Source organism: Lysinibacillus sp. NPDC056185 (assembly GCF_047737915.1).
GTDB lineage: Bacteria > Bacillota > Bacilli > Bacillales_A > Planococcaceae > Lysinibacillus.
In genome coordinates this window covers 1-48,087 of the sequence record NZ_JBLLLQ010000027.1, presented here as the reverse complement: position 1 = coordinate 48,087, position 48,087 = coordinate 1, and the positions used below count along the sequence as shown (strand labels likewise).

The 48,087-nt window shown below is 33.9% G+C and carries 57 protein-coding genes and 2 pseudogenes; all 59 read right to left on the bottom strand.

All coding sequences use genetic code 11. The features are described from left to right. Positions 1–214: 214 nt before the first annotated feature. The 59 genes and pseudogenes from ACMZ42_RS21175 to ACMZ42_RS20885 all read right to left on the bottom strand — a co-directional run bounded on the left by ACMZ42_RS21175 (position 215) and on the right by ACMZ42_RS20885 (position 47,942). Positions 215–655, bottom strand: coding sequence for a hypothetical protein (locus ACMZ42_RS21175; protein WP_375199412.1), 441 nt, complete (start codon positions 653–655; stop codon positions 215–217). Positions 656–710: 55 nt separating this feature from the next. Continuing rightward, on the bottom strand, positions 711–1,058 hold the full coding sequence (locus tag ACMZ42_RS21170) for a DUF4329 domain-containing protein (RefSeq protein ID WP_415732701.1): 348 nt from the start codon (positions 1,056–1,058) through the stop codon (positions 711–713). 82 nt (positions 1,059–1,140) lie between these two features. After that, positions 1,141–1,299 carry an RHS repeat-associated core domain-containing protein gene (locus ACMZ42_RS21165; protein ID WP_415732724.1) on the bottom strand — a complete coding sequence of 53 codons (159 nt, stop codon included), beginning with the start codon at positions 1,297–1,299 and terminating at the stop codon, positions 1,141–1,143. Between the two features lie 107 nt (positions 1,300–1,406). Beyond that, complete coding sequence (locus ACMZ42_RS21160; protein ID WP_415732700.1) at positions 1,407–1,901, bottom strand: CPCC family cysteine-rich protein; 495 nt, start codon at positions 1,899–1,901, stop codon at positions 1,407–1,409. Between the two features lie 449 nt (positions 1,902–2,350). Continuing rightward, complete coding sequence (locus ACMZ42_RS21155) at positions 2,351–2,593, bottom strand: hypothetical protein (protein WP_415732699.1); 243 nt, start codon at positions 2,591–2,593, stop codon at positions 2,351–2,353. A 426-nt stretch (positions 2,594–3,019) separates the two neighbouring features. Then, positions 3,020–3,571 carry a hypothetical protein gene (locus ACMZ42_RS21150; protein ID WP_415732698.1) on the bottom strand — a complete coding sequence of 184 codons (552 nt, stop codon included), beginning with the start codon at positions 3,569–3,571 and terminating at the stop codon, positions 3,020–3,022. A gap of 299 nt (positions 3,572–3,870) precedes the next feature. Continuing rightward, positions 3,871–4,287 carry a hypothetical protein gene (locus ACMZ42_RS21145; RefSeq protein WP_415732697.1) on the bottom strand — a complete coding sequence of 139 codons (417 nt, stop codon included), beginning with the start codon at positions 4,285–4,287 and terminating at the stop codon, positions 3,871–3,873. A 5-nt stretch (positions 4,288–4,292) separates the two neighbouring features. Then, positions 4,293–4,586: a hypothetical protein gene (locus tag ACMZ42_RS21140; protein WP_415732696.1), complete on the bottom strand. Its 294-nt coding sequence runs from the start codon at positions 4,584–4,586 to the stop codon at positions 4,293–4,295. Positions 4,587–4,641: 55 nt separating this feature from the next. Further along, positions 4,642–4,881 (bottom strand): RHS repeat-associated core domain-containing protein, encoded by a 240-nt coding sequence (locus ACMZ42_RS21135; RefSeq protein WP_415732695.1) that lies wholly within the window; start codon positions 4,879–4,881, stop codon positions 4,642–4,644. Between the two features lie 3 nt (positions 4,882–4,884). Beyond that, positions 4,885–5,673 carry a hypothetical protein gene (locus ACMZ42_RS21130; RefSeq protein WP_415732694.1) on the bottom strand — a complete coding sequence of 263 codons (789 nt, stop codon included), beginning with the start codon at positions 5,671–5,673 and terminating at the stop codon, positions 4,885–4,887. 970 nt (positions 5,674–6,643) lie between these two features. Continuing rightward, on the bottom strand, positions 6,644–7,180 hold the full coding sequence (locus tag ACMZ42_RS21125) for a hypothetical protein (protein WP_415732693.1): 537 nt from the start codon (positions 7,178–7,180) through the stop codon (positions 6,644–6,646). Between the two features lie 12 nt (positions 7,181–7,192). Then, complete coding sequence (locus ACMZ42_RS21120) at positions 7,193–7,555, bottom strand: hypothetical protein (RefSeq protein WP_415732692.1); 363 nt, start codon at positions 7,553–7,555, stop codon at positions 7,193–7,195. Between the two features lie 210 nt (positions 7,556–7,765). Beyond that, positions 7,766–7,882 (bottom strand): hypothetical protein, encoded by a 117-nt coding sequence (locus ACMZ42_RS21115; RefSeq protein WP_415732691.1) that lies wholly within the window; start codon positions 7,880–7,882, stop codon positions 7,766–7,768. Between the two features lie 2 nt (positions 7,883–7,884). Beyond that, on the bottom strand, positions 7,885–8,346 hold the full coding sequence (locus ACMZ42_RS21110; RefSeq protein WP_415732690.1) for a hypothetical protein: 462 nt from the start codon (positions 8,344–8,346) through the stop codon (positions 7,885–7,887). Positions 8,347–8,860: 514 nt separating this feature from the next. Beyond that, positions 8,861–9,424, bottom strand: a complete 564-nt coding sequence (locus tag ACMZ42_RS21105; RefSeq protein ID WP_415732689.1) for a hypothetical protein — start codon at positions 9,422–9,424, stop codon at positions 8,861–8,863. 24 nt (positions 9,425–9,448) lie between these two features. After that, the gene (locus ACMZ42_RS21100; protein WP_415732688.1) at positions 9,449–9,673 is read right to left on the bottom strand and encodes a nucleic acid/nucleotide deaminase domain-containing protein; all 225 of its coding nucleotides are present in this window, start codon (positions 9,671–9,673) and stop codon (positions 9,449–9,451) included. Beyond that, positions 9,663–10,691, bottom strand: coding sequence for an RHS repeat domain-containing protein (locus tag ACMZ42_RS21095; RefSeq protein ID WP_415732687.1), 1,029 nt, complete (start codon positions 10,689–10,691; stop codon positions 9,663–9,665). Before ACMZ42_RS21095 ends, ACMZ42_RS21100 begins: the two co-directional genes overlap by 11 nt. A gap of 65 nt (positions 10,692–10,756) precedes the next feature. After that, positions 10,757–11,536: a hypothetical protein gene (locus ACMZ42_RS21090; RefSeq protein ID WP_415732686.1), complete on the bottom strand. Its 780-nt coding sequence runs from the start codon at positions 11,534–11,536 to the stop codon at positions 10,757–10,759. Between the two features lie 399 nt (positions 11,537–11,935). Beyond that, a complete protein-coding gene (locus tag ACMZ42_RS21085) occupies positions 11,936–12,802 on the bottom strand; it encodes a hypothetical protein (protein ID WP_415732685.1) in 867 nt (288 codons plus the stop codon). A gap of 12 nt (positions 12,803–12,814) precedes the next feature. Beyond that, the gene (locus ACMZ42_RS21080; protein WP_415732684.1) at positions 12,815–14,980 is read right to left on the bottom strand and encodes an RHS repeat-associated core domain-containing protein; all 2,166 of its coding nucleotides are present in this window, start codon (positions 14,978–14,980) and stop codon (positions 12,815–12,817) included. 121 nt (positions 14,981–15,101) lie between these two features. Beyond that, entirely contained in the window at positions 15,102–15,503 is a 402-nt protein-coding gene (locus tag ACMZ42_RS21075) for an SMI1/KNR4 family protein (protein ID WP_415732683.1), read from the bottom strand. A gap of 168 nt (positions 15,504–15,671) precedes the next feature. Continuing rightward, positions 15,672–16,193 (bottom strand): hypothetical protein, encoded by a 522-nt coding sequence (locus ACMZ42_RS21070; RefSeq protein WP_415732682.1) that lies wholly within the window; start codon positions 16,191–16,193, stop codon positions 15,672–15,674. A gap of 481 nt (positions 16,194–16,674) precedes the next feature. Next, the gene (locus tag ACMZ42_RS21065; RefSeq protein ID WP_415732681.1) at positions 16,675–17,247 is read right to left on the bottom strand and encodes a hypothetical protein; all 573 of its coding nucleotides are present in this window, start codon (positions 17,245–17,247) and stop codon (positions 16,675–16,677) included. Beyond that, positions 17,238–17,795: an RHS repeat-associated core domain-containing protein gene (locus tag ACMZ42_RS21060; protein ID WP_415732723.1), complete on the bottom strand. Its 558-nt coding sequence runs from the start codon at positions 17,793–17,795 to the stop codon at positions 17,238–17,240. Before ACMZ42_RS21060 ends, ACMZ42_RS21065 begins: the two co-directional genes overlap by 10 nt. Before the next feature lie 46 nt (positions 17,796–17,841). Beyond that, positions 17,842–18,583 (bottom strand): annotated as a pseudogene (gene istB / locus ACMZ42_RS21055) (IS21-like element helper ATPase IstB). Between the two features lie 8 nt (positions 18,584–18,591). Next, positions 18,592–19,875 (bottom strand): IS21 family transposase, encoded by a 1,284-nt coding sequence (gene istA / locus ACMZ42_RS21050; RefSeq protein WP_415732680.1) that lies wholly within the window; start codon positions 19,873–19,875, stop codon positions 18,592–18,594. 572 nt (positions 19,876–20,447) lie between these two features. Beyond that, complete coding sequence (locus ACMZ42_RS21045; protein WP_415732679.1) at positions 20,448–20,891, bottom strand: hypothetical protein; 444 nt, start codon at positions 20,889–20,891, stop codon at positions 20,448–20,450. 34 nt (positions 20,892–20,925) lie between these two features. Next, positions 20,926–26,463 (bottom strand): DUF4329 domain-containing protein, encoded by a 5,538-nt coding sequence (locus ACMZ42_RS21040; protein WP_415732678.1) that lies wholly within the window; start codon positions 26,461–26,463, stop codon positions 20,926–20,928. A gap of 30 nt (positions 26,464–26,493) precedes the next feature. Beyond that, positions 26,494–26,892, bottom strand: coding sequence for a DUF4280 domain-containing protein (locus ACMZ42_RS21035; protein ID WP_370079728.1), 399 nt, complete (start codon positions 26,890–26,892; stop codon positions 26,494–26,496). 376 nt (positions 26,893–27,268) lie between these two features. Then, positions 27,269–27,766: a hypothetical protein gene (locus ACMZ42_RS21030; protein ID WP_415732677.1), complete on the bottom strand. Its 498-nt coding sequence runs from the start codon at positions 27,764–27,766 to the stop codon at positions 27,269–27,271. A gap of 39 nt (positions 27,767–27,805) precedes the next feature. Then, positions 27,806–28,903, bottom strand: coding sequence for a pentapeptide repeat-containing protein (locus ACMZ42_RS21025; protein ID WP_415732676.1), 1,098 nt, complete (start codon positions 28,901–28,903; stop codon positions 27,806–27,808). Positions 28,904–28,918: 15 nt separating this feature from the next. Continuing rightward, positions 28,919–30,451: a phage baseplate assembly protein V gene (locus ACMZ42_RS21020; protein WP_415732675.1), complete on the bottom strand. Its 1,533-nt coding sequence runs from the start codon at positions 30,449–30,451 to the stop codon at positions 28,919–28,921. Further along, positions 30,448–31,092 (bottom strand): hypothetical protein, encoded by a 645-nt coding sequence (locus ACMZ42_RS21015; RefSeq protein WP_415732674.1) that lies wholly within the window; start codon positions 31,090–31,092, stop codon positions 30,448–30,450. The genes ACMZ42_RS21020 and ACMZ42_RS21015 overlap by 4 nt, the downstream gene beginning before the upstream one ends. Positions 31,093–31,840: 748 nt before the next feature. After that, positions 31,841–32,638: a hypothetical protein gene (locus ACMZ42_RS21010; RefSeq protein WP_415732673.1), complete on the bottom strand. Its 798-nt coding sequence runs from the start codon at positions 32,636–32,638 to the stop codon at positions 31,841–31,843. A 421-nt stretch (positions 32,639–33,059) separates the two neighbouring features. Then, entirely contained in the window at positions 33,060–33,581 is a 522-nt protein-coding gene (locus tag ACMZ42_RS21005) for a DUF2247 family protein (protein ID WP_415732722.1), read from the bottom strand. 536 nt (positions 33,582–34,117) lie between these two features. Further along, the gene (locus ACMZ42_RS21000; protein WP_415732672.1) at positions 34,118–34,516 is read right to left on the bottom strand and encodes a hypothetical protein; all 399 of its coding nucleotides are present in this window, start codon (positions 34,514–34,516) and stop codon (positions 34,118–34,120) included. A 122-nt stretch (positions 34,517–34,638) separates the two neighbouring features. Beyond that, positions 34,639–35,004: a hypothetical protein gene (locus ACMZ42_RS20995; protein WP_415732671.1), complete on the bottom strand. Its 366-nt coding sequence runs from the start codon at positions 35,002–35,004 to the stop codon at positions 34,639–34,641. A gap of 169 nt (positions 35,005–35,173) precedes the next feature. Further along, a complete protein-coding gene (locus tag ACMZ42_RS20990) occupies positions 35,174–35,623 on the bottom strand; it encodes a hypothetical protein (protein WP_415732670.1) in 450 nt (149 codons plus the stop codon). Between the two features lie 194 nt (positions 35,624–35,817). Beyond that, entirely contained in the window at positions 35,818–36,183 is a 366-nt protein-coding gene (locus tag ACMZ42_RS20985) for a hypothetical protein (protein ID WP_415732669.1), read from the bottom strand. 367 nt (positions 36,184–36,550) lie between these two features. Beyond that, positions 36,551–36,820 (bottom strand): pentapeptide repeat-containing protein, encoded by a 270-nt coding sequence (locus ACMZ42_RS20980; protein ID WP_415732668.1) that lies wholly within the window; start codon positions 36,818–36,820, stop codon positions 36,551–36,553. 59 nt (positions 36,821–36,879) lie between these two features. Then, positions 36,880–37,161 (bottom strand): pentapeptide repeat-containing protein, encoded by a 282-nt coding sequence (locus ACMZ42_RS20975; RefSeq protein ID WP_370079700.1) that lies wholly within the window; start codon positions 37,159–37,161, stop codon positions 36,880–36,882. A 181-nt stretch (positions 37,162–37,342) separates the two neighbouring features. Then, complete coding sequence (locus ACMZ42_RS20970) at positions 37,343–37,849, bottom strand: hypothetical protein (RefSeq protein WP_415732667.1); 507 nt, start codon at positions 37,847–37,849, stop codon at positions 37,343–37,345. A gap of 322 nt (positions 37,850–38,171) precedes the next feature. After that, on the bottom strand, positions 38,172–38,678 hold the full coding sequence (locus ACMZ42_RS20965; protein WP_370080719.1) for a hypothetical protein: 507 nt from the start codon (positions 38,676–38,678) through the stop codon (positions 38,172–38,174). 235 nt (positions 38,679–38,913) lie between these two features. Continuing rightward, positions 38,914–39,525 carry a pentapeptide repeat-containing protein gene (locus tag ACMZ42_RS20960; protein WP_370080717.1) on the bottom strand — a complete coding sequence of 204 codons (612 nt, stop codon included), beginning with the start codon at positions 39,523–39,525 and terminating at the stop codon, positions 38,914–38,916. 124 nt (positions 39,526–39,649) lie between these two features. Beyond that, entirely contained in the window at positions 39,650–40,063 is a 414-nt protein-coding gene (locus ACMZ42_RS20955) for a hypothetical protein (protein WP_415732666.1), read from the bottom strand. Positions 40,064–40,172: 109 nt separating this feature from the next. Beyond that, positions 40,173–40,661 (bottom strand): hypothetical protein, encoded by a 489-nt coding sequence (locus tag ACMZ42_RS20950; protein WP_370080715.1) that lies wholly within the window; start codon positions 40,659–40,661, stop codon positions 40,173–40,175. A gap of 368 nt (positions 40,662–41,029) precedes the next feature. Continuing rightward, a complete protein-coding gene (locus ACMZ42_RS20945) occupies positions 41,030–41,581 on the bottom strand; it encodes a hypothetical protein (protein WP_415732665.1) in 552 nt (183 codons plus the stop codon). Between the two features lie 196 nt (positions 41,582–41,777). After that, positions 41,778–42,017, bottom strand: coding sequence for a hypothetical protein (locus ACMZ42_RS20940; protein ID WP_415732664.1), 240 nt, complete (start codon positions 42,015–42,017; stop codon positions 41,778–41,780). A gap of 50 nt (positions 42,018–42,067) precedes the next feature. Continuing rightward, positions 42,068–42,469, bottom strand: coding sequence for a hypothetical protein (locus ACMZ42_RS20935; RefSeq protein WP_415732663.1), 402 nt, complete (start codon positions 42,467–42,469; stop codon positions 42,068–42,070). Positions 42,470–42,639: 170 nt separating this feature from the next. Continuing rightward, positions 42,640–43,143, bottom strand: coding sequence for a hypothetical protein (locus ACMZ42_RS20930; RefSeq protein WP_415732662.1), 504 nt, complete (start codon positions 43,141–43,143; stop codon positions 42,640–42,642). Positions 43,144–43,324: 181 nt separating this feature from the next. Further along, entirely contained in the window at positions 43,325–43,537 is a 213-nt protein-coding gene (locus ACMZ42_RS20925) for a hypothetical protein (protein ID WP_415732661.1), read from the bottom strand. Between the two features lie 236 nt (positions 43,538–43,773). Beyond that, positions 43,774–44,136, bottom strand: a complete 363-nt coding sequence (locus ACMZ42_RS20920) for a hypothetical protein (RefSeq protein WP_415732660.1) — start codon at positions 44,134–44,136, stop codon at positions 43,774–43,776. A 52-nt stretch (positions 44,137–44,188) separates the two neighbouring features. Beyond that, positions 44,189–44,568: pseudogene (locus tag ACMZ42_RS20915) on the bottom strand (hypothetical protein). Positions 44,569–44,780: 212 nt separating this feature from the next. Continuing rightward, positions 44,781–45,254 carry a hypothetical protein gene (locus ACMZ42_RS20910; RefSeq protein ID WP_415732659.1) on the bottom strand — a complete coding sequence of 158 codons (474 nt, stop codon included), beginning with the start codon at positions 45,252–45,254 and terminating at the stop codon, positions 44,781–44,783. A gap of 26 nt (positions 45,255–45,280) precedes the next feature. Beyond that, positions 45,281–45,538 (bottom strand): hypothetical protein, encoded by a 258-nt coding sequence (locus ACMZ42_RS20905; protein WP_415732658.1) that lies wholly within the window; start codon positions 45,536–45,538, stop codon positions 45,281–45,283. Between the two features lie 74 nt (positions 45,539–45,612). Further along, positions 45,613–45,759, bottom strand: a complete 147-nt coding sequence (locus ACMZ42_RS20900) for a hypothetical protein (RefSeq protein ID WP_415732657.1) — start codon at positions 45,757–45,759, stop codon at positions 45,613–45,615. Positions 45,760–46,359: 600 nt separating this feature from the next. Then, on the bottom strand, positions 46,360–46,764 hold the full coding sequence (locus ACMZ42_RS20895) for a hypothetical protein (protein WP_415732656.1): 405 nt from the start codon (positions 46,762–46,764) through the stop codon (positions 46,360–46,362). Positions 46,765–47,116: 352 nt separating this feature from the next. Continuing rightward, positions 47,117–47,809, bottom strand: a complete 693-nt coding sequence (locus ACMZ42_RS20890) for an Imm3 family immunity protein (RefSeq protein WP_415732655.1) — start codon at positions 47,807–47,809, stop codon at positions 47,117–47,119. Next, complete coding sequence (locus ACMZ42_RS20885; protein ID WP_369814362.1) at positions 47,799–47,942, bottom strand: deaminase domain-containing protein; 144 nt, start codon at positions 47,940–47,942, stop codon at positions 47,799–47,801. Before ACMZ42_RS20885 ends, ACMZ42_RS20890 begins: the two co-directional genes overlap by 11 nt. Positions 47,943–48,087: the final 145 nt, after the last annotated feature.

The window sequence follows — 48,087 nt, the reverse complement described above, 5'->3', positions numbered from 1 at the left end:
AAAAATACACCTCTCCAACAATCACATCCTGTTGATACTTTACTAAACTTGAAAGATTAATATTTACAATAACCCCCATCTAATACACCTCAGTGGAAATTTTTTTAATATTATCAATAACATTTTAGACTTCTATTTTCATACGGGCTTAGACTTTTATTTTTCTAAACTAATATCCACTTTTTTAGGATTGATCCGATCTCAAAATGGCGAATCAAACAGTGATATAATGCGATAACTCTTCGGTTTGTTTGGAAATCCAGTTTCTTTTCTCTAATTCGATTAACAATTCTTTTGTAGCATCTTTTAAAGACTTTTCAAATTCTAACAAGTCGCATTCACATTCACATACTATTTTTGTTTTATCATATATTTCTTGCAAGAATTGGAATTTTAACAAACCATTTATATTTATTACATTTGCACTAAATGGTCCATTAAAAAATTTTAATTGAAAAGCAGTCTCATCTGAACTATTTTTCATTTTTTCAAGAGCCTCATTCCAATTAGTTAAGACCCAAACAATAAAATCTGACCATTTTTCTTTTTTTATTTTCGGAAAAACTGTATCTTTGAAAGAAAAATACACCTCTCCACCAATCAAGTCCTGGTACTTTACCAAACTAGATGTGTTAATATTTACATTAATCATCATATTAAATACCTTTCTATAGATACCTACAGTGTATTATAGGTTTACAATAATCCAATCAACCTAGGCAAGTAGTCTTACCGTCTTTATATTTTTTAAAGCCTTCACTAGGTGTACCCAAATATGAAGTGAAATCACTATCTATATGCTGGGTTGCCGAATTATGAAAGTCTATATCTGCAGGTGAAAAATTATTGTTGTCATAACCAAACGTTTCTGCACCGTGTGTGTGATAACCTCCAACTATAGTAGCACCTTCTGGCACTCTGTTTAGGGCAGTACTTGGTCTAAAACTCACCTTTTTACCTTTTTTAGGTTTTGTAGAGTAATATAATCCGTCTTTTTGGTATACAAAACCCCCATATTCTGTGTCTTGTTTCATTGATCTAGGATTAATATATTCCAAAACCGCTATGCTGCCTCATCTTTTGTAGAATAGCCTTTTTTAGAGGCACCATAAGAGCTTTTCCTTAAACTAAGTGGGTCTATTAAAATATTTGGATTGCCAACATACCCATACCCAAACCTATCTGGTCTTGTTGAGTATACATGCCAATGGATGGGTCGTAATATCTGAAACGATTATAATATAAGCCAGTTTCAATATCATAGTATTGTCCTTGGAAGCGAAAAGGTAAAAAGTCTATTCCAAATTTTTCTTTACACTATATTCTTGAAGGCTAATCTCTTCTTCGGGTTTCTCGCTTTTGACGATTGAAATTCGAGCGTTCTCTATATTACAAATACAATTGATTTAGTCACCTTTTTTATATGGGATATTTTCTGGTTCAAGAAGCATTCGGTGCTTATCTCTATAGTCTTTAATTGAAGAATGATTTACAGAACTAATACGGTCTATATCATTTTCCAATCCGCCATCATCCTCCCACATACAGACGCGGCACACTTCATATTCGCCTCGAGTTGAAAGAGTAAGATACCCACAGCATGGACATTTATATAAAACTTCCTCATCTCCAATTATATTTACATCGTCTTTAAAACAATCTTCAAGAAATTTTTTTAAAAAGTTATTTGATATTCCAACAAGAATGATAGTAGTAAAATGGTCAACTAAAAAGTTTTGAACATTGGGAGAGTAAACACTATCATATTCTTTTGTTTCACCTTCCTCATCCAAATAATCGGAACAAAGGATATTATCGATTTCGTTTTTGGATAAAGAAGAGATTTTGTATATCGCGTAACTTGTTAACGCATGTTCCCTACTAAATATTAACATTTGCATTTAACCTCAAACTTTGATAGTTTTGTTTTTTCTAGCGCGTAATTAACTGCATCTGTAAAAGGATCCTCTACAACGAATTCAGGAAGTGCTATATAAAACGAAAGAATCTTTCCATCTTTAGCATGTCCCTCAAGTACTCGATTAGTAGCTGGATCAACTTTAAGTTGGTTTCCAATTTTAGCTTGTTTTATACCCGGAGATTCATCTGCTAAAAACCTAGATTGGACCAAACTAGGTTACTGAATTCATCGTAACCATAGGTAACTTTTACGCCCGTCAACTCATTTACCATGCTTCGTAAGCGATGATTGACGTCCCAATTATACACTCGTCTTCGTGTATCACGGCCCTGACTACTTATTCGATGGTGTGTTGGTCTACCAGTTACGTCATACCGCCATTTGCTGATGGCATCTCCTGGTAAAACTCTTTCAATCCCTTGACCAAGTTCATTGTACTGCAGGATGCTGTTCAATGGGCTTGTTCTGAGCGAGAAGCTGGGTTTGTAACACATTGGCCATTTCATTACGAGTAATATCGATTTTTGCACCTAAGTTACTCGTAATTTGTGAACGGTTGCCTAATTCATCATAGCTACTCGCAATCCAATGGTCATTTTGCCATTCCTTGATTACTTGTCCAGATGGGTCTCGCTCTAGCTTTACAGTAGTTTTAAGAATGAGCTTAAACAAGAAAAACATATATAAAAAAGGTTTATGCTCCTCTTTACATATGTTTTTTGGAATTTAATATCACTTTATCATCAAGTAACCAATTTAGAATTCGTTAATGTAAGACCCTGATACTATCTCAAACCATTTTCACAGCATAGTTAAAACTATCTTTATTTATGAGAATCTTTGATTATCGGAACAACTTGTACAGCTATCGTGGAATATAGTTTTTCACTATAGCTAAGTACCTCTTCAGGCCAATAAAATTTTTGAAGACTTTTGTTAAATCTAACATCTTGAGCATCTATAACTTCTATGCCAATATTTAGCTGAAGGTATTAGCCCACCATTAATTACTCCTAGACTAGATTATCACTTTCTAGTTTAACCGAATAATTCTCTGAATACTCATGTAGAATAATATTTCCATGAGACGTAGAAATATTACTTTTCGTTAAGTTCATCTAACCTATTCGCATGTTTAATTGTACCTAATAAACCCAGATTTGTGATTTCTGTCAAATCAAAACCTTTTAGCAATCGTATATTAGAAGGCCTTTCCCCAATTATTTTATTTTCAATTGATGATTTTCCGACGAACAAATCCCATGGATAAACACCGAAATAAATCTCCAAAATGCCCCAAAAACCACTTTCAGTATTATTAATCCATCCCCATGTACCAGTAATGCTTTTTTCTAAGTCAAAATTTTTATAACATACATGTTTACTTCCAATCAAAGTCCAGTCTTTTTTAGGATTAACATCAAATGTACCGACAATTATTGGCTTTTCAAGATTATAGGTATCTAGATTAAATTGCACACTCTGTAAACTCGCTTCAATTACATCAAATAATCCAATTCCAATCGCATAGTACCCATCAGTTTCAGGCAAACAACATATCTGTGCAATCGTCCATTTGTCAATATGAGCAATTTTCACTGCAAATACTTGACCTACTTCAAGTTTATTTTTTTTTGTAATTTTTATCATGTGTTACATTTTACTCCTCGTAGTATTTACAAAAATTTCACAAGTACAACCTTAAAAATATGTGTTTTAGAACACATTTAAAGAGTTCAGGATTTTTTGTTGTGAAGGAATAGCGATACCCCTCATTCAGTTGTAATATCTTTTTCGCTCTTCAAATAAAAAAGCTCTTTCATTTTATCTTTTCATACATCCACCAGCAGATTAAGATATCAATCCATAAATTTGTATCAACCACAAATCCATAGAGTCTTATTCCACCAGCAAACCCAATCGGATCTATTTTTTCATCTCTTTTATGCTCACGATGTACCTCGTCCATCGATAAACTTTAGTAATACTATTTTATTAGTAATAGCATTAATAACGTAAATTATTACCGTATTCCTCCAATTCAGTAAAGAGTTCATCAGCATTAGCTTTAATGCCTTCTCTATATTTAGATGATATTTTTTTTCACACCTATTAAACCATTCGTTAAATGTTTCTTTCCATTCCTTTGTCTGAAATTTTTTAATTAATACATTTGCATTACCGGGAAACCTTCTAGCAAGCATTAATAAAATTTCGATATGTGCTAACATTACTTGATAGGATTTATCGGAAGTCTTTAACCATTCATTACTTTTATTTATTTCGTCAATTGCTAGATTAATGTATAGAGCATTTTCAAACTCCGCTGCTTCATTTTCTACAGGATTCACTCCGTAAATTCTCATTTTTATCATCTCCTAGTGCATTTAACTTTTTTTGGTTCATCAAACATTTTATCCTCTAAATCTTTCAATGGATCAGATGAAATCCATCTTTCTTTAACTCTTCCTCTGTTTTTATTTAATAACCCAGATTTTTTAAGCCGCTCTTCGATAGAGTCATTAGGCGAATATTTCCCCCTACTAGCTGCCAATCTTTTTCTAATTAGATCACCTTCAATTGACCTTGCTTGGTCATGCGTAAGGTTTTCTGCCAATATTTCCATATTAGCAAAAATCTTACCGTAGCCCTTATGTTCTGTCATCCTGATCAAGGCATCTCTTTTAGTTATTCCGTAATAGATAACTTCTTTTTGCTTATTAAAACTGGTATACTATTTCACCACTTAATCCGAATAAATCAACCCAACTATTTGTGTCATTTACGTATCCATACAAGTTCGGATTATTTCCCGCCAGCCCAATCGGATCTCGTTGAGTATACATCCCCTCACTTGGAGAGTAGTAACGGAATCGGTTATAGTACAATCCTATTTCTACATCTTCATACTGCCCCTGATACCTAAACGGAATGAAATCCTGCTCACCAGTGAACTCCATCACTCATCCATAAATATCAAGCTCAGCCGACCAAATCTTGTTACCCACTTCATCATAGGCTTCGACAGGCGTCCCTAGATAATCACTAATAATGCTATAGTTACCTTCATTTGTGATCTTAGCTGAAGGTACGTACCCATCATTAAATACCCATGTGACTAAATTATCATTTTCTAGTTCAGCTGAAACATCCTCTGAAAGATACTCATGTAGAATAGTATTCCCATCCCAGACGAAACATGTTGTTTTTTCGTCAGAACTCTTCTCTATTCGTCTACCTAGCGAATCAGACTTGAATGTAATTTCTGTCTTGTCTGGGCGCACGACTTTCGACATCATGCCATTGCCGTTATATTCGTACTCCCACGTATCACCATTTTTCTCAACCTTCTGAACAAGATTTCCTTCATCATCATACGAGAATGTTGCTTCTTTCGTTTCAAGCAATCTGCTGCCGGCACCATAAACACGATCTGTCTTTTCTTTCGTTTCATACAAATTCCCAACATCATCGACACTGCGGTGTAAGAAGTCAAATTGACCGCCTTGATTGGACCAAACGAGGTTACTAAATTCATCGTAATCATAGGCAACTTTTACACCCGTTAATTCGTTTACCATGCTTCGTAATCGATGATTGACGTCCCAATTATACACTCGTCTTCGTGTATCACGGTTTTGACTACTTATTCTATGATGTGCTGGTCTACCATCTGCATAATATTGCCATTTGCTTATGACTTCCCCTGGTAAGATTCTCTCAATCTCTTGACCGAGTTCATTGCACTGCATTGATGCTATAAAAAAGAGTAGCAGTAAAATCCATTTTCCGAAGGATTTATGCTACTCCTTTGACGGTGGTTTAAACTTCCATAAGTATAACCACCAAGTATTTGTTACTTATCTAAGAAAATGCTTGGTCATCAAATAAAAGGGTGGCATTACTTTTACTACAACATCCTAATAAAATAATAATTTTGGTTCTAAAATTTAGGATAAATTTTCCGATATTCTTCATTTACTTTCGTTTTTGACCAAATACCATACTTCCATCTAATATCATAATTAAGAGAATGTTGCCTCACTCGTTTCAAGCAATCTACTTCCGGCGCCATAGACACGTTCTGTCTTTTCTTTTTTCTTTCATACAAATTCCTAACATCATCGACATTGCGGTGTAAGAAGTCAAATTGACCGCCTTGATTGGACCACATACTGAATTCATCGTAACCATAGGTAACTTTTTCACCTGTTAACTCGTTTACTATGCTTCGTAAGCGATGATTGGCGTCCCAATTATATACTCTTCTTCGTGTATCACGGTTTTGACTATTTATTCGATGGTGTGTCGGTCTACCTTTTATATCATATTGCCATGCTAATGACTTCTCCTGGTAATACTCTCTCTAATTCTTGACCAAGTTAATTTTAATGCATGACAGTGAACAAAAAACACATGTAAAAAGGTCTCCGCTTTTTTCTGTGTGTGTATAGCCTTCTTCTCTTTTCGGTTTTTTATTTTCGATAAGTGGCTATAAATGCTTTTGTATCAAGGCTTCCTGCAGTTTTAGTTTTTTGTGTAATAAAATACAGATGGTGGTGGTCACTAAATACACGAGATAAAAACAATTCCTTTTCTAACAAGAAAAAGTAGCATAACTCCTTTAAAATCAAGATTTATGCTACTCTTTTGATATAAAAGGAAATACTGTCTCTGTACAAGCGCTGTTTCGTTTCTAACGAACATTTTAAAAACTAGTGCCTACAGTCCATTAATTTCTGAAAATTTTTTTATGTATAAGCTAGAATATTCTTTTGATGTTTTTATAACAAGTGATGAATCATGTCCTACAAAAACATAGTAATTTCTTTCACCTTGTGAATTAATCTCTTCATAGAGACCTCGTATATTATGAAAAATTGGAGCAAAGTTACTATATTTTTTAATAATCTCCTCCTCACTCGAATAAAAAACATAATCAAAAGATGTAAAATTGAAGTAAACCAAAGCAGATCCTGCATGATTAAAAATAGAATCTAGCAACTGAATGTCACCTTCCAATCCTTGCTTGTCCAGTTGCGAAAATATTGAGTTATAAACACTGTCGTGATCTGTTATTTTCGTGTCAAATTCAAATCCGTACTTCTTTAAAAGTGAATTAATTTCGATTCTTTCCTCCTCAATACCTAAATATACAGCAAAGTTTACTTCCAATCCTTTTTCAGTTAACTTAAAATAAGGATCACCACAACTATCAAATCTCCATTTAAAATCAACTTTTTTTATCGAATTACTCATAAATAAATTCCCCTAACCTTTTCCCTCACATGGCAATTTTATTACGTTTTTAACAGTAAGGTTGTTTTGACCTGGTGTTACAGGAACTGCATTTCCAGGCATGTTATAAGTGACTCCTTTATGCCTTATTGGTTTTTGATTTAATCGATCTAAAACTTCTGCGGTAGGTTGGATTTCATTTAATACTGTTGGTTTCATATCTGCAAGTGCCAATGTAGCAAGTGTTCGATTGCTCTCTGCTACTTTTAATCCTGTTTTCGGATCAACAAAATAAGTTACAGGGAGCTGATCTGGGTGCAGATTTTTCTTAATTAGATCGTCTGCTACATCATAAATACTTCTCCCTCTTATATAATCAGGAGCATCAGAATTCATTCTAAAGGTGTCATTAATTCTTCGTTGACCAAATAAAACTTGCAATCCGTATGGATCAATAAAAGTATTTGGATCACTTACATATCCATATAATGTCGGATTATTTCCAGCTAATCCAATCGGATCAGGCTAAGTATACATTCCTTCACTTGGAGAGTAGTATCGGAATCTGTTGTAGTATAATCCGATCTCCATATCCTCATACTGACCCTAATACCTAAACGGAATGAAATCCTGTTCACCCGTGAACTCCATCATTCGTCCATAAATATCTTGTTCAGCTGACCAAATCTTATTACCTTCTTCATCATAGGCTTCTACAGGCATCCCTAGAAGTCACTAATAATACTATAATTACCTTCACTAGTGATTTTAGCTGAAGGGATGAACCCATCATTAAACACCCATGTGACTAAATTATCTGGTATTTCGAAGTTATTAAGTGAAGAATACTCATCTAAGTTTTCAAATATATCTGAATTATCCTGTGATAAATACTCATGTAAGATAGTATTCCCATCCCATACAAATTTCATTGTATTTTCATCAGAAACCTTCTCTATTCGTCTACCTAGCGAGTTATACTTTAAAGTAACTTCTGTGTTGTCTGGCTTAATGATCTTCGACATCATGCTATGGCCATAGTACTCGTACTTCCACGTATCACCGTTCTGCTCAACCTTCTGAATTAGATTACCCTCTTCATCATAAGAGAATGTTGCCCCTCTTGTTTCAAGTAATCTACTTCCAGCACAATATACACGATCAGTCTTTTCTTTCGTTTCATACAAATTCCCGACATCATCGACACTGCGGTGTAAGAAGTCAAATTGACCACCTTGATTGGATCAAACGAGGCTACTGAATTCATCATAACCATAGGTAACTTTTACACCGGTTAACTCGTTCACCATACTTCGTAGTCGATGATTGACGTCCCAATTATACATGCGTCTTCGTGTATCACGGTTTTGACTACTTATTCGATGGTGATTATGAAAGAACAAAAGGGAAATAAAATCCTTTTAAATGGATTTATTGCCCTTTTAAACTTTTAAATTAACCTCCAAATCATTTTAAATCGGTATAGCAAAAGTAGAGGCCCATAGAATTTTTCTTATCTGTGATAATTCTAATCGTTTTAACTTTCAGTATATGTGTTATGAGTTTTTAAAATATTATCATATTTTATTTTTAAGATTTAATCGTTTATTTCTTTTCAAATCTCATTAGTTAATATCAAAAAAGTATAGCAGCCTATTGCAAGGTTCACTGTATAAATAGATTGGTTGGCTGTCTATTATTTTACTTTTCTTTCGAATCCTCAATTTCTTTAAGGTTCTCATAAAATTTTATTCTTTCATCACCCAAAGGGAAAAAACCATCAGATAATTCATAAACCCTTTCAGACCAAAAGTTTTCCTCGTTAAAAAGTGCCTGTTTATCAATATCGCTAAAGAATTTTTCTAATGTTTCAATAAAGCTATCAAAAAAATTGTCACTTATCTCATTATTTATTATTTTATAAACCATACATATAAAGAGGTTATTAAAACATATAAATTGATTGATGTTAGTATTACAAAACCTTACTTTTAATTTTCCATTATCTTCAATCAAATGTCCTATCGTCCCATTATTTTCATCTAATACAAAATACCCTCCAAGATCGTGACCAAAAATAACAACAGATTTGTCATTGATGTTGAATGAATAGAGATCATTTGAATAAAAAGTAAGTGCATTATTATAATACGGTAATAATAAATTTAACTTATTACACAAATCTGTGAGAAGTGAAGATGCCTTTATTTCAGTTTCAGCTACTTTTACAAATTGTACTTTAATTTCATTTATAATTGGTTCCATATATTCCTCCTTAATTTAAGTTTACTATTTTTTACAACGTATATTGATAGCATTTTGTAAAGCTTTTTTACCCGCAGGAGTATATGAAAAACCATAAGTAACATGAGGTGAATATTTACGGACAAGCGGCTCACACATTTTGCAAGGGCGTCTTTCAGAATATATTTCTAAAATATTTATACTTGGATTATTTGCATATTTTGCAATGATTTTTTCTTCAGAGTGCATCAATCCAGGATCATTCTTCAATAAGTTCATTTCCATTTTTCTGATATTTTATAGCCGCATAGTTAGTTCCTGATGTTTTGAAATTATTATCTGCAATTCTTTGATTAATTACATGCTCACTCAATCCGGCTCCATAACCAATTTGATCTGCATAATCCTTAGGACTTAATCCAAAGATATCCACCCAGTTATTCAAGTCACGTACATATCCATAAAGCGTAGGATTCTTACCAGCCAACCCAATTGGATCAATCTGAGTATACATACCCTCAACTGGTGAGTAGTAACGGAATCGATTATAATACAATCCTATTTCTATATCTTCATACTGCCCTTGGTAACGGAATGGAATAAAGTCTTTCTCACCTGTAAATTCATTCACTCTACCGTAGATATCAAGTTCAGCAGACCAAACCGAATTACCTTCTTCATCATAGGCTTCTACAGGCGTTCCTAGATAGTCACAAATAATACTGTAGTTACCATCATTCGTGATTTTAGCTGAAGGTACAAACCCATCATTAAACACCCATGTGACTAGATTATCAGGTATTTCAGACTTTTTCTGTGAAGAATATTCCTCTAGATCTTCAAATTTATCTGAATCATTCTGCGAGAAATACTCATGCAGAATAATATTCCCATCCCATACAAATTTCATTATCTTTTCGTCGGAACTCTTCTCTATTCGTCTACCTAGCGAGTCATACTTGAAAGTAACTTCTGTGTTGTTAGGCTTGATGACCTTCGACATCATGCCATTACCATAGTACTCGTACTTCCAAGTATCACCATTCTTCTCAACTTTCTCAATCAGATTACCTTCATCATCATAAGAGAAGGTTGCCTCTTTCGTTTCAAGTAATCTGCTTCCGGTACCATAAACACGATCTGTCTTTTCTTTCGTTTCATACAAATTCCCGACATCATCGACACTACGGTGTAAGAAGTCAAATTGACCGCCTTGATTGGACCAGACTAGGTTACTGAATTCATCGTAACCATAGGTAACTTTTACACCGGTTAACTCGTTTACCATGCTTCGTAATCGATGATTGACGTCCCAATTATACGCTCGTCTTCGTGTATCACGGTTTTGACTATTTATTCGGTGGTGTGTCGGTCTACCCGTCGTATCATACTGCCATTGATGACATCCCCTGGTAAGATTCTTTCAATCTCCTGTCCAAGTTCATTGTACTGCATTGACGCTGTCCAATTTTCTTGCTCTGAGCGAGAAGCTGTGATTTGTGACACATTTCCCATTTCACTACGAGCGACATCGATTTTTGCACCTAAGCTACTTGTAATCTGTGAACGGTTGCCTACTTCATCATAACTACTCGCAATCCAATGGTCATTCTGCCATTCCTTGATCACTTGTCCAGATAGGTCTCGCTCTATCTTTACGGTCACATGCTCATTTTCAGTCTCAATTAACGAACCATTTTTGTCATAGCCAAACGTTTCCCATGTGTCATCATAATAATCAGCTCGAATGACATTGCCTAAATTGTCATGCTGGTACACTGTCCAACGATTACCTGGTCGTTGAATTCTCTGAACCAATCCTGCCAGACTTCGCTCATACGTTTTTTCCATCTCATCAAAGCCGATTTCTTTGATGATATTGCCTTTCGTATCGCGTTCAAACTGATACGCTTCGCCTTTTTCATTGATGCCAGCGTTTAACTGCTCTTCTATATCATAGGTGAAATTGACTTTCTTTCCACCTTGTTCTCGAGCCTTCAAGCTGCCGAGAATGGTGTAATCAAAGGCTACTTGCGTATGGTTATCTTTCGCGAAAATGACATCATCATAGGCATTGTACTTTAATTGAACATCGTTACCATCTGAAAGATTTGCTCGTACAAGGCGATTCAAGCTATCGTAACGGAATTTCTCATTGGCCGGTATTCTTTAATTATTCTTCGCTCTTACTTATTTGTTCAAGTGCTAGATTTATACTTCAATCATTTCCTAAAATTCATTTTAAAAAAGAGTAGCAATAAAATCCGTTCAGGATTTATGCCACTCTTTTGATGTAAGTATAAATTTCTTTACAATAGTTACCAAGGTTTAATTTTGTACGAATCATATTGTGGTGTTTAAAACATGTAACAAATTCTTTTCTTTTATTCATAGAGATTGCTATTTTACACAACAGTGTAAGAATTTAAATTATGATTCAGAATGAAACGCTATAGCGTATTAGTATCTACTGAATTAAAAACTAATTAGATACGGTCTGTTTCTTTTATACTTTATCTCTATACAAAATTATCAGTTGTCTCTTATCCCAAAATCATTAAATTTGCTAAGGGTTTCAAGGTTAATATCATAGTGATTTTCTATTGGTGTATTAAAATATTTCATACTTTCCTTGTCAATCAACCATGACAATTTTCCATCTTCTATAAATGTGTTTGAAACTAATCTAATAGATTCTAGTGATTCTAGCTTATTTAAAAAATTTAATGATGGTATATTTCCACATGCTTCTATAGTTAAAACTTTCAAATTTGATAATGTGCCAAGAACCTCCCAATCATTAACCTTTTTACAATTTTGAATCCATAACTCTTTAATCGAAGAATTGTTTTTAATACCGTCAATTGACTCTAATTTTGATAAATATCGTAATTCCAACTGCTCTATTTCTTTTAAATCCTTTAATCCATCTAAATTTTGAATAGGTGACGACCAAATCTCTAATATCTGTAAATTTTTTAAATTTGTAAAATCATCAATATTCTTTTTTTTATAGTGATGAATTACTAAACGTTTTAAATTCACGCAGTCAAAAATGTTTTCAATCTTTTTGTTATACAAAATAAATAAATCTTGTAAATTTAAAAGCTTTGATAAATTCAGGAATTCTCCACAGTTCCCTTTTAAACTGAGATACTCTAAGTTAACTAGTTTTTCGATAGCTTTCAAATTTCCATAATCTTTTCTACCTAAATTTAAGTATTCCAATTGTGTTATTTCACTCAAAAAATTCACATTTGGTAAAAACTCCTCTTCCATTTCTAAAGATATTCCATTATTACCCTTTAATAAATTTTTTTCAATATCTATAGATTTAGATTCTTGGATAAACACATTATAATGTTTAAAATTAGTTTTTACAGTGACTACATCATACATTGATTTTCCCCCTTAAGGTTTACATTTAGTACCTTTCTTAATGTTCTTTCCAGGGCTGTTAATTTTATTAGATAGTTCTATTTCATTAGGATTATATTTCTTTAATTCGTATTTTTCTATTAAATCATCTTCTAATTTAAATAAATCTTTATCTGTTAAGGCATTCGGATCTTTATCTAAAACAGCTGGATCTAGTTTTCCTTTGTTTAGATGTTGATACAACCTCTTATAAAGATTTTTTGCCTTACCAACATACATTTTATTACCTTCTGGGAAGAAATAAACGCCACCTTTTTTTGCAAAAGGGCCTAATAACTCCTTTAAGTACAATCTATCCCCATATTTAGTTGGCTTAAATCCAACTAAATCAAACTCTGTCAGAGGATCATAAACATATCCATACAACGTAGGATTCCCACCAGCAAGCCCTATCGGGTCTTGTTGTATACACATCTCTTCACTTGGAGAATAGTATCGGAATCTGTTGTAATATAATCCGATTTCCATGTCTTCATACTGCCCTTGATAACGGAATGGAATAAAGTCTTTCCCACCAGTAAATTCATTCACTCTACCGTAGATATTAAGCTCAGCTGACCAAACCCTATTACCTTCTTCATCATAGGCTTCGATAGGCGTTCCTAGATAGTCACTAATAATACTGTAATTACCTTCACTCGTGATTTTAGCTGAAGGTACAAACCCATCATTAAACACCCATGTAACTAGATTATCTATTATTTTGGACTCAGTCTGTAAAGAAGATTCAACTTGATTTTCAAATTTATCTGAATCATTTTGCGAGAAATACTCATGGAGAATCGTATTCCCATCCCACACGAATCTTTTGGATTTTTCGTCAGAACACTTCTCAATTCGTCTGCCTAGCGAGTCATACTTGAAAGTAACTTCTGTGTTGTCTGGCTTGATGACCTTAGACATCATCCCATTGCCGTTATATTCGTACTCCCACGTATCACCATTTTTCTCAACCTTCTGAACAAGATTTCCTTCATCATCATACGAGAATGTTGCCTCTCTCGTTTCAAGTAATCTACTTCCGGCACCATAGACACGATCTGTCTTTTCTTTTGTTTCATACAAATTCCCTACATCATCGACACTCCGGTGTAAGAAATCAAATTGACCGCCTTGGTTGGACCAGACGAGGTTACTGAATTCATCGTAACCATAGGTAACTTTTACACCTGTTAACTCGTTTACCATGCTTCGTAAGCGATGATTGACGTCCCAATTATAGACGCGTCTTCGTGTATCACGGTTTTGACTGCTTATTCGATGGTTTGTTGGCCTACCTGCTACATCATACTGCCATTTGCTAATGACATCTCCGGGTAAAATTCTCTCAATTTCTTGGTCGAGTTCATTGTACTGCACGGATGCTGTCCAATTTTCTTGCTCTAAACGAGAAGCCGTGATTTGTGACACATTACCCATTTCATTGCGAGCGACATCGATTTTTGCACCTAAGCTACTTGTAATCTGTGAACGGTTGCCTAATTCATCATAACTGCTTGAAATCCAATGGTCATTCTGCCACTCCTTGATCACTTGTCCAGATGAATCTCTCTCGAACTTTACAGTCACATGCTCATTCTCAGTTTGAATTAACGAACCATTTTTGTCATAACCAAACGTTTCCCATGTGTCATCATAATAATCAGCTCGAATGACATTCCCTATACCATCATGCTGATATGCTGTCCAACGATCACCAGGTCGTTGAATCCTCTGAACCAAACCTGCCAGACTTCGTTCATACGTTCTTTCAATGTTATCAAAGCCGACTTCCTTAATGATATTGCCTTTCGTATCGCGTTTAAACTGATACTCTTCGCCTTTTTCATTGATGACAGCGTTTAACTGCTCCTCTGTATCATAGGCAAATTTAACTTTCTTTCCACCTTGTTCTCGGGATATCAAGCTACCCAGAATGGTGTAATCAAAGACTACTTGCGTATGGTTATCTTTCGCAAAAACGACATCATCATAGGCATTGTACTTTAATTGAACGTCGTTTCCATCTGAAAGATTTGCCCGTACAAGACGATTCAAGTTATCATAACGGAACTTCTCTGTGGCCCCTAGCGGATTGGTCGTTGTTGTGCAGTTACCACGACGGTCATATGTCCAGGTTGAACTTGTCCCGTCTGGCAATGTCACCTGACTTAGGTTCAGATCAGCATCATAAGCTAAACTATAGATAGATATAAATCTACATTTTTAAAAGTTTAGGTATTATTACGAAAGAACAAAAGGACCAAAGATTTGTTACAGATCATGATATTTTTGAATAAGTTTCTATTAACAATTCTTCTAATGAATTATATAATAACTCCACTTCCCCTGAATCATGCAGAAAAACCAATATTTTCCCTTGTTCATTCATTAGAATTGGATTCCCAGAACCATCATCTGAAATAACATATGAATTTTTTAGTAAAAACTCTAAACTTTCACCTTCATATTCTATGCCCTTAAAATCAAAAATTTCTTCTATAAATATCTTTCTAAATTTTAAAGTGATATCTATGACTGTTGACTTTCCGATTAAATCTCCGTTGTTAAAAGCTCGGATTGTTAATCCTCCATAAGCCCCTCCAAATAATTTAATAAATTCTATATATTGATCATTAAATTTTACATTTAAAATCTTCTCTGCATTTATTATTTCTTGCATACTTGCAGGATTACCAATAAGACTGCTATTTTCTTCTTTTTTAAAAAATTATTAATCTTTTTTAGAAGCTCTTTGTTCATTTTAAACATCCTCCGCTTTTTTTTTGATAAAGTTTTTTGCGCCCTATCATGCCAAAATTCTCTTTTCCAATTATCATTATCCAACTACCTAAAAAACTATAAACGCATCATTTTCAAAAAAAATAAACGCTTGGAGTAACTGATCTAGTGATGGATTTTCTATCTGATTATTTACATTGTCAATTACATCTTCAATACTTGCACCATCCAACGTTTCTATCCACCCATCTTTTTTCACTTGTTCCGGTAAAAAATCATCTGAATCGGGTGGAAAGTCAAAGCTATCTAATGAAAATATCCCCTTTGTATTTAAATTCCATTCTCTTAAATTTGCAGGAAGATAGAACCAAGTCTCTGGATTCTTTTCTGGATGCGATAACACATCCCTAATACTAATTAAATTCATTTTTTCTTTCATCATGTTACACCCACTTGTAAGTTTTTTAAATCCACCCTCTTGGTTTGGATGAAGACTGCCTTGCACCGGACCTGGAGCTTTATGTTGCCCCCTTGGAACGAGTTGTATCTTTTCTGGATTTTGTGCATTATGGTGCCAAGGAGGACTTGTATCCTTAAAAGCACCTCTAGGACCAGGTTGTACATGTTTCACTTAAAATCCACCTTTCCATTTTATTAGTTTTTAAGTACCTTTTACATAACCTTGTTCCTTAGCAAAATTAATTGCATCCTCCCTAAATTTCATCGTTAATTCAGAAGCATATCGCTTGCATTTACAGGTTCCTAACCTTTTTTCAATAATCCTTCATTTTTTTATAAATATATCCTAGAATCACTTCTTAATTTGTCATAACCATAGGTCACTCGTACACCAGTTAACTTACTTACTACATTCATATCCAAAAGGTAAATAGATTTAATAAAAAGAAAGAGTAGCAATAAATCCAGATTCTTGGAATTTACGCTACTCTTTTGATTATGTTTTGAAATAAATATTTTTTTGTAAGTATAGCCTCCATTTGCTGTTAATACCCTGCCTCGGAGGAATCAGAATAGTAAATATACAGGAAACAATACCACCAAAATTTAATAAATAAACCTTTGTTAGAGATAGGAAATTTAGTAATAAAATTTTAGTTAATTTCCTTAAAAACTAATGAATTTAAACTATATTGTTCTAAAGAATTTTTAATCACATTTGATATAAATATACTTCTTTCGTAATCTACACACCCATACTCAAGACCCTCCAACCTTTTCTTATCAAATATAGGCATGTAAAAATTATAATCCTTTTCTAATTCATCAAATGCATTAAATTCGGATTCTTCCCAATTAATACAATTAATAGTATTAGTAAAGTTAATTATTTTATAGTTATGTGGTATCTGAATCCCCTCTGAGTCTAAAAGATTAAATTCAATCCATTGAACATCATCATTAATACCTACTATTTCTTGCCATGTTTCAATAAATTTCTCACTCACCAAATAAATCCCCTTAGTCAAAATGATATCTTGTTTAAAAAATAAGTCTGTATCGCCATAAACAATAATATCAAAATAACTAATTTTTTCATCTAACGATACTCCATAATTTATCATCCATTTATTATTATTTGGATCATCAATGTTAAAAATCAAATCTTCATCAGTAATTGAAACATCAAAACTCTCAATAATATGGTATTTTACTTTTATCCGCATTTAATTTCTCCTGACATTAAACCTTTTCGTAAGTCATCCATTAAATCATTTACCCTATTTTTGTAAAACAAATCTCCTGCATTCAGAGCTTTGCCTTCTTTCAATATTCTATCAAGTTCCTTTCCAACATACTCATTATATTTTAAGTGTACTTGATTATAGCCATTGTGCAATGATCTATTAGGGTCCATTCCTTCAAACATTGGTAAATGAACAACGTTACGTGAAATTTTATCAACATCTATACCTGATAGTCTTATTGCATCATGTATAAACCCTGTCTTCCCATAGCCACCTAATGACTTCGGAATAATGTGATGCCTTTGCCACGCTTGAAAAGATGGTATTTCATCCATGATACTCCATAGCCCAAACGGATCAAATTGTGAATTACAGTCACTCACGTACCCATACAAAGTAGGATTTCCACCTGCAAGTCCAATCGGGTCTACTTGAGTATAATTCCCTTGTTCCGGATCGTAGTATCTGAATCGATTATAATACAGTCCTATTTCTACATCTTCATATTGTCCTTGATAACTATAAATGTCAACACCAATATGTACATTTTTGCTCGTTTAAGGGTGTACAAAATTACTCGTTTTCCGAGGTTAAATGATGCTTTAATCGGTATGAATCACCGACGATTGAGACAACGCTTGCGTGATGTAAAATACGATCTAAAATCGCGTTCGCTAGCTTTGGTTCAGGGAAAATTTCACCCCACGATTTGAAGTTCACATTCGTTGTGAAAATCGTGCTACGTTTCTCATAACGGGCATCAATAAGCTGGAAAAACAGTTTCGCATCCTCTGGATTAATAGGTAAGTAACCAATCTCATCGATGATTAATAATTTATATTTTGTATAGACTCTCTAGCCTGTTTTCTAAACGGGCTTTTTTCAGATTCTGAATTAAGTCATGGCACTTAATAAATTAGGTACTTGTTCGCTTTTTAGCTGCAGTAATGCCAATTGCTGTAGCCAGATGGGTCTTGCCGACACCACTTGGACCAAGGAATACAATATTCTCATTTTCTTCGATAAAACGTAGGCTTTGAAAATCGAGTATTTGTTGCTGGTTAATATTTGGTTGGAAATCAAAATTAAAATCCTTTATTTCCTTTAAATGCGGAAATGCAGCGACTTTCACCATCGCATGAATCATATTTTGCTCACGTACATCGATTTCATAGTTTGTCAATTTAATAAGTGTATCGATAAAAGAAAGCTCATTTTTAATGCTAAAGTCGATGACTTCATTCAAATGGATGCCCATTTGCTTTAATTTTAAATACTCTAAGTTTTGCTGTAGTTGCTGATAATTTGTACTCATTATTGAATTCATTTATACATTTCTCCAATCGCTGCTAAATTCCGTTTTGCTAAATCGTTAATATCAGGGTATTCGGGCATGGCCTTTGTAATCAGTTCACGATAATGTGCCTCTTGATAATTTAGTTTTGCTTCACTTATTTTGTGTTGCGCGATTAGTTCCATGTTATAATAAATCCATAATTGATTATCGTACACTTGTAGCCCTACTTTTTTGCCTTGATACCCCGGTGGTACGGAGTATTGATTGGACTTGTAGGAAATCATGCTGGATGCATTGACTTTCACAAGCGTATGGTTGATTCGATAAGAATCTCTTACTCGTTCAGTTGGTAGCTGGAGTAAGTGATTCTTTTCTTTTTGGAATTCTAAAATCGGAATTTTATTCGTTCCTTGATGAATTTCATGATTGATACGATTACACAATTTTTCAATATAGGCGTGTAATTCAGTTATGTTAAACTTTCCTTGATAGGCATGGATCTCATCCAAAAACTTCATCGTTGTCTCCACTTTTCCTTTTGTTTGTGGACGACCTGCTACACAAGGGTTCACGTTAAATCCAAAATCTCTCGCAAATTGCGCAAACTTCGCATTCACTTTTCCTACAAAATGTTCTGTTCGTGCTTCATCCATCACGGTTTTCATATTGTCAGTGATGAGTTCTTCTGGTACACCACCCATTTTTTCAAACGTGTCGGTTAAGAAAGCAAATAAAACTGCCTGCGATTTAGAAATACTCATATAGAAGAACCGCATACGAGAGTAGCTTAGCACTAACACGGCTACATTAATCTCCACCTGTTCACCATCACTTGTTTCATAAAGAATACTTTCTTTCCAATCCAACTGTGCTTGTTTGGCCATACGTGTTTCATAACGGATACCGCCATTCAAAGAAGATACACGCTCAGCTTTCTCAAAGTAAGCCTTAAATTCTGGCGTATTGGCCATATAGGTACGGAATGTAGATTGCCCACACTCTAAACCATGGTTGTCTTTTAAATACTGCCAAAGATTACGTCGATAATAAAATACCTGCTTAGAATCTTCTGATAAGAGGCTGGCAATAATCGGATAGAACTCATCAATTTTAGATGGCTTATTACGCTTTGTTTTTGGTATAAAGCCATTTAGATATTTATCGATTGTTCGTCGATCTACGCCTATATCCCTTGCTAATCTACTTTTATTAACCTTCATGTTTAAATGCTCCATTACTTGTTTAAAATTTGCTAAATCTGAAAGACTATTAATTTTAAATTCTGTCTCAATCTCTAATTGAATATGCATACTAACACCTCAGTATTAGTATGAAATGGAAGAGCATTTTTGTACATCGTTATTCAAGCAGGAATGTACATATTAAATTAGCATTTATACATTGTTCCACTCCCATTGAGTATCCCAATGATAGTATGGTTTTCCTGAATAAAAATCTCTTGCTGCTGTACTATTCATTCCTGCCGAGCTTGTATATCCATCTTTTAGTTGCATTTGATATAGAAGGTGTTCAGAATCAGCAAAACTTTTTACAGTAATGTCTGTAGCACCTGATTCTATTAATTTTATCGCTTGCCCAATAGTAGAAGATAGACCAAAAACATCTAATAATTTATTCGTATCACTTACATATCCATATAAAGTAGGATTTCCTCCGCAAGCCCAATCGGATCAGGCTGTGTATACATCCGGTTGCCACATTTCTAAATTCAACCATTTTTCACGAATAGAAAATTGAAAATTTTAAAGACTCGCCATGACTTTTCATGTCATAACGAGTCTATTTTTATACGGGCTTAGATTTTTATTTTTCTAAACTAATATCCCCTTTTTTAGGATCGATCCGATCTCAAAGTGACGAATTAAGCAGTGATATAATTCGATAACTCTTCCGTATGTTTAGAAATCCAATTTCTTTTCTTTAATTCAATTAACAATTCTTTAGTAGCAGCTTTTAAGGATTTTTCAAATTCTATCAAGTCGCATTCACATTCAGTCATTGATATTATTGTACCCTGTTTTGTTTGCACGAACTGAAATTTTAATAAACCATTTTTATTTACTACATCAGCTTTAAATGGTCCGTCAAAAAAACTTAATTGGAAGGTAGTCTCATCTGAATTGTTTTTTATTTTTTCAAAAGCTTGATTCCAATCAATCAAGACATCAACAATATAATCTATCCAATTTACTTTTTTTATTTTTGGAAAAACATTATTTCCGTAGGAAAAATACACCTCTCCAACAATCACATCCTGTTGATACTTTACTAAACTTGAAAGATTAATATTTACAATAACCCCCATCTAATACACCTCAGTGAAAATTTTTTGAATATTATCAACGACATTTTAGACTTTGGACTCCATTTTCATGATCATATTTCTTAAAACCTTCACTTGGTGTGCCTAAATAAGATGTGTGACCACTACCGAATCTTCCAACTGCACCGTCATGAACTCTGAAATCTGAACGTGAAAATTCATTACTTTTAAACCTTGCGTCTTCTGCACCGTGAGTATGATAATTACCAACTACTGCAGCACCTTCTGGAACTCTACTTAGTGCAGTTATTGGTTTAAAACCTGCCGTTGTTCCTTTTTTGGGCTTGGTAGTATAAAATTGTCCGTCTTTTTGGTATACAAAACCCCCATATTCTGTGTTTTGTTTTATTGATCTAGGATTAATATATTCCAAAACCGCTAATGCTGCCTCATCTTTTGTAGAATAGCCTTTTTTAGAGGCACCATAAGAGCTTTTCCTTAAACCAAGTGGGTCTATTAAAATATTTGGATCACCAACATACCCATACAATGTCGGATTATCACCCGCAAGTCCTATCGGGTCTTGTTGGGTGTACATGCCTATTTCAGGATCATAGTATCGGAATCTATTGTAGTATAAGTCCGTCTCCATATCGTGGTACTGTCCTTGATACCTAAATGGAATAAAGTCTTTCTCACCTGTGAATTCTTTCATTCGTCCATAAATATCAAGTTCTGCTGACCAAACCCTATTACCTTGTTCATCATACGCTTCTACAGGCGTTCCTAGATAGTCACTTATAATACTGTAATTACCTTCGTTCGTGATTTTAGCAGAAGGTACGAACCCATCATTAAATACCCATGTGACTAGATTGTCTGGTATTTCAGAGTTATTAAGTGAAGAATACTCCACTTGATTTTCAAATTCATCTGAATTATTCCGTAAGTAATACTCATGTAGGATAGTATCCCCATCCCATACGAATCTCATAGTTTTCTCGTCAGAACACTTCTCTAGTCGTCTACCTAGCGAGTCATACTTGAAAGTAACTTCTGTGTTGTCTGGTTTGATGACCTTCGACATCATGCCATTGCCATAGTACTCGTACTGCCACGTATCACCATTCTTTCCGACTTTCTGAATCAGATTACCTTCATCATCATAAGAGAATGTTGCCTCTTTCGTTTCAAGTAATCTACTTCCGGCACCATAGACACGATCTGTCTTTTCTTTCGTTTCATACAAATTCCCGACATCATCAACACTACGGTGTAAGAAGTCAAATTGACCGCCTTGATTGGACCAAATGAGGTTACTGAATTCATCGTAGCCATAAGTAACTTTTACACCTGTTAACTCGTTTACCATGCTTCGTAAGCGATGATTAACATCCCAATTATACATGCGTCTTCGTGTATCGCGGTTTTGACTACTTATTCGATGGTGTGTAGGTCTACCTGTAACGTCATACTGCCATTTGCTAATGACATCCCCTGGTAATATTCTTTCAATCTCTTGACCAAGTTCATTGTACTGCATGGATGCTGTCCAATGGGCTTGCTCTGAGCGAGAAGCTATGATTTGCGACACATTGCCCATTTCATTACGAGCGACATCAATTTTTGCACCTAAGCTACTCGTAATCTGTGAACGATTACCTAATTCATCATAGGTACTCGCAATCCAATGGTCATTCTGCCACTCCTTGATTATTTGACCAGATGGGTCTAGCTCCAGCTTTACAGTCACATGCTCATTTTCAGTCTCAATTAACGAACCATTTTTGTCATAACCAAATGTTTCCCAAGTGTCATCATAATAATCAGCACGGATGACATTCCCTAGAACATCATGTTGATATGCTGTCCAACGATCACCCGGACGTTGAATTCTCTGAACCAATCCAGCAAGACTTCGCTCATACGTTCTTTCCATATCATCAAAGCCGATTTCCTTGATGATATTCCCTTTCGTATCACGTTCAAACTGGTACGCTTCGTTTTTTTCATTGATGACAGCGTTTAACTGCTCCTCTGTATCATAGGTGAATTTAACTTTCTTTTCACCTTGTTCTCGGGATACTAAACTGCCAAGAATGGTGTAATCAAAGGCTACTTGCGTATGGTTATCTTTCGCTAAAATGACATCATCGTAGGCATTGTACTTTAATTGAACATCGTTACCATCTGATAAATTTGCTCGTACAAGGCGATTTAAGTTATCATAACGGAATTTCTCTGTGGCCCCTAGCGGATTTGTCGTTGTTGTGCAGTTACCACGACGGTCATACGTCCAGGTTGAACTTGTCCCATCTGGTAATGTTACTTGACTCAGGTTCAGATCAGCATCATAAGCTAAGCTTACCATATGGCCTTGCGCATTTGTCACTGTTTTAATTAAATATTGCTCATTATAGGAAAATTCAGTCTTCGTGCCATCTTCTAAAACATTTGCCTGCAATGTACTATCTTCATTATAAGTCCACTGACGGCTTCCACCCTCTGCATTTACAGCCTGAATCAACCTATCTTTCTCATCATACTGAGAGGATACGGTACTGCCATCTGCAAGAGTAATCGTTACTGGATTTGCCCACTCATCATAGCTATATGTCGTCACACGATCATCTTCATCTACTGTTTGCAGTAATTCAAAGTTCTCATTATATTCATAGCTTACTTCACTACCATCTGGATGAACAATTTTCGTACAGAGATTATCTTCGTTGAAATAATAATAACTCTTATGGCCTAAACTATTCGTAATTTCATTATAGCCCTCGTGATAAGAAAGCTCACCTGCAAGGACATTGCCATCTCCCCATGTCTTGATTACTCGTGCACCTGTAGTTGGACCATCGTAGCGCCAGAAGAAGCTGTTTTTATTGCGATCCGTTTTTTGCATCATTAAGTGATTAACATATTTTATATGCGTACTTTGCCCTAATGCATCTTGGATTTCGATTAAATCTTGACCTTCATTGTAAACATAGCGAACTAAGACTTCACTACTCATTTGATTACGTAAGGCGACTTCTGTCATTCTGCCTACCTCATTGGTCGTAACTTCGAGCACTCTACCAACACTGTCTGTTACTTGAGATAGGAAACCTTTAAGATTATACGCAAATTGAATATGATGGTCTTGCTCATTTTTTACTTCTTTTAATCGATATTTTGTTTCTGTTGTTTGTTCAAATACATAAATCAATCGTGTATCATGCTCAAACAAATGATACTCCTCACCTGTATTTGTTAAGGTCATTCTTTCTCGTTTGTTAAAATACGGCAAGTTTATTGGTAAAATTGGAAACCCAACTGCGCGACCATCCGTCACAACAATCCCAATCAGGTCATCTTCTTCAAAAATCTCTAAGGCTAGATCGTATGTAAAGTGCATACCATGACCTGTCAATCCAGTGCGACTACTATCACTGTACCAAGCGCGTTCCCATGAAAGAGGGATCGGTCCTGGTAGTTCAAAGTCGATACCTTCATAGATCATACGCCCTGTAATTAAATCAACGGGTTCAAAACCTCTTTTACAGAATTTTTTACTTAACCCTTGTGTACAATTAAATTTCTTTAATACTCCATGATTAAATTTCGTTAGCTCAGCTTTGGCCATAGCTTTCATTCCGTCTACTGCCTTCGACACAGCGAGCAATTCATCCATCGAAGAAATGACTTTATCTGCGGCCGTCTTCACAGCCTTAGATGCTTTGTTAGCTAGTTCCGCTAGTCCCTTTACTGCATCTAACGTTTTAGATATTTTCGGATAAGCTGCCTTCATCCCTTTTAGTAATGCTTTTGATCCATCCATAATCTTATCCGCAGTTTTTACAATTTTTCTCGCTTTATTGGCTTTATAGGCTACTTTTGCGGCATCACCAATTACTGGGATTGCCCCCGCTAAATTCATGGCTGCATCCATGTAATTCCCTCTTGCTAAGCTAATTCCTGCATTCGCAATATCTGCAAATGTACCGATGACAGGAATAAATCCAGCAACATCCAATGCTGCACTTACGCCATCTACTAAACTACTAAACCAGCCTTTCTTCTCTTTCTTCTCTTCTGCCTTTTGCGGGAAGATTAAGTCAACTTTCGTCGTAGCTTCGATTGCTTCTTCATTTAACTTCGGAGGTTGACTCTGCTTCTCTATACCTTCTTGCTCAATGAGCGTACTAATTAATTGTGTATCAGCGGCCATAATTACATGACTTTGTTCCTTGGCTGATATCGCAATCCATTCTTCCGCCTCTACGGCTAGCTCTTTCATACCACTAATTTCGAGTGTTTCATCGGCTGCTAGCATGATGGTACTGTTACTTTGAAATGTTACGCCATCTCCATCATCCATCTTTAAGTCCAATACTCCATCTACTGCACTAAAAGTAATATCACCAACACCTAATGTCACATCTTTCCCAACATTGGTCGCCAATGATTTAACGGTAGTGTCCGCCATTTTCTGCGTCTGCTTTTGCCCGCCCTCTGGTGTGGCTGGATTCACACGCACCGAGCTGATAACGATGGCTTCTTCTTCAACTGCACTTGGAAAATGCAATTGAGCACGCGCACCTATTTGAGGCATTAAATACATAACACCATTGGCATCTGCTGAATAAGCAAACCAATGCGCTTTTCCTTGATCCTGGCTTTTATCTATATCTAAATGAATTTTAACGGTGTTTTGCGTAACATCAATGATCTTTCCTGTAAACGCTGCACCAATGAGATCTAAATTACGTACTAACCGCTGACGAATACTTTTCTCTGGTTGGGCAGTATATTGGAACTTCAACACGCCATCATCAAGATGGGTTTCCCTAGCCGTTACGATATAGGAATTCCCCTTGAATTGCACCAACGTGCCCAACTCATGGGCCTCTGTGCTCTCAAACTCACAAAAAGTATAATCGGCTTCACTCACATCCGTACCATCGTTTTCAGTAATCAACCGGTACGCATCGACGTCCATACGTACTATAGACGGCAGATGGTCGATCGTTATGCTTTTTCTGCTTTGAGGTGTACCAAGCCAAAATCGAGCACCCTTTCCTTTTAAATCAGGAAAAACAACGGCGTGCAAACGGGAGGCCATTCTTTTAATAAATTCCCAATCTGTTTCTAAATATTGAATCGCAATACTACCAATGGCTTGACCGTTAGAAGCTTGGTCGATGTAATCCCCACTAGGATAGGCGCTTACGATGTTTTTTATTAACTGCACGTATGTCATGTTCGCATCTTGAAAAGAACGTGAGCGCTTTGCAATATCCATATTTGCTGTAAATGATACAGCCTCAACGGATACATAGTGCACCCCTTGTGATGCCTGCAACTCCGCATTATCAATTCTTCCTGAGAACAAAATGGCACTGTCTCGCCCAAATTTCACAACCACTTCATCTGTTTGATTGACCCGCTGAATATACTTTTGCGCTTGCTCTTCAGCGATCATTCCCGTAAAGTACAACCTCGCATGGTCATTGCCCTTATGTTTGATCGTTAGTTTATCTAAATGAATAAGTGGATAAGGCCACTCGAGCACAAGATCCTCATACGTACTAACCATGTGTACTTCCTTTTCTTCTAGCGATTTCATTACTTACCTCCTTTCAATCAACCTTGTCTTTTAAAAACCTTGTTTCGGTATCTCTACTTCCTCTTGACCGTCATGAATAATTTCGATTTTGCCTCCACCTGCTGAGCATTGGGTATGGCAGCGGCTTAATAACGCTTGCTTCCCCTCGATATTGACATTTTCCATTCCTTCCATCCAATCAATAGAGCATGTTGGTGTACACGGTTTTTCTAACTTTAGGCAAACACCAAAGGTTGGGATGTTATCAGGGTTTCGATCCCCTACATTCATGACGGCTTTCTCTTTAATATAAACGCCGTGGTCTTGCGGCAAATTTAAATAATTGAGGTGGCTACCATGTTCACATGAAATGATTGCTCCATGAACGACATAACTAAATTGCTCTTGTTCCGAACCTTCTGTTTCCAAACTTTCTACAACTTGAGCCATTAACTATCCTTCCTTTCATATCGATTGAACACTGTTTCAAACTACGACAGTGTTTTGGAATGATTTAGGCTTATCATCATAGCGTGTAGTTGATTTCCGTTCCGACTGGGCGCTTTGTTGCTGTCGCTTCGCTTTCGCACAGAGCAAAGCTTCCTGGGGGCGTCCGATGAGCCGCTTCGCTTTGCTCCAGGGTCTCGGGCCAACACGATGTTGGTCACGAAGGCGTTATCACAGGATGTGATGGTTTTAGTCTTCGTTCCCCTATTGCTAATCCCCAAGGAGTCGCCCAGTCTCCACTCCAATCAACTTATATAAATGAACATTAACAAATGTCATCCACAACTTTTGATAATGAGCCATGATTTATTAGAATGATCTATCGTCCTTGTAGTTTTACTCGTTGCAGCTGAATCCCGAGATATGGTCGTCGTAGCATACTTTCTGCCACATCTAAATTGACGATGGTGAATGATTCCTTTTTGCCGTCGACTTGAAAAATACAATCCAGTTCCACTTTCTTCGGGTCAATTACGAGCTCCTTTATTTGTCCGTCTGGATAATAAATCGTCTCATCGGAAATACAGTTCTTCTTTACAATGTCCATAAGCCAATGCACGCGTTGTGTTCCTTTCTTCACATCCGTAAAGACAATGGCTGTAAATTCTAAGTTGTCCTCGTATTTCACTAACAACCCTTTCAAATCATCCGATACGATTCTTCGAGGCTTCTCTAAATAATCCAGATATACCGCATTCTCTTTTTCTATTACTTCCCCGAATACAGATGAACAGACGAAGGTATCATCGAGGTCTGTTTTGAAAGGAATAATTGGATTTGTAATGCTTTGATCTTGCCGAACAATAAAATACTCCATTTTTTCCTCCTGTAACTATCATTTCTGTTGATTTCAAAGTTAATGAATCCAATGAATGTCTTTTATCTGGTCTGGGCTAAATAGACACTTCTCTTGATCGCGTTTAAAGAAGGTAGCTCCTTTTAAATTGGCACCTGTAAAATTGGCGCCTGCAATCTGTGCAAACTCAAATTTTGCATTTTCCAAATTCGCATGACTGAAATCAGTGCCTAAGTAACACGCAACTTCATCATCCGGAAGCATCAGTGTTTTTCCCTGTGCATGCGTAAAATTAGCGCCTGCTAAATTGGCATTTCGAAAATCAGCATCTTGAATGGCTGCATATGAAAAATCAACATTCGCTAAGCTACAATCTACAAAACTAGTACCGACGCAAACACTTTGTTTCAATGAAGCCCCTTCTAAGTCACTGCCATTGAAATCCGCATAAGAAAAGTCCATTTGGTCGAAAAGTTTTTGCTGTAACTGTAGACTTGAGAAATTTTCAAACGTATACGATTTATCCGTCTCATTTTTCCCTAACCATGAGACAAGATTTTGTTCCGCCCGTTCCCGTTCGTCCAGCATCGCAACATCTTCACTAAATCCTTTATATTCCCCGACACGAAATCGTAAACACGCTGCTCGTTGGAAATCTATTTCGGGTACGCTTTCTTGTTGATAGCGGAAGAGATAGCGCACCAATTGAATGATATACTGGTGAAACAGAATCACAGTCTGTTGAATAATTCCTCGAACGTCAGCTGCTTGTATAGCGAGATATGGTTTTCTTTCTTTTTCAAGCGTTTTGTGTAAATCTATAATCGCCTCACTAAGCCATTCCGCTTCATACTGGGCCGTACATTCTCCCCAATCGTAGTACCATTTTTCTCCATACGCTTCTAGCAAATACGTACACTTATTATCTAGTAATGATGTTCGCAGCAATGATAGATGAATAAAGGCAACTGGCGCTAACCTTCCCTGCTCTTGCTGATTTCTAATATTGGCAAACAGCTGTTCAAGTGCGTTAATGATTGGTTTTAATAAGATTTCCTTCTCTTGGCGAAACTGCCGATCAACCTTCTCTTGTAATCGGCTAATATGAACTGACACGCATTCATCCATAAAATGCTGTAATGCTTCTTCTCGTTTCATGCGTCCACATCCTCACTAATTTGCTCGTACTTCTGTTCCTTTGATCTCCATTTTGTCTTCCATCTTGATTGAACTGTCTTTACAAGTCATCTCAATTTTCTCGGTCGCATTAATCATAATTTGCTTCGCATTGATGGCTACTTTATCTGTTGCTTGTAAGGTAATATTTTTATCACTTATGATTGATATTCCATTATCATCCATAAGCGAAATCATTAATCCTCCACCAGATATGACAATCCGATCAGGTGCAAGTAGAATTTGTTTACCGTGCTTCGTTCTGAGCGTTTTGACATCTGGATCAGCCATCCGCGCTGGATCTTGGCGACTATCCTCTGGTGGTGCAGGTCTTGATCCGCCGCCACCTCCGCCTCCGCCACTGGCACTTCCACCGCCACCTGGACTAGGCGGGTTCGTCGCTGCTAACATCGAACTAGATTGTGGTGGTGCTTTTGATACGGAACTAATCGCAATCCCTTCATCCTCACGATTGCCTGGGAAATAGATTCTCACATTATCAGAGAGCTCCGGCATGAAGTACCAACCTGTATTATCTTCTGATGCATAGATCGTTGAATACGGAAACCAATAAGCTGTATCTTTATCTTGACCCTCGTCGAAATCAACATGAATACGAATTTTGTCCCCCGCAACATCAATTACTTTGCCTTGAATGGAGGCACCAATAATAGCTTGATTATAAGTAGTATGAACACTGAAGCCGTTCTGAGGTGTTAACGTGTAGATATGCTTGAACAAGCCATCTTTTAAAGTTGAGAAGATTTTATAGACAAATAATTTTTTTGATTGGAACGTCACTTCATTGCCTATTTTGAATGGTTGAAACGATTCTACTTCATAGTACATATAGTCACTATCGGTAATACCGTCGAGATGATTTTTACTGGACACAAGGAAATTGCCGATCGCCTTTTTAACTCGATAATTAATGGCCTCCATTTTTTGCGTGCCTCCAGCTTGAAACGGAACACCAAAGTAAAACTTTGCGGCTGGGTGAACCGTATCTGGCACCAGGCCAGTATGGAATCTTGATGCCATACGTTTAAGAAACTCCCAATCTGTCTCTATATATTGCATCGTAAAACGACCAATAGTAGCGCCCTTTGAGGCATAATCCATGAAATCTGCACCTTTTTGATCGGCAATACATGCATTTATTAATTCACTATAGGGCATACTCGCATTTTGATAGGTTTGGTTTATCTTCTTCACATCTAACACATACGTATGTGAAACGGCTTTAACCTCCAAATAATAGGTACCCAAAACCGATTTCACTTGTACATCTAACGCCAGCCCATTAAAAATAGGAATAGTTTGTCCACCACTACCGATTTGCAATACTTCAATAGCCGTTTCGGCATCGGTCATATATACATAGGAATCTTCGAGTTCATCTGGAATCACGCCCGTTAAATGCAAAGTAGCATGCTCATTCATTTGTTGCGTAATTTCGATTTGATTGACACGAATATTATAGGGCATCACGATGATATCTTTATACGTTAAGGCTGTTTCCTTATTCATTCGCCAACACCTTCTCCATCTAATAATTTGTTTTCAACCAAGATAGATTCCATCATGCCGTAAGCAATAGGTTTCCAAATATTCATCTCTTTTTTCAAACAATTAACCGAGCCCATCGTCACATTTTCGCCTACAATAAATAAAAACATTAAATTATAAATCTTGTTATCTAGTGCTGGCGAAATAAAATCAAAGTAACCAATTTGTAAACCGTTAACTTCATTCATGCCGCTATCCAACATTTTCGTAGTTGGCTGCGTTTTTTGAAGGATGTTCCTCATGGCCTCTGTGAAGTCTTCTAATTCCTCTTCTTTTACCTGTTGTTCCATGATTTTCAGCGTGACATTGATGGACGTACTTTCGCTTGTATAAATATAATCGGGTCTACGACTGGAAGGATATTTAATATCCATTAATTCAGGCTCCATCACGTCAAATGTTGCAGGCATGCACATCCGGATTTGATCCTCATAAAAACTTATTTCTTTAAACTCAATCGTTTCATCTTCAATCATGAGCTGACCATCTTTAATCGCTTTCACAATATCAGTATGTAATAATTGGCTTTCGATGTTCTCCATTCGTTTCTTCTGCCTTGCATGTTTCGTCATCTCAATAACTTCTTCATCCATAAATTTCATTGTTTTCGCTCCTTTATGTCGATTCTTTATTCGTTGACCTTGTATTTTCGCTTTCCTATTAAATAACAACGATTATTCAGGCCATTTTGTTATTAATTTAATTTTTTTCAGTAATATTCCAGTAATAAATACATTTATGGCAATATAACCATTAATTGGTTATTTTCATCATTAAATATGCTAATAAACCGTAGATAAAAAGTCAACATCCATAAGTTCTATTATTTGGAATAAACAAAAAAATAATCCTGAAGATCGGGAAAATTTGAAATTTAGTAGTTAGATTTACCGTGTGAGGAAAATATAAAGCGGAACTTTAATCATTGGGGTATAAGAACTTAGTACACTATTTAAATAGTCATCATCTTATATGAAAATACGAAAAAGCACTTGTCGCCTTTTATCGGCAATCAAGTGCTTTAAGTTTATATATTTTTTAAGCATATTAATATTCGTAAGTTTTATAAGTTATTATTTTCATATAACAGTATGACTTTTTTAACGCTTGGCACGTGTAATGAATAAATCCTTATGCTTAAATCTCGTGTGTTTGTTGCATATGACATTCATAAGTGGCCCTTGTAAGTAAAATGTCATCTCTCCTATTCTCGCTTTTATTACATTAGTATTAAAATAGCACCTCATGAATAGCACCTCATGATGGGTTAGCCTTCATGAGTTATTAATTCAAATACAAGGACTTATAGCCCACCCAATATCATAGAGTGCATTGGTAATTTTTCCGATCTCACAAATAGTCAACTACATTTAATATAGTGTCTTTTAATGCAACATAACTTAGTTCATTATAGGGCAATACTTCTTCGTAAATTTCTAAAAAGGCTTTTTTTAATTCTAATTCTCCATGTTGAGTTAAATCATCATCGTTATCGATTTTTTCAATTAATTCAAAAAATCTACCTAGCTTCATACATAAGTTCGATTCGATATTTTCATTTGCATTGACTTGGTAAACCGCATCTGGTAATAAATGGTCAATGGCCTTGTAAATCAAAATTCCCATCATCTCATTATTCTGTAAAACAACAGAAAAGTCTGAGGTTATCTTTATTTCAATGGAGAGGTTTGCTCTATCCCATTTTTCAGAATAGGATAGTAAAATATCCTCTTCAATATAGTACTCGGCAAAATCTGATAAACTACATTTGAAATTCCTTTCCTCACTTATTTTAATGTTCCCATCTCTCTCTTCCAATAAGCTTTTATCCATTTTTTCCTTTTTCACCATTATTGGTTCATTTAATTTTATTACCGCTCCTATAAAATTCAAATCTTCCATATTAAATAATATAGTATCTGAATCAGTCCACAGCCAATCAAAACTTCCATAACTTTTACTTTTTAATACTTCAATTTCGTTGTAATTTTTCTCTTTACCAATCCATATAATTTGACTCGATAAGTACCATCTTACATCAGTATTACTTATAATTTGTTTATTAGTAATATTTATTTTCATATTTTCATGGTAATATTTGCGTAGCAGGCTGCATGGTCCACCCACTTGGGGTTGGAAAAGCTCCATTTACAATTGCGTCTTGTGTGATTGGTTATCCGTCTGTGGGTTTATCACCAAAGATTTCAGCACCACTTGCTCTCCCTTTGTTCCATAGTTAGTAATTGTATTTCCTTTTGAACTGCCTTTGCTATCAACTATTACTACATTTCCTCCCTTCATATAAATTAGGGTCTATAAATTATTACCTGCAACATAAACTGAATCAAGATTGAATACTTTTTCCAATTATTTTCTTTTCCAAGTCTTCCATTATAGTTTCTTGCATATTTATTTTTTTCACTCATGGCTTTTTTACTAATATATAGAGATATTTTTACCACGAAGGTGATATTGGTATTAGCCAACAGTATAAGAGAATGCTTACTGTACACCTCTTCTGCTAGCAGTTACAAATATTTTGCAACCCGCTTCTAATCAAGCTTATAACCTAAAAGATAATATCGTTTTGTAAATATTGGTGTTCCTTGTTTAGAAAGTCATTAAATAAGTTTATTAATCTAGCTAAATTCTCATCTTTTGAGTATTGTGAAGGATTATACCCGTCTTTCGGAGGGAGATAATTAATAAAACTATCCATATCTTCCGGATAATTAAAATCAGCATATACTTCAGTAACTTTGTTTAATAACTCCTCGAAATCAGCTAGATGTTTCATTTTTAAATAAGCCAACATCCCAAATCTCCATTTTCGTTTTTCAAATTGCCAAACATCAGCACCTAGGTTCAAGTCATTGAAATGTAACTCGTTAAATATATTTACTAGTAAACTTTTGTAATCAAAATCATCCTCACCCCAAGCTAGCTGAATAACATTTTGATTACTTGTTTCTGGATGGTTAGTCAGAAATTCAACTGCATAATTCGTTATGTCACTATATTTTATTAGATCAAGTTCTAGTCCTACATATAGCGTAAGCCAATCGTACTTTATTTTGTTTTGCTTAAGAATATCTACAGAAATATTTATTTAAATCACCTTATCTTTATGGTCCTTTTTATCACCTAGCAATATGATTTTAAAACACATTAGATTGTTTAATTTTGTGTGTTGGGTGCGCTTAAAACATCGACTTACAGGGAAATGCCATGTCTATTCATACAGTAGGGTGTGTCTCTCAACATTAGAAACTGTATGCAAAGTGCTAGGTATTGACAGGCAAGATTTAATCGGAGTGCAGTAGTCATCTTGCCATAGTAATCGTTCTATCGTATGTAAAGTCGCGAAAAAATATATAAGGTAGGGAGAAAACAAAAATTGTCTTTTTAAACATCGAAGTAGTGGTAATTGATGAAAAATGGTTCCTTTACTAGTATGAAAGAGCATTAAATAAGGTATATGTTTAATGGTTGTTATTCGCACTAAATAATTTGATAAAAATTTATATAGGCTTTATATGGGTTATCCCTATTATATAAATAACAAGCGTTTTATTCGGCACCCCACCTTATTTATTTGAAAAGGATGGTAGCACAACTAGCAAAATTCTAGTAAATAATTATTTGTGGTGCAATTGCTGAAATTACTTCAATAATATCATCTTCGGTAATAAATACATAATGCTCTATATTCTTATCAGCAAATTTTTCACAACTCTCTTCATTGAACCATTTTACAAATGAAGAATTGTTTGATTTATATATAGGCCATGTAAAAAAGTCATCTCCGTATTCTTCTGACCAATAATTGCTAGATTGTAACATATCCCCTTCATCCGTCATTCTACAAGTCAAAGCTGCTTTTCCAAAAATAATATCAATTTTTTCGTCATTTTTACTTTCAAATTGTATTTTTAATCCGTTCCTATCTTGCAAAAGGCATTCTAGCCAAATTTTATTAGGAAACTCATTTAAAGGTTGCCATTTTTGCCAATGTTCTTTTTCCATAATTTCACCTCTTCTAATAGTAAATTTCTAACATACTTAAAACCAGTCGCCGATTCAATACCGTTAACTGGCTGTAGAATAGGGCGTCTATCACGGTACCTTATCTCAATTAAGGTTATTAATTATACTTTGTCAATAAATATATCAGTACATACAACTTCCACATTTAATGGTGGCATTAAAATATTACACTTTAATATGTTTTTTTCATCCTCAAACTCCACCTCACTGATTTCAATATTCTGAATAAAATAAGGAATCTGAGGTTTAGCTAATTCTTTTAAAGGTTTTAATCTATCCTCTACACTTGTAATAAATAGAAATTTTGAACAACCAGTGAATAGTAATTTTACATTATAATCTGTGTCCTCAAACATAATAGTAATCTCGTCACCAAAAAAGTTAGTGTCCATTTGCAATACTCTTGCATCCCAATAATGTATAGTTTCAATTTCGCTTTGTATATGCTGCGCTTTCAAATTAATCACCTCACTTTATATAAGGTATATAATCATTTGTTTTTTTCAATTTAAGTAATCCTAACTAAAATGTCATCTGGTCTTAATCTCGTTTTCTTAGTATTGGACGACGCTATACTTCATGGCGATACAATCTACATTCGGATTCAACCCCCAAATCAATACTTTTTTATTTTACTCATCTTTCATATACAGTAATGAATAATTCTCCGTCCTCTTCCTCAAATAGACTTACTACTATCTCCCGATTTGGGAATCTGTTCTTAAAGCTAAGTGACCAAAATATTTTAAGAACCTCTCCTAAAGCTTGTATTTGCTCCTCTAAGTTCTTATCCTCATCAACATAAATATGAAAAAAATCTCTAACTTGATATAAGTTCATCATTTTTTCTATATTAACTTTATTATTTTGACATTCCTTCTTCCACATATCGAAATTTTTTTCCGAAAACTTATCTTTTAATAAAAAACATCCTTCGACTTCAATAACATCCGGATAAAAAAATTTCGCAAATCCAAGTGCTGTTTTTATATCTGATTTCATATTTACATAGCTCCACCATGTAAATTTTCCTTCATTAGCATCTTTAAACTCCATAAATTCTCCATTTATTTCATCATTGAACAATGAATATCACACCCTAATCTTTTTATGGAATAATTTTAGGTACTTCAGATAGATCAGCTGGTCGAACCTCGTAACCATTTTGAAACTTCACCCTTGTCTTTGACCATCAGTACCGTAAGTCGTATATCTATACAAGTACGCGAATAATTACAACTTGACACGGAGCCTCTACTCGCATGATTCGGTATTATTAACTAACTATTCATATTATTTAAATATTTATTCGCTAAATCAAGGGCAACTCCTAATTTAATTTGATTCTGCTTACTTAGACCTTGTAAATATTGAGTAATAGATTTAGATTCAATAATTGGTTCAATTTCTGCGTTATATCGATCTAATTCAATCTCCAAGATAATGTTATTATTAATTAATAACTTATAAATATCCTCACCTTGCTCAGGTATCCAATCAATAATATAAACTACTTTCATTTCTGGATATAAACTTATTATCACTTCAAGTAATCTTTTATTCTCTTCACCCTCGAAAAGTGATTTATTAGATTTTACAAGTATCTTTCTTATATCGTGTTCAGTCTTACTACCAATTAGTTTCACGTTTCCACTCCTTTTATTAACATTTTATCACCCTAGGTGTCTGTCACTAATTTACCTCGACTATCAATAAGATATATGTACTTCTACTCAACTTTACAGATAAAATTAGAAGAAAACAGCTCCTTTCTTTACCATAAATGTGACGAATCCGCCTAGTCCCCTTATCTTTTGACGTGCTAAACAATGTGTTTTAGTATCGGCTTATTATCTCAGCGTTTCCTCTGCTTGTACTCGTCATGTTTCTTTTTCTCTACTTTGATTTCTTTGTATGCAAAAAGGCTTATTCCTAACTCATAATTCAAGTTTGAATAGCCTTTGAAAGTTTATCTGTCAGTTTTTTAAGTGTTTTGAGTGTATTACCAAAATTTTATTCATTGTTTAAACTGTTATTTTGTAACCATTTCTTTGCTTCTTCACCTGTAAGAATTATTGGTTTTTCTTGGGTTCCAATATTGATACTTTTTATAAAAGCCTCTTCTATTCCACGAATTCCAGTTAATATAGCTCCGTTTAGCAATACACTTTCAAATGTCGCTAATCGTATATCAGCATTTAATAAAACTGCATTACGAAAATCCACCTCGTCAAAAAAAGCAGCTACTAAATTAGCGTCTGATAAATCTGCTTTAACAAACACTGTTTCAATACATTCACTATCAGCAAGTCTAGCAGCTTTAATATTGGCATTTGTGAAGTCTACATACGAGACGTTAGATTACCAAAATCCGCTCCTTCTAAATTTGTAGATATAAAAGTTGATGAATATAGTAAAGATAACGAGATATCCTTGTTATTTAAATCCATGCCATCAAAGGTACAACCTGTTATATACGCTTGGTCTAGTGGATACTGGGACAAATCCACATTTCGCAAATCAATCTCATCTATACCCAGTTTTTCTCCTTGTTCCCCAATAGTTTCAATCCAAAGACGATGCGACTCTAATTGAACGATAATTTCTCTGAAATCAGTTATCATACTTAACCTCCCTTATGGATACTAAATGGTCCTATTGATACTCCAGCTTTTTCTATTGTCTCTATTTGATGATTTTTCTCATAAACAAAAACCCAATTGTTTGATTTTTTAACAAACAATTGAGACCAAATTAACTAATCAGGTTTTCTACAAACAAATAAAACCTTTTTATTTCGCTATATTATATTTCTATTATTGTTTCGGAAACCTTTGTTCCATATGCAAGATTTTCCACCCAAAACATTCGTTGTTCTGCCCCACCGATATTTATACCAAAATAAAAGGATGGGTCTATAAATAATTCTTGGCCATTATTTAAGTTTAATTGAATACTATCACAAATAATTTGTTCCCTATTGCTTACTTCCAAACCATAAATGATAATACTTTTAACAGTATTTTTAGTAGACATAGAATCTGTCAATACTATTTGATTTACTGAGGTTTTACAAGGTTGCATGTCCTCATCAATTTCAAATTTGTATCGTATTGAATCAACTATATTAACACTAAGTTTTGAATATTGATCCATGGATTCAAGTTCTAAAAATTGTTCCCCAATTTCAAAATAATAAAAACGCATATCTGGATAGAAGTTTGCAATACCATCTTCAATATCGACAAAACCAACTAAGTAAATATCTTGAATCGAACTATTCTTAAAGATATCTGTAAGTTTTTCCAACATAATAACTCTCCTTTTATTAAGGACAAATTGAATACCAATATCCATACCCTTACTCGTTTCTCATAGAGTAACAAATTCACCATTCTGTTTGGTCACAACTGTCATAGCATTGCCCCCATATATAACATCAATTCCAATATCCTTTAAAAATTCATCGGATATCCGAAGACAATTCTGTGTATCCTCAGTTCCATTAAAATAGTGTTTCAAATTATTATTCATTGTTATCGCCACGAGCCAAAGATTTTCACTAGTTATTATGATTCCTTTTGTAAAAAACTATTTCTCACCCTGCAAGATCAAAATAAGAGCATTTAACAATTCATTTTTCTATTTCTAGTATCAAACTTTCCAAATTTAAAATATCTTTATGAAATTCATTATTTAATACTCTTATTTCCTCGATATATAACTTAGATTTATTCACTACTACTGTTTTGAGGTTCTCATAACTAACTTGTTTATCTTTCCAAAACTGATGAATTAAATTAGGCATTTCTTTCGTCTCTATTGCCCCACTTCCTTCAGGTTTATCAGCAAAAACTTTACTTATTTTCACTATATTTTTTTCTTTTATTAGTTCAATCCAAATCTTAGGCTTTTCAATATCACTTATTAAAACATAGCTTTTAGTTTTCAAAATTAATAACGATTTTAAAAAATAATACAACCACCAATAAATAGAAACTGAAAATTCATCAATATCTTCGGGGATAAAAATACCATAGGTTTCATTATCAATTTCAAATTGAAAATATCCATCTGCCCCATTGAGCTCCATTTCCTCTACGCTATCATTTTTAAATATTTTGAAACTCATGTTGAACATCATTTTCCACCTTATTTAGTCATTTTTCTAATATCCTCAATTGTAAATTTGTATCTTCTATATACACCTACCAAATTGATCATCTTTTGTGTATTTCTTGTTCATATATATCCATTTTTCACTCTAATCACACTTAAATATGAAAGTTCTTTTTTGTACAAACCTGTAAGAAATTCAGAGTCAAGCGCTCATCTTCACTTAGTCAAACAAAGTTATATACCCTTCACTGCTAAGACTATCTATTTAAACTTTTATTTTGTATCCACTCTCTAGCTTTTTCCCCCAGTAAAATTATTGGATTTTCTTGAGTACCGATATTGATGCTTTTAATAAAAGCTTCCTCTAAACCTTTAATACCTACTAATGTTGTCCCTTTTAGCAAAGTCTCTTCAAATGAAGATGAACTAATGTCTACATTTTTTAAATTTGCATTTTGAAAATCTGTAAGATCTAAGGAACAAGAAATTAGCTTTGAATTCTCTAGATTGGTGTTTAAAAAAATTGCTTCAGAACAATCTGTTTTAGCAAATCTTGCATTTTGGGCATTTGCATTTGTAAAATCTGCGTAAGATACATCTGCTTTATAAAAATCAGCATTTACTATATTTGTATTTTTAAATGTTGATGAACATAACAATGATGAGGACATATCACTACTACTTAGATTCATGCCGTCAAATTTGCACGCAGTCAAATATGCTTGATTTAAAGGATATCCTGTTAAATCAAAGTCTTGAAAGTCTATTTCATCGACACCTAGCTTTTTACCTTGTTCACCTATTGTTTCAATCCAAACTCTATGTAATTTTAAACGTTCTATTATCTCTACGTGGTTAAATATCTTCAACTGTTAGCACCGCCTTTGACTACATTGTCTGAAGCTCCTGTATCTTTTTACTTTCTTAAATTATTCCATGTTCTGGAGTTAGATATCTTATATCACATATTACATTAGCTAATTCAAAAATTATTTACCTGTGTTGATATTTATTATAATCAACAGTTTTAGCTATTTTGACAGCTACTTCTAATTGTTTTATCTTTACGTTCTCAACTATTTCATTTGCTTCTTCATCCCAATCAGGTCCAGATATTTTTAAATATTCCGCGAAGTCCAATAATATCTTTTCATTATATAGTCTTATTTCAATTAGCCTTTGATATGTCTTAAACATAATTTCAATAGGCAAAATGAAATCTTGTTTATCTTTTTTTATAATTTGTTCTAAAAGTTTACTATCTGTAGTGTTAATTAATTCACTGTTAAAATTTTCAATCGCAGAATTAAATTTTAACTCTGTCTCTCTAGTCTCTCTTTTATTTAAATTTGTCCAATCATAATTTAATAAGTTAATAATTTCCTCAGTACTCTGTAATAATCCCATGAAACCTCACCTCTATTTTAAACGGTAATAATTAATATAAATGAACCATTATTTAACTTCATACAATTATAGCCGATTTTTTTCGCCGTTACTTTAAATACAAATACAATTACAATTGCTCATACATAGTAATAGAAAGCCCTAATTCACCCATAATTTCATTCCCTATTTCAATAATAATATTTTTATTTGGAAACAATTCTTTAACCCTTTTACCCCAAAAATATATTAATACCTTAGAAAATTCATCAATTATTTTATCATTCTCCATAGACTGATTATAACTACCGATAAAGAAATCACCCAAACTTCTACTATTTACCCATTGTTCGATTTTAATTTTATCGCCATTAAACTGTTCTTCGAGTCTTCTAATTCTCTCAAATGCATTTTCTCCTTCTGCATCTAACAAATCTGAAATGAAAATATACCCATTTATTTCAATTATATCAGGACAGAGTGTATACGCTATTGCTAAAAAATCATCAATACCACAGCAATTTGCTGAATGATTAAATAGACTTACTCCCTTTTGCTCCTCGAATTCCTCAAATATTTGATTATCAACAATACCTTTATTTAATTTATAACTTGCCATTTAGTCACCCTCCAAACTCTTTTTTAATAAAATCGGTCGCAGCCCCATCCAACTTATATTCCTAAAAAAACTCTTTTCCTGCAGGATTTTAAATACTTAACTCGTTGCCTACTTAAATCATTAGCTTTCCATCTCCATCATAATCGAATACAAGCAGGTGTTTGAATAGTATCCTTTCTACCTAAAAATTTTTTTCACTTCATGCGCCAACAGTCATTCATCCATAAATATATTTGGATTGATTTTTTCTCATCATTTTTCTAAATACAAAATGCTTATTCCACCTCATCGTATAAGTTGAAATAAGCATTTAAAATTATAATTTATTCAAGCATCTATTTTTGATGAATCACTTATTCAAATAATAACTAACATATTTCTAATACATCTGTAAATAAAGCCTCCCCTAAAGTAAATCTCCTATTAAACGGCTTAATATCTGGTAATTCACGCCACTCATAAACAGTGTCATAGAAATCATAAAGATAACTCAATTCGATATAACCTCTATTCTCCATAATTCTTCTGATTTGATTCGCTCCTTGTATTACTTCTAATGATTCAGCCATCCCTACTATCTCATAACTCCCGTCTATTAAGTTATGCCTAAGTTTATAGCTAAAATCTAATATATAAACTGGAGTTAATTTTGAAACCAGAATGTTTATTTTTTGCTCTAGTAAAAAACCCTCCTTCCCTTGTAAATCTTTCATCTCAATTATTGTTTCTGAAGAAGGACCAATCAAATTCCTTATATGTATTTTCTTTATAGCATGAATCCCACTAAATTCCATAGGTATTTGTATCTCTTCTGTACATTTTCCCTTGTACCATTCATCAAGTTCTCGTTTTAAAAAAATACGCTCCAACAGATTTCCAATCTCTGGATATTCTTCAACAAATCTTTTTCCATGCTCCATATATCTAACCATCCAATCTTCTCTTACAGAAATTTCACAAGTAATTTACAAACTTAAGTATTTCATTAAAATCGAAATCACTACATCTTTTCATAATTTCTCCGCATTGAAAAAAATACAATATTCTATCTGTTCCTTATTTACCATTGTAAAAGCTAAAACCACTTTATTACCGTATTTCTCTATAATTTATCTCTTATATCATAAAAGTTATATAAAAAAATTCATAGTCTTCTTGAGACACTAATATATCTCTATTCTTTAGCAGTTCAAAGAAATCAACTGTCAAATAATCTGTTTCCTTTGAAGTTGATAAATTAGTGTCTTTCAAATCATAAAGAACAGCAGTATGTTTCTCTTTAATTCTTTCACCATCATATTTCAAAAAAATTTTACTGTTAGTTTCCTTTAGATATTCTTGAAATTTCTGAAACATCTTTCAGTTCTCCTTTTTCTAATTTATTTACTAAATCCCACTTTTGTTCATCAGATAAAGGACTTTTTTGCAATCTCTCTCATGAAAGATGGTACAGCATGCCAATTTTCCAGATCATCCTCATCCAACATCGACCAATAATAAATAGTATTCTTATGAATACTATTATCTTGAAGAAGATGATATCTGATCAAGATAACCGAATTCTCCTCAGCCTTTCCTTCTACCATAGCATCATTGAATGATGAAATAATAATAATCATTAAAGCGAATTTTTCGTCTTTGTTTAATTCGATATTTTCATAGGCGTATAAGAATTCGGTTATCCTTGAAGAATCCGACACCTCATACTCCCAATCTTGTGAAAATTCATCAGGAGCAGGTAATTTCACTTTCTTTACAAGACCATCAATAGCACTCTTAGTAACATACTTCGGGTATACATTCTCCATGGTTATTTCTCCTTTGTATTATTTTCCCATTCCTGAAGGATAAGCATTGCTTTATGTAAAAGTAGACCTAATTCCACAATCCTATTTCACTTTCACTCTAGATTTTTCTTCACCAACCAACTAATATGCTTGAAAGGTATTTTGCCAATCAAGGTTATTAAAGGATAACTTCAATCATTAGTGATTATATAGCATACATTAAACAATATTTTTTTATTTTTTAAATCTTGAATAAAATTACTTAGTGATATAGTGCCTTGAATAATTTCATAATCACTACCCTGATATCTAGCTAAAAACATTAAGTTATTAGTTGGAGATTGTTCAATTAAAAATTCTAATATTGCTTCAAACTCTTCTATATATTCCTTATGAATAATTAATGGAGTTAAGTTATAAATAATATCCTCATCGTCAATCCAAAAAGGTATAGGTAATTTTTCTGACTCTATTTCAAAATCAGAGGTACAAAGTAAAAATGCATTTTTTATCCCATCATCTTCTTTAACTAATGAGTACCAAATCCCTTTTGTTTGACTCATAAATTTCCATGTACAATCCAACCTCAAAGCCATTTTATCATCCACTTCATTTATTACTTCTATAAAAGAGAGAAATGGAATTGGTAATGGTTTATTTTGATTAACCACTAATATATTTACTTCAAATGACATAGCTATCACCTTTTTTACCGTAGAAAATCTTTTATATTCCAATTAGTATCAAACGAAGTCTTTCCATCTGTAGATTGTACCATCTGAACTTAGATGAATATCAGGATCACCGTATACATCTTTCACTACATCTACAGTTGCATCAAGTGCTCCTTTGGATGTTTGAGCTTTTATTAAAGATTTATTGAATCCCTCCCATAACCATTTTTTCTTTAGTAGACATATCTTTATTTATTTTTAGGGGTTCCATTTTGTCTAACGACTTATAGTCTTTGGCAGCTTCTTTTACTGTGGTTTTTACTACCTTTACAGCTCGGTTAAGCTTGTTTTGGCTTCTGTTTACCCACAGTGCTCCCTTATGGCAGTTTTTTTGCCAGAGTATCCCCGCCTTCAAAGTTGACTGTTCCCATTGGAATCTTTATGTAGCCAGCTTTTTTGTTATGCCACTTCTGTTATTTCAAGGGAGAGCTTAATAGTATGCTGAATACTATACTTACAAATGAATTAAAGTAAAATTAAAAGGATTAAGTGTGGCGCAATACCGAACTCAATCCTTACAAGTTGCTTAACTATATAAAATATTTAAATTTTTTTAGGGATTTTGATTTTCAATAAATCCAACAAATTTATTTATTTCCACCATTTACGTGTAATTTGTTTTAAATGAAATTCAATATATTCAATTACTTTTTTATAATCATTAGACGTGAATTCTTGAATAGGATTTTCCCAATCCATATTTTTCATAATTAAAACTAGGAATTGACCATCAGATGAAATATCAGGAGTCCAACCTAAATCCAAAGTTATAGACGCTTTTTCATGATGAAGTTGTAGCAAATTTTCAGTAAACATAAACCAACAATCATCATCTTGTTTCAAATTTCGAGGATCTATCTCAAAAAAATTATTATAATTCACTTTCCATCCATCGGTTATCCTTAGAGGATGAATATTTGTTTCGGGAACATTTAACTTAGCATATTTTCTCATCATAACCTCTGAAAACTCAATTACTTTACTTAATTCAGTTTAATATTTTCTTTCATTCCACCTCTTCGCACCTATTATAAAAAACCATTTCCTTTATAGCAAATTCTAACCAAGCCCAGAGATCTTCAAATTCATGTTTTTGTTCAAAGCCTTCAGTAGCAAAATCATGAATTAATGAATTTTAGTTCCCTTTCCTATTTCAAAACAAGCAATATCATCAGTAACATCCTGTCTAGCAAAAGGTATTAATTTCCTATCAGGATATCTCTCTTTCAAATCAAAATACCTTCTTGTCGCTTGCCCAGACTCCATTAAATACCATACATCAAAATCAACCAAATTTAATTCCAAAATCTTATCATAAGATTTTGGATATTCAAAAATATCTGAAGTTATAAAGTAAGTTGCCAATTTATATTCACTTCTTTCCATTTCATTTACTCTAACTCATATCATCCCATTGGATTATTATTCCTAAAACTAGCTTTTGTTTTTGAACGAGTAATTCTAGAGCTTCTCCCAAGACGTTACTGGGGAATTAGGGGGGGAATTTCCACCTATACATCTACGATTCTTAAATTATCATCAGGTAGATGTTAACATCTTATATAACATGGTTTTATTCGTTAATAATAATCAAATGCCTAGTTTGGCAATTTTTCTTTAATGTAAGAATGTTCAAGAAAACTCAGCAAACTCTTGGTTAAATATTTTACCTGGTATTGATCTAAATCACTATTGACAATTAACTGACCATTCTCTTTTCTAAGTAATTGATCCGAACCGTTTTCTAAAAACAATAGATTTCCGCCAACTTGTCTCATAAGATTCCCAATAACTTCAAAAAAAACTTCTATACCTTGATAAAAAGTGTTACCAAATAATTGAACTCTAATGCATACATTTACATCTAAATCGTAATGCCTTCTAATAAAAGCTATGTCAGATATATCTTCAATTTCTAGAGATAATGAAAAATACTTAATACCCATAACTATTTCTTCTTCACTATTATGAACAGTTACCTCTTCGTTCACAGACCGGACTATTATACTTTGAATAATTTCCGCTAGGGGTTTACATCTTAAATTAGAGCTTAAAAACAATTCGAACTCCATTTATTTCTCCTCTCCCTGTATCTTTATCAAAGGAAAAATATTATCATAACATTATTTAAGCTACACCCTATTTCTATTTGGTTCAGAAATACATTTCCCGTCCCTATAGGTGTGAGTATTTCCTGGAGACTTTTAATTTGATGAAATTCAATATCATCTCCACTATTCTTATCAAAGAAATGAGATGACTTTACTTCTGGTGAACTAATCTTAAGTTCTTCAAACACTAGTTTATTTAACTCTTCTTTTCGGAAGTCTTCTAGAATAATTTCAAGATTTTCCAAACTATCTACTCCTTTTTTATTTGTCAATCAAGCCCTTAAATGTTCCGTCTCGATTAAGTCTTACTCCACGACCATCAGGCAATGCGTAGTGCTGAAAGTAACTGTTCAAGGTCTACCCATCCTTGACTATCCAACTCAAATTCATATACCCAAGGTGCATAACGTAACGCGTAAGAAAACTCTTTGCTAAGTTTTGAGAAATCCATATTATACCCCGTCACTTAAGACGCCTTCCTTGATGTCTAAAATGCATAACTTGTGTGCGACAAATTCATTTAACCCATAGCTATCCAAATATAGTGCAAAATGATTTAAATCATTTTTTGCCCACTCTGAACTTATCTCCTGTAACTCACTAACCCAATTGGATTCTTCAATTTTTACGAGTTTATCGTAAGTGTACTAATATATTTAGTGAACTTTTCAGAAAAATGTCGATGGGCTACGGTTCTAATAAATTTAATGCCTCCGTTGAAATCTTCGTCGTCTAGCCCTCTAAACTGTGCTCCTATTAAATGTCCATCCGTCAGAAATATAGTAAGGTTCAGGTTCTTGGATATTTCTCTTAGTCGCCACTTGCCTTGAAGTCTGTTCAGATTCAGTCGCTCGCCATACTGTCCTACCGTTCTGCACAGATTGTAAAAGCACACGTTGCTCAAGAAAAAAAAGAAATCACAGTTTCAACTATTACGTTAAAAGCTATGATTTCCTTAATTTTTAGGATGCAATTCAAAAAGGCTATCAAGTACTTGTTAGTGAGATAAATAAATTTTTCATAAAACAACTTCAATTGTAATATTTCGGCAATTACTATTGTTTAATTACGGCTTTAAACTAAGAATATATTCAATTCTTGATTTAGCACCAAAGCTCGATTCAATAACCTTATAATCTTCAGTTCCCATTAATTGTATACATTTATTTATATCTTGCAATAACTTTTCTATATCTTCTTTATTAGCATCACCTTTAAATTCATTACTATTGATATATAAACCTAAATTTCCATATACAAAATCTGGTATTTCTTTAAGTTTAAAACACTCAATTGCAACACAAATATAATATGCAGTTTTTGTAAAAGCATTATAATTTAGCTCTCTCCAATCTTCTTCAAATACTTTTGCTGCAGATTGTGATGCTGTAAATCCATCATCTTCTATATATTCTTCAAAACTATATACAACAGAATCCTTGATACTTTCATAATGAACATTATTATTCATAGCACATTCCACCTTAAATCTTAACCCTTATTGAGTTACTGTATTATTTGTAAAGATATTTAACTTTATATTAAGATGTTTTTTCTGAATTCTAATATAACATTTGTGCAACTTTGACAAGTATTTAACTCTGTGAAAAGACTAACCTCACCTAATATCCCTAATAGTAATGTTGCTTTTCGTTGCCTCATCAAGAACGCTATGTACTTCCACAGGAATCATGATTCTAAAAATAAGAAATGCCCATTTAACCACTGTTATGTATGGTTTATGAGCTCAAGATAATAAGAAATTATTTGTCTAATTAGAAAATAGTTTTCTTATTGTCCTTTGGAGATAAACAACTATAATTTCATTTTAAATTAGATAAAACACTTACAATTCGATCAGCTAACTTTTCTTGTTCATCTTCAGTCAATTGCTCATCAGATACATCTTTGATACTGAACGATTGCAACACATGTTTAACATCTTCAATACCATCCACTCCAGTTAATCCTTGGGTGTACAAATTTTCAGTAAGCGTTGTATAGATAATGAATTTTTCACTTTTTGTATTTTCACAATCTCGACCAAATCGTTGCAACACAGTAGTAACTATTGAATAAATATTTTCATTTTCTATCAAAAAATTATTAATAAATTTTTGAACTTCTTTTATTAACTCGTCGTAATACCAACAAACTCTTGGATAATAATCTAACGGCTTTTTTTTCAGCTCTTGTAAAACGTAGTCTTTTCGATTAATTAAATCGATATATTGTACTGAAGTTAAACTATTTTCTTGCTTAATTACTTTAAAATCCAATTCAACTAGTGACTGTTCCATATAATTCTTAAAAGTATATGGAATTTTCTCATGAGAAAGTGATATTTCTGAAATTACTGTGCAAAACAGCGCTTTATCTGTTTCACTTTTTTTAGACAACATGTCATACTCATTAAATGTTCTTGCTATTGCTTCACCTCTACTCATTTTTTCTTCTATTAACCCATTATAATCTTCATGAATATATTCTTCGTATTCTTCATAACTATAAACCATTTAAAAACCTCCTTGAATATTTTGGTGAAATAGAATTATCACTATTATGAATTACCTCAATTTTAATATTCGGATATTTTTTATTAAATTGTTGGACTACTTGATCACAACTATCACATACAACTTCTAAAATAACATCTCTTGATGGCCTGACTTCATGAGTCAGTTATTAATTCAAATTCTTAGAAGTTTAATTGTCTCCAGTCGGTCTCACATTTTTTTTCGTAAGTTATAAAATCTTCAGTCGAAAATCTTTTTTCAAGTATCCTACTAGCCTC

Excerpts from the sequence above, each read along its gene's own strand:
- ACMZ42_RS20950 (WP_370080715.1), bottom strand. The coding sequence starts at position 40,661 with ATGGCAAGTTATAAATTAAATAAAGGTATTGTTGATAATCAAATATTT.
- ACMZ42_RS21015 (WP_415732674.1), bottom strand. The coding sequence starts at position 31,092 with ATGAAATTTATGGATGAAGAAGTTATTGAGATGACGAAACATGCAAGG.
- ACMZ42_RS21150 (WP_415732698.1), bottom strand. The coding sequence starts at position 3,571 with ATGATAAAAATTACAAAAAAAAATAAACTTGAAGTAGGTCAAGTATTT.
- ACMZ42_RS21115 (WP_415732691.1), bottom strand. The coding sequence starts at position 7,882 with ATGCCTGTAGAAGCCTATGATGAAGAAGGTAATAAGATTTGGTCAGCT.
- ACMZ42_RS21105 (WP_415732689.1), bottom strand. The coding sequence starts at position 9,424 with ATGGAACCAATTATAAATGAAATTAAAGTACAATTTGTAAAAGTAGCT.
- ACMZ42_RS21035 (WP_370079728.1), bottom strand. The coding sequence starts at position 26,892 with ATGGCTCAAGTTGTAGAAAGTTTGGAAACAGAAGGTTCGGAACAAGAG.
- ACMZ42_RS20965 (WP_370080719.1), bottom strand. The coding sequence starts at position 38,678 with ATGTTCAACATGAGTTTCAAAATATTTAAAAATGATAGCGTAGAGGAA.
- ACMZ42_RS20970 (WP_415732667.1), bottom strand. The coding sequence starts at position 37,849 with ATGTTGGAAAAACTTACAGATATCTTTAAGAATAGTTCGATTCAAGAT.
- ACMZ42_RS20975 (WP_370079700.1), bottom strand. The coding sequence starts at position 37,161 with ATGATAACTGATTTCAGAGAAATTATCGTTCAATTAGAGTCGCATCGT.
- istA (WP_415732680.1), bottom strand. The coding sequence starts at position 19,875 with ATGCATATTCAATTAGAGATTGAGACAGAATTTAAAATTAATAGTCTT.
- ACMZ42_RS20955 (WP_415732666.1), bottom strand. The coding sequence starts at position 40,063 with ATGGGATTATTACAGAGTACTGAGGAAATTATTAACTTATTAAATTAT.
- ACMZ42_RS21000 (WP_415732672.1), bottom strand. The coding sequence starts at position 34,516 with ATGGAAAAAGAACATTGGCAAAAATGGCAACCTTTAAATGAGTTTCCT.
- ACMZ42_RS20890 (WP_415732655.1), bottom strand. The coding sequence starts at position 47,809 with ATGGTTTATAGTTATGAAGAATACGAAGAATATATTCATGAAGATTAT.
- ACMZ42_RS21135 (WP_415732695.1), bottom strand. The coding sequence starts at position 4,881 with ATGGAGTTCACTGGTGAGCAGGATTTCATTCCGTTTAGGTATCAGGGG.
- ACMZ42_RS20930 (WP_415732662.1), bottom strand. The coding sequence starts at position 43,143 with ATGTCATTTGAAGTAAATATATTAGTGGTTAATCAAAATAAACCATTA.
- ACMZ42_RS21125 (WP_415732693.1), bottom strand. The coding sequence starts at position 7,180 with ATGAGTAATTCGATAAAAAAAGTTGATTTTAAATGGAGATTTGATAGT.
- ACMZ42_RS21145 (WP_415732697.1), bottom strand. The coding sequence starts at position 4,287 with ATGAGAATTTACGGAGTGAATCCTGTAGAAAATGAAGCAGCGGAGTTT.
- ACMZ42_RS20920 (WP_415732660.1), bottom strand. The coding sequence starts at position 44,136 with ATGAGAAAATATGCTAAGTTAAATGTTCCCGAAACAAATATTCATCCT.
- ACMZ42_RS21120 (WP_415732692.1), bottom strand. The coding sequence starts at position 7,555 with ATGAATTCTGATGCTCCTGATTATATAAGAGGGAGAAGTATTTATGAT.
- ACMZ42_RS21065 (WP_415732681.1), bottom strand. The coding sequence starts at position 17,247 with ATGCGGATAAAAGTAAAATACCATATTATTGAGAGTTTTGATGTTTCA.
- ACMZ42_RS20945 (WP_415732665.1), bottom strand. The coding sequence starts at position 41,581 with ATGGAGCATGGAAAAAGATTTGTTGAAGAATATCCAGAGATTGGAAAT.
- ACMZ42_RS21030 (WP_415732677.1), bottom strand. The coding sequence starts at position 27,766 with ATGGAGTATTTTATTGTTCGGCAAGATCAAAGCATTACAAATCCAATT.
- ACMZ42_RS21175 (WP_375199412.1), bottom strand. The coding sequence starts at position 655 with ATGATGATTAATGTAAATATTAACACATCTAGTTTGGTAAAGTACCAG.
- ACMZ42_RS21010 (WP_415732673.1), bottom strand. The coding sequence starts at position 32,638 with ATGGAGCTTTTCCAACCCCAAGTGGGTGGACCATGCAGCCTGCTACGC.
- ACMZ42_RS21040 (WP_415732678.1), bottom strand. The coding sequence starts at position 26,463 with ATGAAATCGCTAGAAGAAAAGGAAGTACACATGGTTAGTACGTATGAG.
- ACMZ42_RS21020 (WP_415732675.1), bottom strand. The coding sequence starts at position 30,451 with ATGAATAAGGAAACAGCCTTAACGTATAAAGATATCATCGTGATGCCC.
- ACMZ42_RS20910 (WP_415732659.1), bottom strand. The coding sequence starts at position 45,254 with ATGGAGTTCGAATTGTTTTTAAGCTCTAATTTAAGATGTAAACCCCTA.
- ACMZ42_RS21140 (WP_415732696.1), bottom strand. The coding sequence starts at position 4,586 with ATGACAGAACATAAGGGCTACGGTAAGATTTTTGCTAATATGGAAATA.
- ACMZ42_RS21095 (WP_415732687.1), bottom strand. The coding sequence starts at position 10,691 with ATGGTAAACGAGTTAACCGGTGTAAAAGTTACCTATGGTTACGATGAA.
- ACMZ42_RS20935 (WP_415732663.1), bottom strand. The coding sequence starts at position 42,469 with ATGGAGAATGTATACCCGAAGTATGTTACTAAGAGTGCTATTGATGGT.
- ACMZ42_RS21160 (WP_415732700.1), bottom strand. The coding sequence starts at position 1,901 with ATGCAAATGTTAATATTTAGTAGGGAACATGCGTTAACAAGTTACGCG.
- ACMZ42_RS21045 (WP_415732679.1), bottom strand. The coding sequence starts at position 20,891 with ATGGGGGTTATTGTAAATATTAATCTTTCAAGTTTAGTAAAGTATCAA.
- ACMZ42_RS21025 (WP_415732676.1), bottom strand. The coding sequence starts at position 28,903 with ATGAAACGAGAAGAAGCATTACAGCATTTTATGGATGAATGCGTGTCA.
- ACMZ42_RS21130 (WP_415732694.1), bottom strand. The coding sequence starts at position 5,673 with ATGCAGTGCAATGAACTCGGTCAAGAGATTGAGAGAATCTTACCAGGG.
- ACMZ42_RS20940 (WP_415732664.1), bottom strand. The coding sequence starts at position 42,017 with ATGTTTCAGAAATTTCAAGAATATCTAAAGGAAACTAACAGTAAAATT.
- ACMZ42_RS21075 (WP_415732683.1), bottom strand. The coding sequence starts at position 15,503 with ATGCAAGAAATAATAAATGCAGAGAAGATTTTAAATGTAAAATTTAAT.
- ACMZ42_RS21085 (WP_415732685.1), bottom strand. The coding sequence starts at position 12,802 with ATGTATGATGTAGTCACTGTAAAAACTAATTTTAAACATTATAATGTG.
- ACMZ42_RS20895 (WP_415732656.1), bottom strand. The coding sequence starts at position 46,764 with ATGAATAATAATGTTCATTATGAAAGTATCAAGGATTCTGTTGTATAT.